Origin of the sequence: Irregularibacter muris (genome assembly GCF_024622505.1) — a bacterium.
Taxonomy (GTDB): domain Bacteria; phylum Bacillota; class Clostridia; order Eubacteriales; family Garciellaceae; genus Irregularibacter; species Irregularibacter muris.
On record NZ_JANKAS010000010.1, the window covers coordinates 1 to 57671 of the forward strand.

Sequence of the window (57671 nt, forward strand, 5' to 3'; positions counted from 1 at the left end):
TATAACCTCCTTCGCCACGTAAATATGCATCTACAACTTTCTTTTTAAACTCATAACTGTATACAGCCATAAAAATACCGACCTCCAATCGTTAGATTTTTGGTCTAACTTTTGGGGGTCGGTACAAAAAGTGATGTTTTTTGATTAGGATTGGGTTTTTTTCAATTTTTCTGCTTGGTCGGTAGTGGTCAATGCATCTATCATTTCGTCTATTTCTCCATCTAGGAAGGCCTCTAATTTGTGTACGGTAAGACCAATACGATGGTCAGTGATTCTTCCCTGGGGGAAGTTATAGGTACGGATTCTTTCACTTCTATCTCCTGTGCCTACTTGGCTCTTTCTAGATTCTGCGATTTCTTCACTTTGTTTTTCTTGCTCTATTTCTAGTATTCTTGCTTTTAAGATTTTCATGGCTTTATCTTTGTTTTTTAGTTGGGACTTTTCATCCTGGCAAGAAACCACGAGTCCTGTAGGTAGATGGGTAATACGCACTGCAGAGTCAGTGGTGTTAACACTTTGTCCCCCATTGCCTGAGGAACGGAATACATCTACCCGTAAATCATTTTGACTGATTTCCACATCTACATCCTCTGCCTCTGGTAGTACAGCTACTGTAGCCGTAGAGGTATGGATTCTTCCTCCGGATTCTGTAGTAGGAATTCTTTGTACTCTATGCACTCCACTTTCATATTTCAGACGACTATAGGCACCCTTACCCTCTATTAGGAATACAATTTCCTTTATTCCTCCGGTATCGGGAATATTGGAGCTCATGGTTTCTACTTTCCAGCCCTGTCTTTCTGCATAGCGGGTATACATTCTGAGCAAATCTCCTGCAAATAGAGCCGCTTCATTTCCTCCTGCTCCCCCTCGAATTTCTACAATAACATTCTTTTCATCGTTGGGGTCCTTAGGGATGAGAAGGACTTTTAGCTCTTCCTCTATGATTGTTTCTTTTTCTTCTAGTTCTTGTAGTTCTGTTTCTACCATTTCTTTAAAGTCTTTTTCTAGTTTGTCTTTTAGAAGCTCTTTGGCTTCTTCTATTCCTTCTATGACTTGTGTATATTCTTTATATTTGTTGACAATGGGCTCTAGATGAGAATGTTCTTTGACTAGCTCTTTCCATTGATTTTGATCGGCTATGATTTCAGGGTCACTAATTTGTTTACTTAGTTCTTGGTATCTTTCCCCTAGAAATTCTAATTTTTCTAACATTGGGTTTCTTTCCCCCTCCATTAATTACGTTAATCTATCCTGCTTATTACCTTAGGGTCTTCCCCTTCATTTTATGTTTATTTTTATTGATGGTGTTTTCCCTTGACTTTACTTGTCAAACGGCTACATATCCAAAATCCCTTCTCCCTTATGAAAACAATGTTTTGATGATTCCCAATGATTGTCCATGTTTTTACTGTGTCAAAGGTTTGTTGTTATTATACATTTTATGCCTCAAAAGATTATAACATGATTTTATTTTATAGTCTAGGGTTGGAAATGTTTGGCTTCTCCTAACACCACTCTTTTTATCCCAGCTAAATCCTTCTTTATTTCTATTCTCTTAAAATAGTCTTCCTCTTTCATTATCTGTACCACGTCCTCGGCTTGATCGTGGCCTACTTCAAAAATCATTTTCCCCTGGGACGATAAAAATTTCTTCCCCTCTTGGATTAATCTTCTATAGAAATCCAACCCATCCTCTCCTCCGTCTAGAGCCAGATGGGGTTCAAACAACCTTACCTCCCGTTGAAGATGGTTTATTTCCTCCCTGGGGATATAGGGTGGGTTGGAGATAAGCAAATCCACACTCTTTTGTAGTTCTGGACCCAGGGGGCTAAAGATATCCCCTATATAAAAGGTAACCTTTTCCTCTAAGCATAGGTTTCTGGCATTTTCCTGGGCGATTTCAGATGCTTCCTTGGAGATGTCTACGCTATGGACATGACACCCCTGAATAAAATGGGCCAAGGATAGGGTGACGGCTCCACTTCCCGTACCTATATCTACTATGTTTAAGGGTCTGTGCATATTTTGGGCCTCTTCTATAGCCCTTTCCACTAATATTTCTGTATCCGGTCGAGGGATGAGTACAGCAGGAGTCACTTGGAAATTTAGGCCCATAAATTCCTGTTGACCGATAATATATTGAACAGGTTTGCCCTGACTTCTTTCCTTTATTTTTTGTTGATATTGTTTTTCTATAGATTCCTCAATAATCTCTCTTGGCTTGATAATAAAATCAATTCGCTGGCAATTTAATAAATGAGCTAATATAACCTCTGCATCCAGCCTTGCAGTGGCTACCCCATGTTCTTTGAGTAATCTAGTGGCTTTTGCTAATAATTGTTCAATGGTCATACCCATGGCAAAGCTCCTTTCCCTTATAGGATACCCTAGGAATAAAAAAACGAAAGCCGACCATAGGGTCGGCTTAGAATGCTAGATTATTCGCTATCTTTCATACCATATTTTCTCTTAAATCTTTCTACACGTCCACCTGTATCTACAAGTTTTTGGCGTCCAGTAAAGAATGGATGGCATTCAGAACAAATTTCTACTTTTAATTCGTCTTTTACTGAGCCTGTTTCAAAGGTATTTCCACAAGCACATTTTACTATAGCTTTGTTATAATTTGGATGAATTCCTGCTTTCATCGAGTTCACCTCTTTCCTTACCTCAGAATCATATCATTGCAATTATTTAAATGAATTTGCTATGTTTACACTTTTTCTATTATAACAAGATATTATTTCTTTGGCAACTTTTTGATTGGTATTTTTACTATAACATTATTTCCATTTTCTATGCAAGGTTGTTTACTAGATTCTTGGTCTTACTATCGCTGTATTCGTTGATTCCGATTTACTCCTGTTTCGGGGCCAAGAGTTTGTAAGCTTCCTACAGGTCACGTCAAAACTCGCTTTGCTCAAACAGTTGACATGACTAATCTTTCGGTTCGCAAACATTCTCTAAGCCCCTTCACAAAGCAAATCTCCATCAACGAATACAGCTAGTTTATCCGCTATCAATATATATCTATAATCTAATAAACACCTACACCCCTTAGTCAAAATACAAAGAAATTGTCTTCTACTATATATCCATCTTACTAATATTTAAAATCCTTTAAAACATTTTCCATATTACTTAAAAACTCTTCGTTGGTTTTGCTGCGGGAAAGATGTTTGATAATGACTTCTGTTACCTCTCCTACGTTCATATTGTTCATGATATTTCGTATGCCCCATACAGCGCCCAATTGGGTCTGATCAAGAAGAAGATCCTCCCTACGGGTACCTGATCTATTGATTTCAATGGCGGGGAATATTCTCCGTTCGGATAGTTTTCTATCTAGGTGTAGTTCCATATTGCCTGTCCCTTTAAATTCTTCAAAGATGACATCGTCCATTCTACTGCCGGTGTCAATTAGGGCAGTGGCTAAGATGGTCAGACTGCCTCCCTCTTCTATGTTTCGGGCGGCTCCAAAAAATCTTTTGGGTCTATGGAGGGCTCCTGGATCAAGTCCACCTGATAGGGTTCTTCCCGATGGGGGGACCACCATATTGTTTGCTCTAGCCAGTCTAGTGATGCTGTCTAAAAGGATGACCACATCTTTTCCTTGTTCTACCAGTCTTTTGGCCCTCTCCAATACCATGTCAGAAACCTTAATATGATTTTCTGGCAATTCATCAAAGGTAGAATAAATAACATCTCCCTTGATAGACCTCTGCATATCCGTGACTTCTTCAGGACGTTCGTCAATTAAAAGGACTATGAGTTCTATATCTGGATGGTTTTTGGCAATGCTATTGGCAACTTTTTTTAATAAAATGGTTTTTCCTGCTTTAGGAGGGGCGACAATCATTCCTCTTTGTCCCTTGCCGATAGGAGCAATAAAATCTACCAATCTTGTGGAAAGATCGTTGGGGTTATATTCTAATTTAATTCTTTCATTGGGAAAGATGGGGGTAAGATCGTCAAAGGAAGGTCTTCGTACCACAGATTCGGGACGGTCATCATTTACAGCCTCTACAAATAATAAAGCGTTGTACTTCTCCCCATCCTTTGGGGTTCTGATTTTTCCTATGATTTTGTCCCCTGTTCTTAGATTAAATCTTCTGATTTGAGAGGGAGAAACATAAATATCCTTATCTCCTGAAAGATAATTGCTTACTCTTAAAAAGCCGTAACCATCAGGTAAAATTTCTAAAACACCTACTCGGGTCACTGCATCCTCAATAGAATCCTTTAGTTTTGGATATTTAGGTCGGGAATTTTGATGACGATGTTGTTCTTTCTCTTTCTCTTCTTTGGGATTTTCATCTATACTTTTAGCCTTGGTCTCATCCTTTAATGAGCTATCCTCTGGGGACGAGCTTTTTGCTTTCTTATGATCTTCAATCAAATGGATTAATTCATCCTTTTTATATTTGGTAACCGATTTAATTTCCAATGCCTTGGCTATTTCCCGCAGCTCTGCCACAGTTTTTTTTGTTAAATCTATTGATTCCAAATTTCCACCTCCGTGTTTTTACGCTAAAAAGTTTTAAACAATTTAAGTCATTAGGAAAAAGACTATTCATAATATGAAATTTTCCTAGCACAATTGAAAGGCTAGGGAGTATATGTATCTGTGTCTATATAGAGTTTTCTTATATTATTTACTATTATTTACCAAATTGGATTTTTTTAAAAGGAATATAGAGAAAAGTTTAATGATGTAGGAATGTTGACAATGTTCTTTCTAAATATACCACTTGCCTTAGGTTTCGTCAAATGGGAGGAAAGAAAGCTCAAAAAAAATAGAAGGCAGGGGTTTTCCCCTCCCTTCTATCCTCGCGATATATTTAGTTAGGATCCATAGGGTAGCTTTCCCATCGAGAAAACGGGTTTTTCCCTATATATATGCTTTCCCTATTTTTCAAATCTTCCACATCTTTTCGAGTATTGGCGGATACCATGTATGTGTTTCGACAGTTATTACATTTTAGTTCTATTTTATCCGGTAAAAGGTTGACATCTACATCTGACATGCCGCATTCACAGGTCAATCCTTGTTCTTCTGCCAAATCATGTAAAAGGTTTAAGCACTCCATCATGATTTCACCATTCTCAAAGTAATCATCATAACCTAGATCATCTATAATATCCTCTAAATCTTGCTCATATTCATCCACGATTTTCTCTACCCTGTTTTTTTCTCCTAAAAAGCACAACTCTAGGTCATAATCATGGCAAGATAAAATCACCGGCTCTCCCTTTAGAATTTCTCTTAAGGAAATCTGGTAAATATGTTGTGTTGTACACACTGCACAGGGGATACTAATCCAATAGGTTTTATAATTTCTTGTGGTTATATTTATTCCCTTATGCCCACAGGAACAATTTAGCTGCAGGGGCTTTTTCCCAGATAGTTGAAAGAGCGAAAGATGATAGAATTCTATTTTTCCACACTCATCACACCTATGGGCTATTGTAAATTGTGTTTCCAACCCGAAAACACCTCCTTTTAATCACCTCAACTAATATAATATGTTCTAGATAAATAATGAAAATCCTTTGTTATTATTTAAGTTTCTTTATTATTTTTTATGAAATCCATTGCATATTTTTTGAAAATTTTTCGTTTTTTTGTCTTTAAGATTATCAACATTATCCACAAAATTATACTCCACAAACCCTGTGGTTAATTCTTGTGGTTTATCTCTAATCTACCCACAAGATATACAAAAAGTTGTCGAACATACTATCTATTCACAGTTTTATCCACATTATCCACAGTTTTATGTGGAGTTTTCCACACAGTTCCCTATTTTACCCACAATTTTCCAAAAATTTGCTAATAATTTAGACAATTTAGATAAAATAAAGGGGTTTATACCGTCATAAAAAGATTGAACCTGTGGATAAATGATATTTTAGCATGAAAAAGAGGCCGCCCAAGAACATATATTTATATGCCCCTGGGACAGCCCCCTATTTATTCTTGTGATTTAACGTTGCCTTTACAAAATCCCTAAATAATGGATGGGGTCTATTGGGTCTAGACTTGAATTCGGGATGGAATTGACTGGCTACAAACCATGGATGATCTGGCAATTCAATAATTTCCACTAATCTTTCATTGGGCGATAATCCGCTGATGATTAATCCCTTTTCTTTTAAAATGTCTCTATAGTGGTTGCTTACTTCATATCGGTGTCTATGTCTTTCATAAATCACTTCATCTTGATAAGCATCATAGGCCTTTGTATCCTCTGTTAATTTACAAGGATAGGCGCCTAATCTCATGGTGCCACCTTTTTCGTCAATATCCCTTTGTTCGGGCATAATATCTATTACAGAATAGGGTGTTTCTGGATCTAGTTCACTACTGTGGGCATTTTTTAGGTTGCCCACATTTCTTGCAAATTCAATGACGGCTGCTTGTAATCCTAGACAAATGCCTAGATAAGGCACCTTGTTTTCCCGAGCATATTTAACGGCAGAGATTTTTCCCTCTATTCCCCGTTGTCCAAAGCCACCAGGCACTAAAATACCATCTACATCCTTTAATTGTTCATCAACATTGTCTTCATTGAGTTCTTCTGCATGGACCCATTTAATGTCCACTATAGTATTGTTGGCAATACCTCCATGGTTTAGGGATTCCACCACTGAAATATAGGCATCCTTTAATTCTACATATTTCCCCACTAAGGCAATGGTTGTTTTATTTTCTAAATGTTTGGCGCGGTCTACCATGTCTCCCCATTCAGATAGGTCGGGCTTTTGGCAGCCTAGGCCTAATTTTTCACAGGTTAGATTGGCTAGTCCCTCTTTTTCTAAAAGCAAGGGGACTTCATACAAATGACCAGCATCTAAGTTTTGTATAACTGCTCTAGGTTGCACATTACAAAATAGTCCTATCTTCTCTTTTACTTCTTCAGATAATTCCTTTTCGGAACGGCATACAATGATGTCAGGCTGAATCCCTATACTTCTTAATTCCTTTACACTATGTTGGGTGGGTTTGGTCTTTAATTCTCCCGCCTTTTCTAAGTAAGGAATATAGGATACATGAATATATAAAACATTTTCCTGTCCTACATCATATTTAATTTGTCTTATGGCTTCTAAAAAAGGTAAGCTTTCGATATCTCCAATGGTGCCCCCTATTTCAGTAATCACTACATCAGGATTACTGTCCTGGGCTACAATATGCACTCTGTTTTTAATTTCATTGGTAATATGAGGGATAACCTGTACTGTCCCTCCCAGGTATTCGCCCTTTCTTTCCTTAGAAATCACAGACCAGTAGATTTTCCCTGTGGTAACATTATTGTATTTGGTTAAATTCTCATCAATAAAACGTTCATAATGCCCTAAATCTAAGTCAGTCTCAGCACCATCTTCAGTAACAAATACCTCTCCATGCTGATATGGGCTCATGGTACCCGGATCATAGTTTAAGTATGGATCAAACTTTTGAATAGATACCTTTAATCCTCTTGCTTTTAACAATCTTCCCAGGGAGGCAGCTGTAATTCCTTTTCCCAAGGAAGAAACAACTCCACCCGTAACAAAAATATATTTTGTACCCACTTTGTCCCCTCCATTTATTTGTTTATCCTATGATAAATCGTGAAATAATATCTTATTTCTACAATATCCTTTATTGTAACTTTAACTCCAATATTTTATACTTTTCTACATGTGCTGTCAAATGCAAAAGAGAGGAAAAATATAGAGTATATAGAAACTGAGATAGGGAAAAGTTAAAGCTCAAAATTTCTCTAAAGGCTATTGGTCCATTTCCCACAACGATCGCCCCACATGGCAATCACTTGTCCGTCGGCTTCCACTTTGATGACTTCACATTGGTTGGAACAACCGGTACAATCAAAGCTGGAAGGAGTGAATTCCATATCTAGGGATTCAAATCCTCTAAAGGTAGTTTTTTGCTTACTTTGGGTGATGTATTCCTTAGAAAGAAGGGCCGCTCCTAGGGCACCCATGACCTTATGATGCTCAGGCACGGTAATATCTGGGCCTACCTCTCTTTTAAAGGCAGCCACTATCCCCTTATTGGCAGCTACACCTCCCTGGAAAGCAAAGGGCGGTTCTAGTTTTTTCCCCCTACCTAGGTTATTGATATAGTTTCTCACCAGGGCTTGGCACAGTCCATTGATAATCTCCGCCTTGGAAAAACCAAATTGTTGTTTGGCAATCATGTCAGATTCGGCAAATACTGTACATCGCCCTGCAATACGGACATCTTTTTGAGCGGTAAGGGCCATGTCCCCAAATTCTTCAATGGGAATGCCCAATCTTTCAGATTGATGATCCAAAAAGGATCCCGTTCCTGCGGCACATACGGTGTTCATGGCAAAATCCACAACCATTTCATCCTGTAGGATAATAATCTTTGAGTCCTGTCCCCCGATTTCAAAGATAGTTCGTACTCCTGGTACCTCTTGGATGGATGCAACGGCATGGGCAGTGATCTCATTTTTTACAATATCTGCCCCTACCATAACTCCTGCCAGTTGCCTTCCACTGCCTGTGGCTCCCACCCCCAATACTTCCACATTCTCATATTCTTTTTTTAATTCTCCTAATCCTCTTTTTACTGAGGCTATAGGTTGCCCATTGGTTCTTTGGTAATTTTCAAAAATTAAATTTCCTGATAGATCTATGGCAACAACATTGGTACTGACAGAACCTACATCAATGCCAATAAAAATTTTTCCCATAGTTTATTTCCCCCTTATGCTATAACAGCAGTTTTATGTTGATTATTCTTTTTGTTTTTTAATAAATCTACAAAGGCTTCTATACGGGTAAGATTGTTGGCCAGTCCTGTTTGTTCATCTAAGGGAATGGTGAGTACTGGGATATCCAGCTCCTCTGATATCTTAGGCATAATGCCCTGGGAAATGAGTTCTGGCAAACAAGCAAAGGGCATTAAATGAATAATTCCATCAAAACCTTGCTGCTTATAATCCACAATATGACCCATGGTCTGTTTTGCATGGCCCCCTATAGAGATTTCAATCCAAGGTTCACCTTTTTTTAGAATTTCATCTTCATGGGTTTTTTTAAAGGGAATCATATTGTGTTCTACCCACTGGGAAAGATATTGGGATCTTCTCACTTCTACTCCCATATCTCCTAGTACCTTTTCTATTTGCATATTAATGGAAGGTTCCATGACCACATAGATTTCCCCCACTATCCCTATACGGATTTTTTCCTGGGGAGCTACTTCTTGTAGTTCTACCCTATCTAATTGATCATAAAAATATTTTTTAAATTCTTCTAATTGTTCCTTGGTTTCTACTTCATCTAGTTTTCTCTGAATGGCATCCCATATTTTATTACAGGTGCCCTTTGCCTTCTCATAGGCCCTTAGGGTTTGAATGCGCATCTCTAGGCTATCTACCACCTGGAGCATTTGATAGACAAGCCTGACGATTTTATATACCTTAAATATAGAATTTTTACCCTTAATCTTGCGTACATTTTGTATATTGCGTTTAATATTATCCCGCCAACCATCGAAAACAATGAAGTCCACATCATAGCCCAACTGTTTTAGCGTTTGTTGATGGTTTTCTCCATAAAAGCCTGCCCGACAAGGGCCATGTCCTCCACTGGTGACGATGGTATCTGCCCCCATCTTTATGGCTTCAATATAGGAGCCCATAATCACCTTTAGGGGAAAACAAGCAAATTCTGGACTATATTTTACCCCGAGATCTATCGTTCTTTGGGAAGGTCTAGGGGGCATAATGACGTCATGTCCCAATAATTCCAACACTTTTTTATATACAAAGGGAACGCCCATATAGGGAAAGGATATTTTCATGTCACACACTCCTTCTCTGCTAAACTTTTTTTCTTTTTATCATATCCGTAAAGGCCTCTACTCGAGTCTGCAGGTGGTTTTCTCCTGTATGTTCATCAATACGAAGGGTCATAAAGGGGATCTGGGTATCTTGGGACTCTAGTTCAAACATTTTCCCAATCATGGAATCAGGCCCACATCCAAAGGCAGTGACATGGATGATTCCATCCACCTGATTTTTTCTAAATAAATGCTTTCCTGCGCCCAATAGTTTATTAGAAAAGGTCCAAAATAGTGCCTTATCCATTTGCTTTATGGGTCTTTCTATTTCATTTTCTGGTAGCATATCAAAGGTAATCACTTTTATATTTAATTGTTGGAGTTTTTCCATGATGTTCATGGATATGTAGTCATCATAGATATTATATACATAGCCAATTAGGCCTATGGTAATCTCTCCACCCTGATATATGGGTAAATTTTCTTTTTGTACTTTCCCCAGGGCTATATTCATAGCGTCTTGATGAAAGTAACCTTCCTTGGATAATTGCCTAAAGTGGAGCCAGGCTGTTTCTGCCTTTTTTAATGCCTTTTTGATTTCTCCCTTGGTTTTCCCCAAGGGCTCTGCTAAGGGCAGAAAGTTTTCTAGTAGGGCAATGTTGTCATCCTTGGCCACTATGGAAGGCCTTAAAACTTTTTTGGGATTCTCTATGGTATGCCTCACCAAATCAGGTAATCCCATAAATTTTGGACAAAAGAATTTCCTTTTTTCTATAGATACCATTCTAGGTACATAGATATAATCAAGCTCTTTTTCCATTAGATAATAAAAATGCCCCATAAATATTTTAATGGGTACACAGATATCGCTCACCATATTGCGTACCCCTAGATCTAAAATTTTTTTGGTGGTAGGGGGCGAAGTAACTACGTCCACACCTAATTCCTCAAAAAAGTTTTTCCACAAGGGGTAATAATAATAGTAGAGCAGGGATCTTGGGATACCAATTTTCATAGTGTCACGTCCTATTCTTTCTTATGATAAGAGCCACAGCCGATTTTAGAGGAAACAGATAATCGACAACAAAATTTTATGCCAAAATAGTCTCTTGGTATTTTTTATTCAGAAACCGAGTTGCTTCCCCATCTATATTTATATATACTTTCTTCATTTACTTTCATTCTTATTATCCTGTAAATAGATATTTTTTACAATAAGAAAAGGAGGGAATATTTTGATTATTTCCTCCTTTTTCTTGTTCTTTTTTCCATTTTTCTATGAATTGTTTTTCTTCTCTTCTCTATTCTTGCCTTTTGCCTTTCTACATTTCTATAGACAAAGTGTTCAATTTTTTCATTATATTTCATGGACAAATAAATGGTCATTATGGATAGCATTCCTACGGCAATCCAAATAGGCAAGGACAGGGTAAGGGCTCCACTACCCACTAAGGTAGAGACAAACATGCCTGGCAATCGTCCGATAACAACGAGGAACAAAAAAACAGCTATGGGCATGGGAGAAATTCCAGCTAAAAGACATAGGGCATCATCGGGAAAAAAAGGTAAAAAGAACAGAATTAATAATCCCACCGTATATCTTTCGGAGACCATATTGATATATTTATTATAGGATTTTTCTCCTATTAGCCTGATAACCAAGGGTTTTCCAAATAATCTTGCCAGATAAAAGGCAATAACCGATCCTAAAATAATCCCCAAAGCATTCAATAAAAAACCTTTGATCACTCCATATACTGCCCCTGCTGCTAAAGCAGTTATACTTCCAGGGATAGGGGCGATAATGACCTGTATAATCTGTATGAAAATAATCATAATAGGGCCCCAAATACCAAAATTCTGTATATATTCCTTTAATTCATCTACATTTAGTAATATTTCCTTAAGGGAATAAAAGGCTGAGGGGGAGAGAATAAAATATATAATCACTGCTAGTATGCAGAGGATAAGTAGAATGCCTACAATATTTTGTTTCTTCATCTTTTGTACCTACCTCTCCAAAATCATTTTTTAAAATTTGTCTTCTGTACATTCTTTCTATTAATACTACCCTTAATTGATTTCTTTATTATTCACTATTTTACCTTATTTTTTGATTATTTCCATCTTTCTCTCTATAAAATAATAATCCCTAGAAAATATTTTCTAGGGATTATTATTTTATAGGTCTATTAAGTTTCTCTTATATCGAATATATCCTTGTCTTAGTTCTTGAATCTTTTTACTCATTTCTATTTGTAATTCCGAGGCGATTTCATAATCTTCCTCCATAAGGGCTTCTCTAATTCGCCCTAGGAGGGAGGTTTTTTCTAGGGAATTTTTCATGAGCTCATGGCGAAGAGCATTTATTTTTCTCCAGAGGACTTCGTCTAAATCTGTTGCGGTATCTTCTTTATGGAGTTTTTTGCATTCTCTAATAAGGTGGATGTTCTCTATTAATACACGATTGAGAAGCTCTTTTTTCCAAATATCTATGGTACTGGCTTTAACCGAATTTATGGTATTTGGAGTCATCACTTCTCCCCTTAATAGAATTCCTACCCGATCCTTATGTTGATCAAAATAGCTTATATTTTCCCAAGGAGTTGCCGGTGGGGTACCAAAGATAGCATTTCTTTCCTGCTGGCTATAGTATTCAAATACATTTTCTTCACTACGATAGGCTCTATTTTTTTCTAGATAAAATCCTTCCTGTCCTGCTTTTTTAGAAATTTCCCTTTCTAACTCCTTACCCTCTTTCCCGCTCTGGGCCACGGCCATCATTCCATCCAGCATAGCTTGGTAAAGGGCAGCAATGACCAAAAATGTATTGGATAGGGGGTTGGGGGATCTAACTTCAAAGCGTGTGGCTAAGGGGTTTTGCATATCCCTTACCAAGCCTACCAATACCGAGCGGTTTCTGGAAGGATTCTCCACAGTATGACCTAGGGAAGTAACAATACATACAGGAGCTTCAAAACCTGGCTTTAGTCGATTAAAGGCATCTATACTAGAATTAATAAAGGGGTTTACAATTTCATAGTTTCTCAGTATCCCCATTAGGGCACCATAGCCTAGGGTGCTTAAATAATCTTCCTTTAACTCCTTTGGAGCAAAGAGGTTTATTATCCTGCCGCTTTTCAATTTCAGGGCGATACCCACATGGGTGTGTTCTCCGCTGCCCGCTACTCCTTCTATGGGCTTCGCCCTAAAGGTTACTTCTAATCCATGGTGTTGAAATTGGTCCTCTACAATTTGTCTAACAAATATTTCATTATCGGCCGCCTGTAGAGCAGTGCTGTATTTCCAATCAATTTCCAATTGCTCTAGAACATGATTGGACTTTCCATCTACGCCTATTTGACTTCTTACTCCTCCCACTTCCTTGTGCCCCATTTCGGGTTGGAAGCCATATTTCTCAATCTCTATCATGGTTTTTTCTAGGGCAGTACGGACTGTACCTTGGGTGCGTTTCCAATATTGTTCCTTTAGGGTTTGGGAGGTGGTAAGCTTTTCTATGTCTGCCTTATCTTCAGGGGTCTTGACCCAAAACTCTAATTCTGTAGCGGCGGTAAGGGTGATGTCCTCTATATCTTCTATATCTGCTAGTCCTAGGTTTTTTAATAGATGAGGATATTGGGTTAATAATTCTAGAGTGGATTCTTTAAAATATTGGGCTGCTCTTTCTAGAATGGCTCTAGAGTCTACTTTTTTATGTTCATGTACTAGGAAGGATGGAATGATGAGGGTCCCTACGGGCAGACAGTCTTCTTTCTCTATAAAATCATAGTTGTAATCCACAATCCAATTGACGTGGATATCAGGGATAATATCTAGTCGAGCATTATTTAATGTGGCAATTTCCTGGAGCACAACACTGGATCCATCGGTTTGGATACCGTAGGTCAGAAAGTCTTCCATGTCTTCTATGAATAAATGCATGGGTATTTTTTCTGCTGTGGTATTTCCTCCCATGTCTATACCCATTAGGGATACGAATTTTATTTGTGGGTGTTCTTCTAATATTTTTGTTAAGGTAAGTACATCGTGTTCATGGGGGGGAATGACATAAAGTAATTCTTTCATAGGGTTTTCTCCTCTATTATAGTTTAGTTACAAAGTACCTTAAATAAAATATAAGGGTCTTACTTGAAAAAGGAAAGTACACCTATGGTTTATGGAATATTTTATTTAAGATCCATCTTTATTTTACTATTTTGTTCTTATCTCTTTTATATAGATTTTATTTTTTCTTTACTTATAATACTATACAGCTATTTTTTTTCTTACACAATATTTTTTCTTATTTCTTAAAAATTTTTTTATGAATAGCTTCCATGAACTCTTCAGAAAAGAGGGTATTATTCCATATTTCTTGGGCTTTTATAGCTTGGCCCACTAGCATGGTGGATCCATTTATTCCCTGTATCCCAATTTCCCTTGCCTGTTTTAGAAGTAGGGTTTCTGGGGGATTATAGATCAAATCTATGATCCAGGAAAAATTTGAAAGCACCCTTTTCCTTACCGGGCATTCCTGGATATAAGGGTACATTCCTAAGGGCGTACAGTTGATGAGGATGTCTTTTTGTTCTAGGAAGGGTAGTTCTCTATAGTCCACAATTTCCAGGTCATTATAGGTTGCCCTTGCTTTATTTTTATCTCTGCTGACAAGGGTTATTCCGCCTACATCCTCATCCTTAAGATATTGTATGACTGCTTTGGACACTCCTCCTGAACCTAAAATTACCGTCTTTTTATTTTTCACCTCTACTCCATAGTGGCTAAGCATCATTCCAAATCCATGATAATCGGTGTTGTAGCCCATGATCTTGTCCTTTTCTATATGTAAGGTATTTACTGCCCCTATTTTTCTGGCTTCCGATGAGAGCTCATCAAGGTATTTCATTATTTCTACTTTATAGGGAATGGTGACATTGACACCCTTTATTCCCAGGGCCTCTAAGCCTAAAATAGCATCCCTTAGATTGGACTTTTCAATTTCAAAGAGATGGTAATGGGCAGAGATATTTAGTTTTTGAAATATTTCGGCATGAATAGCAGGGGAAAGGCTATGGCTTAGTTTTTCTCCCATTAATCCGTAAAGCTGCTTCATGGGGGTTCTCCTCTCTTTTGAAAAATCTCTCTTCAAAACCTATGAAAAATTTTGTTTCTCTTTGCTGATCTTCATCAAAGAGATAAAAAATTTCTTTAAGGGTTCCTGTAGACTCTTATCTTGTAGATAGGTGCTATTTTTTGCTAGCACCATTTCCTCTCTATGGGTGTTTAAAATGGGAAGGTTGTTTTTTTGTTTATATTGGCCCACTTTATCCACGATTTTCATTCGTTCCTCAAAGAGTATGGTCATTTTCCTATCTATTTCATCTATTTCAGCCCTTAATTGCTCTAACTCATCCATGATCTCCCCTCCCTTTCTATGATAAGATCTAGAAGTCCCAATGCACCTACTGCTTCTACTACAGGAACGGCCCTAGGCAGAATACAGGGGTCATGGCGACCGATAATTTCTAGATCTATGTTTTCCATTTTTTCTATATCAATAGTCCTTTGCCTTTGACCTATGGAGGGGGTGGGCTTGAAGGCGGTGTTGAAGATAATGGGCATACCGGTGGTGATGCCCCCTAGGATTCCTCCATTATGATTAGCTAGAGTTTTTATTTGTCCTTCTTCTACCCTATATTCATCCTTACCTTGGGAGCCCTTCATTGTGGAGAGATCAAACCCACTGCCAAACTCCACTCCCTTTACTGCGGGTATGGAAAATAGCATATGGGCCAATCGGCTTTCCACTGAGTCAAAGAAGGGCGAGCCCAGACCAGCTGGGATATTGATCATCGCGGTCTCTATTACCCCCCCTACCGAATCCAGATCATTTTTTGCCTCTAGGATAGCCTCTTTCATTTTTTGTTCCTGGGCATTCTTTAATATAGGAAAGTCTTTATCCTTTAAGCTTTCTAGCTGTTCTGATTGAATATGGATTTTATTAAATTGTTCATCTTGTATATTATAAATGCTTTTGATATGACTACCTATATGAATATCTCTTATCTTAAGCAGTTGTTGAGCAATGGCTCCTGCTAGAACCAAGGGGGCTGTGAGGCGACCAGAAAAATGTCCCCCTCCTCTATAGTCGTTAAAGCCATGGTATTTTACATATCCAGGATAGTCTCCATGGCCAGGTCGGGGGATATTTTTTTGTTTTGTATAATCCCTGGAGTATTGATCCTGATTGGCTATGACAAAGGTCATAGGAGTGCCGGTGGTTTTATCCTTAAAATAACCGCTGAGTATTTCAAATTGATCTTTTTCCTGTCTTTGGGTGGACAATTTGTTTTGGCCCGGGGCTCTTCTTTGGAGCTGCCTATGGATAAAATCCTTATCCAAGGTAATGCCTGGTGGTACACCCTCTAAGACAATCCCTATGGCTTTACCATGGGATTCTCCAAATATAGTCAATTTTAAGTAATTACCCCATGTTGCACTCATGAATTTCTCCTCCTAGTTTTTCAAAGTCCCTCCAAAAATAGGGGTAGGATTTGGTTACAGCTTCACTATTGGTCATGATCACCGGTTCTTTGCACTTTATGGAGGCTATGGCTAAGGCCATGGCGATTCGATGATCATTCCAGCTATCTACTTCTCCCCCCTGTAGATTCTCTCTTCCCTGAATAATCAATCCATCAGGTAGCTCCTCTACTTGTGCCCCCAATTTATTTAGTTCGGTAGAAATGGCCTTTAGTCGATCAGATTCTTTTATCCGTAGTCTTTGGGCATTGATTATTCTAGTGTTGCCCTGGCTTAGGGAAGCCAATACCGCAAGAATAGGGACGAGATCGGGACAGTGGGCGGCATCTATGGTTATGCCCTTGGTCAAGGAAGGCTTTGCTAAAATAGTCTGAGCCCTTTGGGAAATATCCCCTCCCATCTGCTTAAGAATATTCACAATCACTCTGTCCCCCTGTAAAGATTGGGGATTTAAGTGGGTGCTTTGTATCTCCCCTCCTAAAGTCCCTGCCACCAACCAAAAAGCTCCTTGAGAAAAATCTCCTTCTATGGAGTAATCTTTGGCTTTATATTGTTGATTACCCTTTATGATAAACTTTTGATGGTTCTGATTTTCTATATCTAGAGAGAATTTTTCTAAAGTGTCTAGGGTTAAGTCTATATATCCTTTGGATTCTAAGGGAGTAGTAAGGATGATGGTAGAATCCCCATCTAAGAGGGGTAGGGCAAATAATAAACCGGTGATAAATTGGGAGCTAATATCCCCCCTTAGGGAGTATATTCCTGGCTGAAGTGTTCCTTGTATTGTGAGGGGCAATCCTCCTTGGGTTGTACGATATTGAATATTTTGTTGTTGAAATATTTCATAATAGGGCTCTAAGGGCCTTTGCCCTAGTTTCCCTTGTCCAATAAATCTTATTTTTTCCCCTGTTAGGGCGGCTAGAGGAATAAGAAAGCGCAGGGTTGAGCCAGACTCCCTGCAATTAATTTCCTTATGTATTGCCCTAGGATAGGATTGTCCCTTCACTGTGATGGGTTGTATATCCTTGTTATTTTGCTCTTTTTCCCAGTCTATTTTTACACCTAAGGACTCCAATGCCTTACAGGTGGCTAGGATGTCTTGGGAAGGTAGGATATTTCCTAGAATGCTTTTTCCCTGGCTTAGACCGGCACAGATCAAGGCCCTATGGCTCAGACTTTTAGAGGGGGGAATAGCGATGGTTCCCGCCAAAGCTTTTGGTAGAATTTTAATCTTTTTCAATGAAAACCATCCTTTCTATTTCCTCTGGACTAAACTTCTGAATAAACCCATTCCCTAGCTTCTCTAATAAAACGATGTTTATATATTGTCCTCGGTTTTTTTTGTCCAAGCCTATGGTTTTTATCAAATCTTCCCTATCTATTTTAGGCATCTTATGGGGAAGATGATATTTTTTTAGAAGTTGTTTAATCCCTTCTGCCGTTCCTTTTTGCGTAATACATTGCTCTTCACTTTTTTTGGTAATATTATACATTCCTAAAGCTACTGCTTCTCCATGGGTAAATTTTTCATAATGGAAGTATTTTTCTATGGCATGTCCTAGGGTATGGCCAAAGTTTAGGAGCATTCTCTCTTCTGCGTCTTTTTCGTCTTTTTCTACGATATGACTTTTGATCTTACAACAGGTATAAATAATATCTTCTATATTTTGAAAGAGTTGTTCCTCATTAGGAAAGGCGAGTAGTTGGTGAAAAAGTTCCTTATCCTTTATACACCCATATTTAATGATCTCTGCTAGACCATCGCGAAAGTATCTTTTGTCTAGGGTGGTCAGTAATTGGGGGTCTATATATACCTCCTGGGGATGATAAAAGCTTCCAATGAGATTTTTTCCCCGGGGGAGATTTATGGCCACTTTCCCTCCAATGCTACTATCTATTTGGGCCAACAAAGAAGTTGGGATATGTATAAGGGGAATTCCTCTTAAATAAGTGGCAGCTGCCATACCCCCCACATCACCCACTACTCCCCCTCCTAGGGTGAGAAGGATATCTCCTCGGGTGATCTGAAAGTCCAAAAGTTTTTCATAGATTTCCTCTAGTGTTCTTATGGATTTACTCTGTTCCCCTGGAGGTATAGAAATTAGTTGGGTTTTAAAACCATTACTTTTCAGCTCTTCCTCTAATTTTCTACCATATAATTTTTCTACATTTTCATCGGTAATAAGGGCTAATCTTTTGCTGGGATATTTTTCTTTGAATCTATTAGGAATCTCCTCTAACAATCCTTTTTTTAAATATATGGGATAGGGTTGTTGGGGGAGACTTACTTTTAACTTTTTCATTTCTATCCATCCTTTATAGAACAGCCCAGGGGCTGCTCCTACAATCTTCTATTATCTATCTTGGCTATTGCTCTTAAAGAGTCTATGAGGGGAGTGAGTCTTTCAGGTTTTATGGATTGTTGTCCGTCGCATTTCGCATTGGCGGGGTCATTGTGTACTTCGATGATCAGTCCGTCTGCTCCTGCGGCAATAGCAGCCTTGGCCATAGGTTCTACTAGCCACCACAATCCCGTGGCGTGGCTAGGGTCTACAATGACAGGCAGATGACTCATTTTCTTTAATATCGGTACTGCACTAAGGTCTAAGGTGCTTCGGGTATAGCCTTCAAAGGTTCTTATTCCTCTTTCACAGAGGATAACATTGGGATTGCCCTCTGCTAGAATATATTCTGCTGACATTAAAAATTCTTCCAAAGTAGCGGCTAGTCCTCTCTTTAATAAAACAGGCTTACGGGTTCTTCCCACTTCCTTTAAAAGGTCAAAATTTTGCATGTTTCTTGCCCCTATTTGGATAATGTCCACATCCTCTATAAACTTTTCTATCCAACGGGGAGACATCAATTCTGAGACAATAGGCAAGCCTGTGCTTTCCCTAGCCTTTTTTAATAACTCTAGTCCTTCTTCTCCCATTCCTTGAAAGCTATAGGGGGATGTTCTAGGTTTAAAGGCGCCCCCTCTTAAAAATCCCCCTCCAGCCCTCTTTACTTGCTTAGCAATGGAAAGGACCTGCTCCTGATTTTCTACTGAACAAGGGCCTGCTATAAGGGCTATTTCTTCTCCTCCTATAGCCTTATGGCCTACCTGAATGATAGAATTTTCCGGATGAAAAAGTCTATTCGCTTTTTTATAAGGTTCTTGAACATAGATGACCTTTTCCACACTTCTATTGCCCTGGATTATGCTAGCATCTATTTTACTGGTATCCCCCATGAGTCCTATGATTTTATGATTTTCACCCTGAAATTCATAGGTTTCACATCCTAGGCTAACCATCTTTTTCTTGATTTTTTCCATCCTATCCTGGGGAGTATCAGGTTTTAAAACAATAATCATAGGATTACTTCCTTTCTGATGAGTAGAAAAGGGTCATTGGATATGACCCTTTAATCTATCTTTTATCTCACTCTACTGCTTCTTTCCTACAGGAGCTAAATAAACAGTAAACTCTTCCTGACCATCTACCTGAATCAGTTCATCCATCTTTTCTTGATCATAGGATGCTACAGCACAGGTGCCCCAGCCTATGGATTGACAGGATAAATATAGATTTTGACAAACATGACCTGCATCTAAAAGAATGAGTTTAGGCGCAGCAACACTGTATCGCCATTCACATCGAGCAGGAAAACAGCTCCATATAAATACCACTGCAGCATTGGCAATAAATTTTTGTTCCTCCGCGGCCGCTGCCACCTTGTCTAAAAAATCTCCAGACTGGACCAATACCAATTGATGATCCTTATGTAGATATCGATATATTCCCTTCTCCAGTCCCTCTACCCTGTTAATGGCTAGATAGGTTTCAAAGGCATGTCTTGCTCCTCCCGAGGGTACCGGTCTAAAGGTAGCAAAGTTTCTTTTGCCCACGACTTTATCTACTCCTTGGGTTGCCCATAGTAAATAGGCCAGTTCCTCTAAGCTCATGGAATCTTCGGTATATTTTCTGAGACTCCTTCTCTCTTTAAAGCAGGAATAAATATCTCCATTTTGTATAACCTCACCATCTACCGGGGGTAAATCTATAATGCTAGCTTCCCCAGAGTAAGGCTTTTGCAAAGGAGGCTGGGGTAATCCCTTTCCCTGGTCTGTCTCACTGGACTCCACTTGGGGGAAATTAGACTTTAACACTTCTCTATTTATCTTCATTTTATCACCTTTCTTCCATTTGATTTTATCTCTACTTAATTATTCCCTATCTAGAGATTTTATATAAACTATAGTATATCCAATACCCTAAAAGTAGTCAAAGTGAAAGTTCAGGCTGTCTAAAAATAGGAAGTTTCTTATTCCTCCTTTGAAGGTACACCTTTTTCACTGTATACATACAATGAATTGAGTGTAGAAATATTACCAAATGGAGGAGAGTACAAATGCAATTTTGCTATGGAGATAAAAATTATATAAGAATTTTAGAAGAAGCTGAATTCTGGAAAACCCAAGAATCAGAGCATACAGTAGTTATTCGAGAAGTTGTTGAAAATTTAGAAAAGAAATACGTAGAGATATTAGAGGATTATCAAGCAACCCTTGGAGCCATGGAAGCCACGGTGGTGCAGTATATTGAGAGATTAGGGCGATCCAATTACATGCTCACCCCTAGGCTAATCCAAGAAATTAATCAATTGATAGAGGCCACTCTATGTCAAAGTCAAATGTTTGTAAATTTTTTAGCCTCTATGACTTTGGAAAGTACTGCGGTAAAGAGTAATCCAACTGCAGTTATCGTCGTTGCCCATATTATTCGAGAATCAGAATACTACATCGGGGTTGCCAAAGCTTATCTTAGTTATGTAAGCTATAGACTAGAATGAATCAAAAAATAGCCGATTAACAATAGGTGGAAGATGGTCTCATGTCTTTCACCTATTGTTGTTATAAATTCATTTATCCCGTTAGCTAATGGATGCAAGGGGGTAAAAGGTAGATAGAAAAAATATATAGATAGAAAGAGAGGTTTTTAATATGAAGGGAACGGTAGTAGCCACTTGGCTAAATACCTTAAAAAAACAATATGGCAACGAAGTTATAGGACAAGCTATGAATTTTGCAGGATGGCAAGAGGATAAGATTTTTTCGCCCTTGGAAAATGTGGATGATGGACAACTACAAAAGCTTATCCAACAGGTAGCAAAAATGAAAAACATCTCCACTGAAGCACTTTGGAAAATCATCGGTGAGGACAATATTAAATCCTTTTATAGGGATTTCCCTGCTTTTTTCCAGCAGGATAATCTTTATTCCTTTTTACAATCCCTTTTTGATATTCATGTGGTAATGACTAAAAAATTTCCTGGAGCAAAACCACCCTTGGTGAACATAGAGCCCCTTGGAAAAAATCAAGCTCTCTTTACCTATCAATCCCAAAGGGGAATGTTTGATTATTTACAGGGTCTTTTGCAAGGTTCCCAAGACTTTTTCGGTGAAAATCTACAAATAGAAGAACTAGAAAAAACCGATACCATGGTAAAGTATAGGCTCACCTTTGAAAAGGATATTTATTATAAAAAGCTCTTTAAAACCAATAAGGTATTGTCCTTTGGTTTTATCAAAAGTATTCCAGCTAAATTATCTTTTTCTTTATTGCTCCTCAATCTTTTGGTTTTTGTTCCAACTATAGGTCTTGACAAGCCTATACAGCTGGCAACTGCAGTAACTTTACCTGCTTTTTTTACTTTTTTGCTTTCTAGTCTTTTAATGAGTCCTCAAAGATCTATAACCAAAGAAGTGGAAAGAATGCTTAATAACCATTATATTGAAGATGGTGAAATCCTTACTGGAGATTATTATGAAGAGTTTTTCCAGCTTATCCAACAATATAAAAGAAAAGTGAGAGCAGACTTTGTAGGTTTTAAGGGGATTACCGATGAGATGGGGACCTTTGTGGTCAATGTCAATACCATCGCCAATGAAATGGATACGACCTCAGGGGAAATATCAGGAGTAGTGGAGCAATTGGCCGGCACTTCCCTTCATCAAGCTGAAAATACTGAAGATGTGGTGTCTATACTAAATAGTAATATTCAGGCCCTACAGGCAGTGGTAGAAAATGAAAATGCCAATAAAGATGAATTGGAAAAGGCCGTAGATAAAATTAGCAATAGCTATTCCTCCCTTGAAAATACCAGTCAAAACATTATGAATTCTTTGGAAAAATTCCAAGAAGTCAGGGATAGAGGCGTCGGCCTCCAAGACAAAGCCCAGGATATGACCAATATTGTCTCCATTGTTTCTAAAATTTCCAAGCAAACTAATTTATTGGCCCTAAACGCCTCCATTGAAGCAGCCAGCGCCGGAGAGGCAGGCAAAGGGTTTTCGGTAGTAGCCGAGGAAGTAAGAACCCTTGCGGAGCAAACTCAAAAAGCAGTAGAAGATATACATAGTCATCTAGGATATTTCGTAGGCGAAATTAAAAGAGTAGTAGAAAGTATAGAGCTACAATATTCTACCCTAGAACAGGAAAGAAACAGTCTAGAAAATGTTCGCCAGGGCAGTCATGAAGCAAATACTTCTATCCAAAGGGTAGCTTCTTCTATGATTGACACCATAAATGACCTAACCAAAGAAACAGACTCCATCGCCAGCATTTATGAAAACGTCGAATCCCTAGCTGCCATTGCCCAGGAAAACTCCGCTTCTTCCCAAGAAGTAAGCGCCAATGTTTCCTCCTATACCAATGAGATCAAAAAACTATTGGAAAACATGACAGAGTTTGAAAAAATAGCGGATTCCTTTAAAACAGAATTGGCTCAATATAAGATCTAAAAGAAAACAAGGGGACGGCTAGCCGTCCCCTTGTCCACTAAAGTACTAATAAAGATATAGCTCTTCAATGGTATATGCCCTGTATAAATTCAAAGGAAAAGCATTCTTTTTGAGTCTCATCATATAACTTTTCCCTGGCTGTATATCCTTCCAGATCTCACTAATCGTCATCTCTTTAGGATCTTTGGTCTCTTCAAAATAAAGGAGAAAAGTATAATTATCCCTTACTGAAATTTCCCGTTCTTGCTGTTCTTTTTTAATATTTTCTCTCCTTTGCTCATCCATTAATTCAAATTGTCCATCATAACAGTTTATATAATAGCTATGACCCTCTTTATACTTGTCAATGATATAAAACCAACCATAGTAAAGGTGGCTCACATTGCTGCTATATATAATCGCTATGATGAGTAGTATAATTGCACTAAAAATAATTAATCTTTTCTTTTTCATTTTACTTTAACATCCTTATACTACGACATTTTATTAAATACTTTTATATATGATAAATTATAAAATTAAGTCCAACACCTAAAAAGTATTTTTGTTAGCACTCTCTTTATATACTTCTTTAAGCAAATTTGAATCCCTTTAAGAAAATCATATAACTTTATGTAAAAATATCAGATTTTATGTAGAAAAATAGCCAATCTTCGTAATCTATTATTTTAATATAGATATATTATTCTAATATATCTGAGACTGTTAAAAAACTATATATATAAAGAAAAATACCTGATTTTGTCATTCTGAGCATAGCGAAGAATCTAGCATTTAAGCTGGTTTAAGATTCTTCATTCCGCTACGTTACATTCAGAATGACACAAAACAGGACTTTTTCAACAACCTATACTAGAACTATTCACCTACTTTAGAATCCATTATCCCATTAACAAATCTTATTTCTTCCATACAAAAATAAAAACTTTTCAGAATATATTTAACTTTATCATAATATGTCGATAAATCTATTTAATGGAACAAAGTTTAAATAATTAACACTCGGGGGAGTTCTTTATCCAATTTCAGTATAAGGGGGAAACGACTATGTCAAAGAGAAAAAAACATTTAGAAATCATTATGATTATCTTGGGAGGAATCCTTCTTGTAACCAGTTTTGTACCTATAGAAGGCATAAATTTTTGGATACAGGAATCCATAAGGCTACTTGGAATATTTCTTGTAGGATTTTGGGGTTGCCAGCTGATATGGAGAAGGAAATTAGCCTTTATTAAAAGTCGAACAAAAATCATCCAAGAAAAACAATATGAAAAGACTCTAGACAAATTTAACGTTAAAGATAGTATAAAAAGTTTCCATGATGTCACCGTTGATTTATTCCAAGAGTCCAAAAAGGCCTATCAAAGCACCTTAAAAACCAGTGTGGAAGTAGCTCAGTCCATAGAAAATCTAAATCATATTATCCATGATATGCAATCTGCCGCAAGTCAAATTTCCACCTCCACCGATGAACTGGCAGAGGGCTCAAATAATCAGCTAAAATCCTTAAATTCTATAGTAGAAGCCTTCTATGAAGTAAAAAATAATTTAAATACCATTAAAATATCCAGCGACTCTTCAGTCAGGGAAGCAGAGTCTTCCTATGAAAGTGCTAAAAATGGTAAGCAATACATAGAGGATACTTTAAAGGTTATGGATAAGATTAGTGATTTTTCCCAGGATCTTCAGGATGTTGTTTTAGAACTAGAAGAAAGAATTGGAAAAATCAATAGCTTTGTTGATACCATCACCTCCATATCCAATCACACAAAACTATTAGCTTTAAACTCTAGCATTGAAGCCGCTAGGGCAGGGGAACATGGAAAGGGCTTTGCGGTTGTAGCTAAAGAAGTAGGAGAACTGGCCTATAAATCCCAAGAAGCTTCTGATGATATCACAAAAATACTACAAGAGCTTATGAATAAATTAGCCCAATTAAAAGAATATGTAGAAAAGAACATCTCAGAAGTTAATGATGGAAAAAATAACGCAAGAATGACTGATGATATTCTCAAAGTCATAGAAAACAATGCCCAACAAACAAGAAATAGCATTAGACAAATAAGGGACAATTTTAAAGAGATACAAGAGAAGAATGAGAATATTCATGAGTCAGCCAATGACATTCAATCGGTATCTGAAGCCAATGCAGCCAGTAGTCAAGAACTAAATGCTATGCTGGAAGAAATCAATGCAGCCTTTAATAAAATTGCTGCCAATACTGGAGAGGTTAATGGTCTTTCTAGAGATTTACAAGAAAGCGCTGCTGCCAATGCCATGGAAAATTATATGTATCACAAAGCTTTAAATATCTTACAAGAAATTCAGCATAACCATGATGATCTTACTCATTTAAAGGATCTGGCTAAACATTACTGTGTAAGTGATATCTATGTTGTAAATATTACCGGTGAATTTATAGATTCTAGTGAAAAAAGTGCTATTGGATTAAATTCCTTTGAAATTGATCCTCTATCCAAGGAAGCATCCAAAACCAAGGAAAAATATATCGCTACTCCCATAAGAAGACGAGTAGAAGATAATGAAATGTACAAATTTTTACACTTGCCCTATGAGAATGGAAAGGTGCTAACGGTAGCTCTATCTATGGATTTGTTATTAAGTTTATAGAATATAATGATCAAAAAAGGAGACGGCTAGCCGTCCCCTTTTTTTCCTAATTTTTACTGACAATTTCAATTCCGCCTAATGCAACATTACATTGAATATTTACCACTTTAGTATTTCCTATTTGATCAGCCTGCAAGGATGAAACCAAGCCTCCTGTGGAGCGATCCAATAGATCCAATCCTCCCAAAACTACATTTCCTGTACAATGTACGGTGATATCCGAGGGTACAATAACATCTATTCCTCCCATAATGGCTGTTAGCTGTATATTGGTTTCCCCTTCGGCTATTTCTGCCCATCTGAGGTCTAACTCAATCCCTCCCATAATGGCGGTATAAGTATCGTTTTTTAATACCCATTTCGCTTTGCCCCTATCTACTCCTCCCATGAAAGCTAAATTATTTTTAGAGCCTGGCTTTATACTGGTGATTATGCTTATTCCCATAAATATGATCACCAATGGCCAGAATAAGTCCCAAAGAATGGAAAGATCAATAATAAACCATCCAAAATTACGACCTAATTGACTGACCCCCAGCAATAACAAGATAAGCCCCCCGACAGTACTTAACCAACCTTGCTTTCTAAACATCACATCTATCCCCCACAAAATTAATGCTAGGGGAATGAGCATTTTAAAAACATAATCAAAATCTATTGCTGCTAAACCAAGGTTCTCTAGTAATAAGGATATTCCAAAAATAATAATAATTAAACCAATTAACCATCTACCTTTAAAAATTCTCATATATGCACCTCCTTATTTCTTCACTGTATTATATTCTTTTTTTCCCTTTTATTTCCTTCTTTATCATTTTAAATAGATATCTTTTTTAATTCTCCCGGAAATAACACAAGGGAAACATCCTCCCGTGTTGTTTCTTAGCTGTCTTTAAATTGATTGGTATATAATCTATAATAATACCCACCTTTGTTTAATAATTCTTCATGATTGCCTTCTTCTACAATTTCACCCTTTTTTAACACGATAATCCTATCTGCAGAGCGGATGGTGGATAGGCGGTGGGCGATGATAAAGCTGGTTCTGCCCTCTAGCACCTTGTCTATGGCCTGTTGTATCATTTTTTCTGTTTCGGTATCAATGGAAGAAGTGGCTTCGTCTAGTACAAATATTTTAGGACTGGCTAAAATGGCTCGGGCAAAGGAAATGAGCTGTTTTTCTCCCATGGACAATCTGCTTCCCCCTTCCCCTACTTCTGAATGATATTGTTTCTCCATTTTCATGATAAAGGAATGGGCGTTAACCAACTTAGCCGCTTCTATAACCTCTTGATCTGTAGCTTCTAGTGCTCCATAGCGGATATTTTCCATGAGGGTACCGCTAAAGAGATGAGGGGTTTGTAAGACATAGCCTAGATTGGCCTGTAGCCAAAGTTGGGATCTTTCCCGATAGTCTACTCCATCTACCAATATTCTTCCTGCATTGGGTTGATAAAAACGGCAAGCCAAATTAATAATGGTGCTTTTTCCCGAACCGGTTTCCCCTACAAAGGCAACTTTTTCCCCGGCTTTTATATCTAAATTAAAATTCTCCAATACCTTTTCTCCCTCTTTATAGGAAAAGCTAACATTCTCAAAGGATATATCTCCTTTCATGTTGGGCCAATTTTCCTTTTTGGGTTCAAAGATATCTCCATAGATTTTTAGGATCTCTTCCTCATCTTGGATATCAGGTTGGGTCTCTATCATAGATAGTACCCGCTCAGCTGATGCTTGAGCCGACTGAAATTCGGCAAATATCCTGGCTAATTCCCTTATGGGTTCAAAAAACTGTACTGTGTAGGAGATAAAGGCCACTAAAGTACCATAGCCTATGGTTTGTAGCATGATCCCCTTCCCCCCAAAGGATATCGCCAAGGCAGTTCCAACACTTCCTAAGGTCATGACGATGGGAAGATAAATAGAGGAAAATATAGCTACTTTTACAGAGGAATGATACATTTTTGTAGTCAACCCCTTAAATTCCTCTAGATTACTCTCTTCCAATACCAAGGTTTTTGTGGTCTTGGCTCCCATAATTCCTTCATTAAAGGCTCCTGTTATTCTGGAGTTAGTCTTTCTGACCTTCCTAGAAGCCTGTAGGATTTTATTCTGAAAAAATACACTAATCACTACTAAAACCGGAATGACTGAAAGGACAATGAGAGCCAATTTCCAATTTAAAAACAACATAACCCCTGCAACGGCTCCCATCATGGTAAAGCCCCATACCAAATCCACTAATCCCCATGCAATGGAGTCCGCCAATCTTTGAATATCCGAGGTCATTCGGGCCATCATCCAACCAATGGGAGTAGTATCATAATAAGAAAAAGATAATTCCTGTAATCTTCTAAAGCCTCTTTCTCGTATATCATAGCAAAGTTTAGTTTCCACCTTTCCTGCCATAAGAATAAATATTCCGATACTTATACATTGAATAAGTACTAATAAGGCATATTTTATACCAAATAGGGGCAAACCTTCTACTGTCTTTGGTACAACAAACTGATCTATGGCCATCTTTGTCATCAAAGGGAAAATGGCATCTATACCCCCTACAATAATCATGACAAAACCTAAAATCATCATGTATTTTTTATAGGGTTTGGTATACTGTAGCAGTTTTTTCCATAATTGTAAATCTAATTTTTTGGTATACTCTTGTTCTTCAAAAGCATTCATATTATACCCTCCCTTCCTGTAGCTCTCTATCTAAATCCTGCTCTAATTGGTTTTGTATATTCCAAATACGGCGATATAAACCTTCTTGTTTCATGAGTTCCTCATGGGTACCCCATTGTACCAATTGTCCCTGATCCAATGCCATAATATAATCTGCTTCCGCGATGGTGGTGATACGATGGGAAATAATTATCGTGGTCACCTTTTCACTTTTTTCTCTAAGACTTTTTCTAATGGCTGCATCAGTCTCTGTATCTATAGCACTTAAAGAATCATCAAATATAAGAATAGGTGCTTTTTGAATGATGGTTCTAGCAATGGCTATTCTTTGTTTTTGTCCCCCTGATAGAGTGACTCCTCTTTCCCCCACTGGGGTGTCATATCCATGTTCAAAGCTTTCTATGACTTCATGGATGGATGCCACATTCGCCGCTTCATAAATTTCTGCTGGCTTTACCCTTCTCTTGGCTAGGCCTATGTTTTCCCCTAGAGTCTTAGAGTACAAAAATGGCTCTTGTAGGACTATCCCAATATTTTTTCGTAGGTGTTGCTTATTCATGTCCCTTAATTCAATACCATCAATGGTGATCGAGCCCCCATCATAGTCATAAAGACCTTGCAGGAGGTGAACCAAGGAGGATTTCCCTGAACCTGTGGGACCAATAACTGCAATGGTCTTGCCCTTCTCTATGGTAAAGGAAATATTTTTTAAAATAGGACTTTCTTTATCATAGGAAAAGCTCACATTATTAAATTGAATTTTCCCTTTAATGGTTGGGGTAAGACCCTGACCATTCATATCTTCCCGAGGTTGATCTAAAATTTCCTTTACTCTTCCTAAAGACACCATAGTTTTCCCCATATCCGCAAGGATTCTCCCTAGCTGTCGAATGGGCCATAATAGCATTCCTTCGTAAGTAGTAAATACCACCAAGGTTCCTAAAGTGATAACCCCTGTACCTGCCAGGTAAGACCCTACCACTAGTACGGCACCCATTTGTAGCAAGCTTAAAATATCTGACAGAGACCAATACCATGCCAACAGCACTACTAAATGATAGACTAAATCTCTAAATTCCTTATTTCTTTCTTTGAATTTATCCTGTTCAAAGGCCTGCCTGCCAAAGGCTCGAACTATCCGGACTCCTGCTAGATTTTCCTGAAGAACGGTAGAAAGCCTAGCCTCGGATTCATCGGCCAGTTGGAAGGACTTTCTCACCTTATTGTAAAATACCCAGGAGAATATAAGGAGAAGGGGCACCACCGCCATAGAAATCAAAGTCATTTTCACATCCAGCACCAACATAATGGAAAGGGAAAAGACCAACATAAAGATTACTCTACTGATTTCCACAAATTGTACAGCCAAAAATCTTCGTATGGTTTCCACATCGGAGGTACAACGCTGGATTAAATCCCCTGTATCTACCTTCCCATGCCAACTATAGGGTTGATGTTGGATATGATCGTAGAGTTCTTCCTTCATCTTCTTCGCTATATCCTCAGCAGCGATTGCCGACCATTTCCCCTTGGTATATAAAAATACTCCGTTGGCAACAGTGATCGCCACCAATAGAAGGGCAGGAATCCATAGATTGTCATATAAATATTCCTTTCCTCCTATAGAATCTATCCATCTAGCAATCCATAAAGGGACTTCCAGGGGTTGGTTGCCGATAATGGAATCAATGGTTACTCGAATCACCAAGGGACTGACAATGGCAAATAAAGTCGCCAATCCCATACTTATCATAGAAGCAAAATATAGTATTCTATTTCCTTTCATTAACCTCCACAATAATCTAATATTTTTCATGTTAAGCCTCCTTTTTGTCAAATAAAAAAACCATAGGTTTTCTTACCCATGGTTTATATCTATATTTCCCTAAGAAAATTCCCAATATTTATAGGAATAAAATACATCTATAAAGAAATGCAAAAAATAAATAAGCCATAGGTAAGTGTTCAACCTATGACAGAAAAAATCTTAAGTACATAAAATAAACTTATTTCTCAAGATGACATAGGTCGTGATAGAGTATTCTGTTCATTTGGGCATAGCTATCCCCTAGATTATATACGCCTACAAAATATGCTCGATTCATCATTTTCACGACCTCCTTTTTTAAGATTTATAATTTTGTGACTTTTTCTATAAATTAAGTATAATGCCCTTTGCCAAAAATTGCAAACCTTTTTTTGTAAATTTTCCTTACTACTCGAAACCTAATAGCTAATCTTCTATTTTCTCTTGTAATAATCAATAGCAATTTGGGTTCGATCCCTAAGATCTAATTTTTCTAATATCAAGCTAATATAGTTTCGAACGGTGCCTTCACTTAGATAGAGTTTTTCTGAAATTTCTTTGTTGGATAGTCCCTCTGCTACCTGTTGGATAATGCGATATTCTTTTTCGCTGATACCACAATCCCTATAGGATTTTGTCTTGGCTTTAGGTTGCATAAGGTTGGGGAGTTTGGTTATAATTTCATTCCCATAGACATTTTGTCCTGAGAATATGGCCTTTAGAGCGGGAAGAATGCTATGAAAGTCCTGCTTCAATAGATATCCTTTAGCTCCAATATTTAAAGCTTTGATGATGTACTCATCGTCTAAGAAGGTGGTCAAATAAAGTATTTTTGCTTCTGGATATTTTTCTAAAATAATCTCCCCTGCCTCAAGTCCTGACATAGAGGACATTCGAATATCCATAAGAAGAATATCCGGTGTGAGTCTACCATATGCCAAAGCAGCTGCCTCGCCACAGGTATCTGTAGCCACAACGGTAATCTCGGGGTCAGTCTCCAAAATAATCTTTAATGAAGAACATACAATTTCATCATCATCTACGATATACACTCTCAAATCTATCCCTCCTGTACTTTATGAATAGGAATGGTGATAAATATTTTAAATCCCTTTTCCCCAGAGATTTGGATAATTCCATTTAGCCCCTGTACTCGCTCTATAATGCTCCTCAGTCCTAGCCCTTCACAGGTTGAACTATCCTGATTGATTTCTTTCACTTTTCTACTTTCTGTTTCCGATAGCTGACCATTGTCATAGATAATCAATTGATACATAATGGGGTGTTCTGTCAGTATAATAGAAGCCTGGGTCCCATTGGAATGCTTCATCATATTGGCCAGCCCTTCCCTTATGGTTGAGATAAAAAAATACTTCAGGGGAAGGGGAGGAGGAGTGTGGATATTATAGTCAAAGTGCAGGGTACAAAAACGAAAGTCCTTCACCAAGTTCTCAATAGCAGCGTACAAATCTATGGATTCATCATACATATTATGAATACTTATACGTATGCTATCCATCCCTTGGGATAATGAGCTTTGCAATAGGGTCAATTCTTTTTTTGTCTCCTCTTCTTTGCTACGAATAAGAAGGGCCGCAATGTGTAATAGGGAACGGGAGAGCAGGTGACCAATATTGTCATGGATTTCCTTAGCTATGCGGTTTCTTTCCTTTAGGGTAGCCATATGCACTTGGTAATCTTGATTTTCTAATAGCTTGTGACTTTTCTTTTCCAATAGAATTTCTAATTCCTTGGCATTATCTCGATAGGTATAATACTCCTGCTGCAATGTGTTGACTTTATAGGTTTTCATCTTGGCGAAAAAGGATAGACCCATAAGAAAAATGATATAAAAAATAGTGATCAAATCATAAAATGGGCGATGCATAAGAATAGGAATCAAAGATAGCCCACTGTATTTCCATTCCTCAGTGCAAAAAACATCATAGAGGATTAAGGGCAGAAATAGGTTTAAGTGGGGGAAAAATATACTTAAAAACACAAAGAAAAGGACTGAAAATCTATTAATTTTCCCTTTTTCAAAATATGTGCAAAGGCCACTTAGAGTAATAACAATAATCATGGCCACTGGGGCATTTTCAATACCCAATTTATCTACATAAAGTAAAGTACAAAAAACAAATAGCAATAGCTTATCTATAATCTCTAACATAGCTTCACCCTATATCCACTTTTTTCGACAATCTTCTTTTTTTCAAATATACCACTTTTTTTGCAATACTACAATCTATTCCTACTCTGCATTGATTTTGATGACATTTGTCATATAAGATTGTGACGCCTTTCACTACACAGTTCTGTCTCTATGCTCTATATTTAAGATAACTCATTTTGCTAGTTAAATTCCTATTTGCCCATGCACTGCGTCTAAGAGTTTGCACAAAACAAATTCTCCATTTAACTGGCACAATTGGTTAAAGTATAAGAAAATTCCCTAAGAAGTGGAAAGGAGCAATACCATGATCGTACAGGTTAATAATTTAGTGAAACGCTATGACCATTTGGTGGCTATTGATCATTTGAATTTAGAAATTCAAAAGGGAGAGATTTTTGGGCTCCTAGGACCCAATGGCTCTGGCAAGACAACTTTCATCAACTGTCTTTTATCCTTATTAAAATACGATAAGGGCACTATAGAGATCTTTGGGCAACCCATGAGCCCAGTGGCCTATGATATTAAGAGAAATATCGGAGTCATCTTTCAGAATATCGCCGTATTTGAGGAATTGACGGTATATGAAAATATCTCCTACTTTTGCAGCCTCTATATTAAGGATAACGCTGAAGTAAAAAGACTTACTAAAGAAGCCATTGCTTTTGTCTCTTTAGAAGATTATGTAAAATATTACCCTAAAAAACTAAGTGGTGGTTTGCTACGAAGGTTAAATATTGCCTGTGGCATTGCCCACAAACCAAAACTTATTATTTTAGATGAGCCCACTGTAGCCGTAGATCCACAAAGTCGTAACAAAATACTAGAGGGCATCAAAGAATTAAATCAACAAGGAGCAACAGTTATCTATACTACCCACTATATGGAAGAAGTTGAACAATTATGTAGCCGTATTGCTATTATGGATAAAGGAAAAATCATAGCAAAGGGTACAAAGGAGGAATTAAAGGAAATGATTTCCCTTGGGGAAAAGATTACCTTAGAAGTCTTTCATATTACCCCTGATCAAATCCAACATTTGAGGGAACTTCCCCATATTTTATCCGTGGAATACACAGACACTACTTTGACCATTAAATCCTCCAAGGGTAAAAATAATTTGATTCATATTTTAGAGTTTTTGACGACTAATTCTATTCCTTTTCATCAAGTATTTACAGAGCATCCCACTTTAAATGATGTATTTTTAGAAATAACCGGCAAAGAGTTAAGGGATTAAAGGAGCGTGATAATTCATGATAAGACTATATGGCACTAGACTTAAATCTTTGGGCAGAGATCGAAGCAATGTCTTTTGGACTTTTCTATTCCCTATTATTTTAGCTACTTTGTTCAACTTGGCCTTAGGGAATATTTATAACACCGAAGCTTTTCATTCTATAGAAGTTGCCCTTGTGGAAAATGACAACTATTCATACATGAAAGAGTTTGAAAAAACCTTAGAGGATACTACTATAGAAAATCATGGAGAAGATACTAAGCTTTTTAAAGTCACTAAAAGTGATGAAGATCAAGCTAAGACCTTATTAAATAACAATAAAGTCATTGGATATATAGAGCCGGGAAAAGAAATGAATCTCGTGGTCAAATCCTCTGGTATCCAGCAGACCATCGTAAAATCTTTCTTAGAAAAATATAGTCAAACTTTAAACACCTTAGAAAGTATTGGAAGAACCTCCCCTCAATCCTATGGGCAAGCGCTAGAAGATATAGGTCATCTATCCTCCTATATATCAGAGGTTAATCTAGGTAAAAATCCTCCTGATATTATTTTAAATTTCTATTATGCCTTGATCGCAATGGCCTGTTTGTTTGGAAGTTTTTGGGGTCTCAAAGAGATTGTAAGTATCCAAGGGGATTTATCTTGGAAGGGAGCACGAATCAATATTACCCCCCTTCATAAAATCAAATTACTTTTGTGTAATATGCTGGCTGCCCTTACCATACATCTCATAGGTATTTTACTCCTATTAGCTTATTTGAGCCTTGTACTAAAAATTGATTTTGGAAAAAATCTAGGCTATATTCTTCTTACATGTTTTATGTCCTGTATGTTAGGAATATCTCTAGGGGCAATGGTGGGGACACTGACCAAAAAGAATGCTGATTTTAAGAATTCCGTACTTGCAGCAATCGTGATGTTCTCTTGCTTTTTAGCTGGTTTAATGATGGTAGAAATGAAACATATTGTGGCTACAAAGCTTCCCTTTTTACAGTATCTCAATCCTGCTCATCTTATAACCGATGCCTTTTATAGCCTGTACTATTATGAAACCTATAGTAGATTCTCCCTAAATATTGTTCTAATGCTTGGCTATAGTCTACTTTTTAGCTTGATCACCTATCTACTTGTCAGGAGGATGCAATATGAGAGTCTATAAATTATATTTTAAATTATTAAAAAGAGCTCTTCCTACTCTATTGGTTTATATTGTCATATTTCTTGCTATGACCCTTTTGTTTACTACCAATATGCAGGAAACCAATGGGAGCATTTTTGAAGAGTCTAAAGTAAGAATGGCCTTGATTAATCATGACGAGGAAAGCATCTTATTGCAAGCATTTAAATCCTATTTAGAAGAAAACAGTGAACTGGTAGAGATTGAAGAATCAAAGGAAGGAATGCAAGATGCATTATTTTTTAGAGATGTGACTTATATCCTTACTATCCCCCAAGGATTTACAAAGGATTTCTTCCAGGGGAAGGATCCTGTATTGGAAAAATATACTGTGCCTGATTCTGCTGCTAACCATACTGTAGATCTGATGGTAAATAATTATTTTAATACTGGAAAAATCTACCGCAATATAGAAAATATTAGGGAAAAGGAATTGGTAGAAAAAATTATTCAAGACTTAGATGTCCAAGTGAAAGTTGATCTTTACTCGGTAGAGGCCAAAGCAGTAGATAATACTCCACAGATATTTTATTATAATTATCTTGTATATGCGATGTTGTCTATACTGATATTGGGAATGAGCTCTATTATGATTTCCTTTGCTGACTTGGATATAAAAAGGAGAAATTTTGCTTCCCCTCTTTCTCTATATCGTATTCAATCAGAACAGATCCTAGGCCATTTAACCTTTGCTTCTCTTTGTGTGCTATTGTTTGTTGCCCTAGGTTTTATCGTCAATCCATCTTCTTTCTTTGACAAAACTTCGCTACTATTCATATTAAATTTTATTGTCTTTACTATTACAGCTCTCTGTATTGCTTATCTTGTGGGCTCATTGACAATGAATAGAGAAGTCACCAATGGAATCGCTAATATCGTAGGACTAGGTCTATCTTTTGTAAGCGGAGTCTTTGTTCCTATGGAGCTCCTTGGAGAAACCACCTTAAAGATTGCTCGATTTACTCCAGCCTATTGGTATACTTCAAATAATTCCATCATTGGAAACTTAACTAATTTTACCTGGGAACATTTATCCCCTATATATAGCAATCTCCTTATTCAATTAGGCTTTGCCCTTGCCCTATTGACCATTTCTTTAGTGATTAATAAAAAGAGCAGCCAAGCTGCTTCCGCTAGGAAACCCTAGGTTCCCTTCTGCGATGGCAAAAATCTCCATCTGAGCACCCTCCTAATACGGCAGGGGAAATTCCCCTACAACCCCTTTTTTTATTGAATAGGAAAGTAGAGAGGCCGCCTGAGCCTCTCTAAAATATAACAAGGACGGTGGACTGTGTAAGAATTGTCACCCTAAGCGTAGCCTAGGAGAAACTTAATTTTCACACAATCTGCCGTCCCTTTATTTCAATTACTATTTAACTAAAATTTTTGGTACCCTTGGCGCTCTTAAGCGATAAGCATCTTGGAAGCCTGAGCCGATAAGAGGTCTTGCATAGGTGATAAAAGCATCCGTTACGTTATTGCCCCTCGTATTTAAGAATTCATCGGGCATATATTTGGTCTTGGCACTAATTTCGTGTAATTGTCGTAGTTGATAATCTACAGAATAGTTTCCTGTTCTTTGAATGGTGACCGATCCATCTACATCTTTCCATAGGGCAAATTGAGCGGCTTTTTCTCCTACTTCCCTGGCTTCATGTAGGTCAACATCAGATACACAACCCATGAAGGATCTTTGTAAGTACCCAAAGGTATCCGATCGTACACGGCTAATGTTTAGCTTTTCTTTAATGGTGTTGGCTAGGAGTTCTCCTAGGGCTCCTCCTCCTAGATGGACATTTCCATGGGCATCTTTTTCTACTTGTTCTACTAATCTTGTGGCAATGGCCACTCCATTTTCATCTTGAACTCCTTCAGAAACAGCAATTACACATCGTCCATATTTATCATAGACTTCCTTGACGTCTTGTAAGAATTTATCCATATCAAAGGCTCTCTCTGGTACATATACCAAATGGGGACCATCATCGGGATATTTCTTAGCTAGGGAAGCGGCAGCCGTTAAAAATCCTGCATGTCGACCCATAACTACGCCTATGTATACTCCGCCAAAGGCTCTATTGTCTAAGTTTACTCCCATAAAGGCTTGGGCTACAAACCGAGCAGCCGATCCATATCCTGGGGTATGGTCATTTAAGACTAAGTCATTGTCTATGGTTTTAGGAATGTGGATTGCTCTGAAATCGTAATTTGCCCTTTGAGCATTTTCATTGACTATACGTACTGTATCAGAGGAATCGTTACCCCCTATATAGAAGAAATATCTTACATCATGGGCTCTTAATACCTTAAAAATCTCTTTACAATAAGCATCATCGGGTTTTATTCTTGTAGAAAGTAAGGCCGATGATGGGGTCATGGCTACTTGTTCCAAATTATGGGTTGTTTCCTGCGTAAGATCCATAAATTCTTCATTGACAAGCCCTTCTATTCCATTCACTGCTCCATAAACCTTTGTTACTTGAGGAAATTTCCTTGATTCTAAAACTGCACCAACTAAAGATTGATTAATCACGTGGGTTGGTCCTCCACCTTGGGCTACAACTACTTTACCAGTTAAATTCATCCAAATATCCTCCTTTATATTGATGGGACCTTTATGTCCCTATTGGCCACATCTCGCCTAAGTATAGTCTATCATATTTTCCGTCCTTTAGGCAAAAATCTTCCAAAACCTTTCTTATATTCTTATCCGTTTATTCCCCATGATAAATTCTTTTTAATATCTTTTCCATATCCTCTTTGGGGACGGTGATTGGATTGGATCGGGTAGATCCTTTTAATCCATTATCCACTAGAATAGAAAAATCTTTCTGGAAATCCTCTTGGGAAATTCCTAATTCTTTAAAGGATCTGGGAATATTTAAGGTAGTGTTTAACTCTCTTATGGCTTGGATAAAATCTTCCCTTTGGATGCTTTTCCCTAGTTCTCCTAATCTTTGCTTTACTTCAGGGTCTTGGGCATTATATTCTAATACATAGGGCAAAGCCACTGCATTGATCAGTCCATGGCCTAGGTTATACATGCCCCCAATGGCATGGGAAATACCATGGGCCATGCCCAATCCAACATTGGTAAAGGCACATCCTGCCATACATTGATAATTGTGTACTTTTTGTCGACTACGTTGATCTCCATCTTTGTAGGAATGGGGTAAGAATTTGTACAAGCCTTCCACTGCTCCCTTGGCCAATACTCCTGTGAAATCATCACTGTTTTTATTAATATAACTCTCTACTGCATGAGTCATGGCGTCCATACCAGTTTCTGCCACGACATTTTTGGGCATAGTCAAAGTAAGACTTCCATCCAATATGGCGATATCTGGTACAAAGGCTGGGGATTTTAATCCAATCTTGATATCCTCCTTTTTAAAGGTGACCACTGCCGACCAGGTTACTTCTGTGGCTGTGCCAGAAGTAGAAGGGATAGCAATAAGCTGAGTTTTAGTTCTTTTAGAAGGTAAAGTCATCTCCTGAATCCCCTCTAAGCTCAATTGTTGATCATCATATAGAAGTGTCATTACTTTGGCTGCATCAATGGCTGACCCACCGCCCACGGCAATAATGGTTTCAGGCTGGAATACATTCATTTTCTCCAATCCCTCTAATACGTCTAGGGTGGTAGGATTAGCAGGAATACCGGAATGTATTTCTACCACACAATCCTTTTTCCCAAGAATATCCTCTATCTTTTGTATGGTACCATTTTTAAACATGGCAGATTTCCCCGTCACTACAAATACTCTTTTACATTGAATTTTCTCTAAATAGTTTATGGCACCTTCTCCAGTAATAATCTTTTCTCCATGAAATCTTAATTCCTTCACGGTATCTATCTCCTTTCTAATTTTATTTGGCTCTATCCCATGTATCCTATGTATTATATCTATAACTTTATGTTTTTCTTGTTGAATTTCGTCGTCTCACCCATTTTTAGCCTGTATTGCCTTAAAGAAAAAGCCGCTGATTCCACTTCAACGGCTTCTCCTATGGATAAATAGTAAATGACGCTTTTGCAGATAGTGGGTATAACACCCGATAAATGGAAATATTCAATCCGCTTGTAAGCCTGGGTGTTTGACCGTAAGGGAGTTTTCAGGCTTTAGGAATAAATAATTTCCATGAATCGTTGGTGTTATCCGCTGCTCTCCCCACTCCATTGGCTTTACTTACATTCTCTCTGGTGCTGTAATCCCCAATAAAGTTAATACATTTTCAAGTACTTGGCGGGTGCAGGCCACCAACATCAATCTTGCTTTCATGAGTTCTTGATCTTCTACCTTTACCCTACAGGCATTGTAAAAACTGTGAAGCAAGCCTGCTAGGTCTAAGGCATAGCGGGTAATCCGACTAGGCTCTAGGGTACGGGCTACAATAGCAATTTCCTCTGGAAGATCTGCTAGTCTTCTCATAAGTTCTAGTTCAGGTTCTTCCTTTAATAATTCAAGGTGTGCATCTTGAATGACATCTAGGGTGATTCCTTCCTTCTTCATTTGACGAAGGATACTACAGATGCGGGCATGGGCATATTGTACATAAAACACAGGGTTTTCATTGGATTGTTTTACAGCTAGGTCTAGATCAAAGTCCAAATGGCTGTCCGCTGTCCTCATATTGAAGAAAAATCTAGCGGCATCCTTACCTACTTCCTCCACCAAATCTGATAAGGTGATGGATTGTCCCTTTCTTTTAGACATTCTAGCCACTTCGCCATTTCTCATTAAACGCACTAATTGCATAATAATAACTTCTAAACGGGATGGCTCAATACCTAGGGCCTCCATAGCTCCCTTTAATCTTGCCACATGGCCATGGTGATCGGCTCCCCAAATGTTGATGGCTAGGTCAAAATTTCTGACCTGCAATTTATTTCTATGATAAGCAATATCTGCTGCAAAGTAGGTGGGGATCCCGTTATTTCGAATGAGTACTTCATCCTTATCTCCCCCAAACTCAGAGGACTTAAACCAAAGAGCGCCATCCTTTTTGTAGGTATGTCCTCTTTTCTCTAAGGTTTCAATGGTATCTTGGATTAAGTTACTCTTATGCATGGATTCCTCTGAAAACCATAGATCAAAATGAATGCCGTATTCTCCTAGGTCCTGCTTTAATCGATCTACATTCTTTTGAAGAGCATAGTCTATAAAGGCCTTTCTTCGCACCTGTGGTTCTTCCTGTAAATATTTGTCCCCCTGTAGCTCAATGAAATTTCTCATATGCTGGACAATGTCTTCCCCCTGATAGCCGCCTTCGGGTACCTCTGCATCTTGTCCCAATAACTCCAGATATCTAGCCTCTAGGGATTGTCCAAATTTTTCAATCTGATTTCCCGCATCATTGATATAGAATTCTTTGGTTACTTCATAACCTGCTGCTTTAAGTATCTCTGCTAGGGAATCTCCTAGGGCTCCTCCTCTGGCGTTGCCCATGTGCATAGGTCCTGTAGGGTTAGCACTGATAAACTCTACATTGACAGTCTTTCCCTGTCCTATCTGGATTTTTCCGTAATTTTCACGCTTGGCATCAATTTCCTTTAATACTTCTACCAACCAGCTGTTTTCTAATTGGAAATTAATAAAACCAGGTCCTGCGATAGTAGTATTTTGAATATATGTACCTTGGGTATCCATATTGTCCACAATTGCCTGGGCAATAACCCTTGGAGGTTTTTTTGCTTGCTTGGTTAGTTGCATAGCAATATTGGTAGCAAAATCCCCATGGGCCTTTTCCCTGGGTACTTCTAATATAATTTCTGGTATCTCTTCTATGGTAAATGCCTGCTCTTTCATTGCCTTTTCTAATGCCTTTTTAATGCTTTCCTTTATGCTATTTTGTAAATTTTCTATGCTTCCGCTCAAAGGTTAGTCCTCCTTATATTAATGTTTTACTTGAATATCTAATGTATTTCTAGATCCATGGGCGCCGTCAATTTCCATATTGTAATCCAGATGAATAGCAATAGGATCCTTTTCTTCGTTATATTCCACATCTACATTTTTGGTAGAAATGCTCATGAGCAAATCTCCGTAGGGGGTTTCATAGCGATTATATTTCTTTTTTCCCTTTTTAAAAACCAAGTGAGAGTTGGTCGTGCCCAATCTAATAATGGTCACCTGATCTCCTTCTATTTTCACTGTGGTAGTGGTCCCTTCCATTCCCGAGACTTCACTTTCTTTATATAAAATATATTGACTTTTATCTTTGTTGTATAATTCTCCCTCAGTAAGAAGTTCAATGATCTCTGCTTCTTGATCCTGGGTCTGTTGTTTCCCTTTAATACTCAGCCAAACTTTTTTCTTCATGTATGTATTCCACCTCATATTTTATCTTTTCTTGTTGAATACTTTCTTCTTTATATTTATACCCTATAAGTCCTCCTTGTATGAGAATACATTGGTATGATCAAAAAAAATATTCTTTTCTCCACCAACATGTCCTCAATAGAAAAATAAATATCCTTGGTCGCCAACTCCTCAAGATGGCTCTATCATGGGATATCCCTTTAAACCTATAGTAAAGAATCTTGGTTTAAGATTTTGGTTTTCCTCTTTGCCTTTCTTAATCATAAACAAAACAAGCAACTATTTCAATAGTTGCTTATATTTTATCATATTTTGTCAGAGGGCTTTCTTTTCTTTCTCCTCTTTAATATAAGGCACTCCAAAATCTGTATATGTCCTTCTAAGCTCTGTTCTTTTTATCTTCAAAACGTTCTTGGGCAAGTTCAATAAGTTTATCAATTAATTGGCAATAGGGTATGCCGGTATTTTCCCATAGTTTTGGATACATGCTGATATTGGTAAACCCTGGCAAAGTATTGATTTCATTAATATATATTTTCCCTGTATTTTTCTCTACAAAAAAGTCTACCCGGGCTAATCCACTACCATCTATTGCCTTAAAGGCCTTAATGGCTAATTTCTGAATGGTCTCTGTGGTTTCTTGATCAAGGGGAGCAGGCATCAATAATTTTGATCCATCTCCATCTAAATATTTAGCCTCATAATCATAAAATTCATTGGAAGGAATAATCTCTCCCAATATAGAAGCCTTAGGCTCTTCGTTCCCTAATACCGCACACTCTATTTCTCTACAATCAATGAATTCTTCTAGTAGAATTTTTCTATCATATTGGGCGGCTTGGTCTATGCCTTTTATTAGCTCTTCTCTATTGTGGGCTTTGGTAATGCCCACGCTGGAACCCATGTTAGCTGGTTTGATAAAAATGGGATAATCTAATTTCCCCTCTATTTTTTCTATGGCTTTTTCTTGCTCCTCTTGCCATTTTCTTCTCATGATTAAAAGATATTGCCCTTGGGGTAGGCCTGCCATTTCATAAAGGGTTTTGGTATAAATCTTATCCATACCTACAGCAGAGGCCAGCACTCCACATCCTACATAGGGAATATTAAAAAGTTCAAAAAGACCTTGTACTGTACCATCTTCTCCCATGGGACCATGAAGTATGGGAAATACCACATCAATTTTTTTTAGTATAGGATGTTGGATAGAAAAGTCCTCTAATAAATATTCCTCTTCCTTTTCCCATTGCCCATCCTTTATTTTTTCCACAGGTCCATTGTAGATCATCCATTTTCCCTCTTTGGTAATCCCAATCATGACAACATTATATCTATCTTTATCCATGGCCTCAATGACATTGGTAGAAGACATAAGGGATACTTCGTGTTCTCCTGATTGCCCTCCAAAAATCACTGCCACTGTTTGTTTTTTATCCATTACTATCCTTCCCCTTCCCATCTGTTCTGCCTCTTTTATACCTATTATTCTATCACAAAGAAATATGACAAATAAAGCCGAAATGTAAAAGATGGGAGAGAACTCTCCCATCTTTTACATCGTTAAGTCGCCAGTATTGGTATTGATCACTTTTAATATCTGTTGTTCTTCTCCTGTAAGGGCATTGATATATACAATAAATGTATCTCCCTGGAAGTTTCCCTTAAATTCATAACACAGCACTTCTTTTTTGCTTTCTGTGGGAATAATGGCTAGGCGCTCTTTAAAGATATCTAGTCGCTCACTAACCTTATCCTTTGCCTCTTGTAATGAAATCTCTGGAGTGGGGATATCTCTTTTTTCATGACTGGTCCAATAGCCCTGGGACTCAAAACCGATTATCTCCCCATCATCTAAGGCAACCTGCACTTTCATCAAATCAGGATACATCAGAACATCATCCTGCTCATAGGCAAAGTTAAATACAGCTACTCCATTATATTTTTCAGAATAAGAAGGTACCATATTGTTGAAACCTTTTTCCTCTAAGAAGTCTTGGGCCTTTTCTAAGGCCTTTGGCATAGATAATACTACCCGGTCAATATTTCTACTGTCCATCATCCATACCACATGGCCACCCTTTCTGCTGACTTCTACATAAATTCTTCGATCTCCCTCTTCTCCTGCCGGTACAACTTCATAGCCATAAGTATGAATTACTCCTTCTCCTCGACTTAATTGATTAATTTCACCGACTTTATCTGAACCTAAGAAGGCTATAATCTTTTCTTCTCCTTGATTTCTTGTCAGCCCCTCCCCTTTTATTGCTTTGGGTTCTATATCTATAAGATGGTCTGAAAAGGGGCCGTCATAAATCATCTTAGGGTAGGTAATCATTTCCTTTTCTACTCTAGTAAGATTTTCTGTAATGACGTTATCGGATACTCTTCTTAGGGTCAATCCGCCTTCCTCTCTTATGCTTCCAAATTGTACCGACTGATCTGTCATATCTTGGTGTAGTTTTTGTAAGGCTGTAACCATATAACCGGAATTATTATGTAGCCTTTCTAAATCTTCCCATTGTTTTCGACTCATGACGTCTCCTTTAATATTTTGTTTTCCCAAGGAATAGGAAAAATCACCTAACTGTGTTAAAAACTTAGAGGTCTCGTTAAGCGATAGATGGCTAATAGGTAGTCGATTGAGATTCATCTGGGCTAAATCCGATAATTTCCAAGCTTCTGTCAAGGCTAATGCTCTTTGTTCATCCGATTGGCTGACTACTGACTTGGCCAATAAAGTTTGAATACTTTCCATGGAATTTAACAGAGAATAAAAATCATTTTTATATTGATTTTCCAAAAATGTTCGATAATTATTTTTATTGGTATATTCCCTATACCCCCATAATCCTGCAGCAGCTACGGCTAGAACAAGTAACCATGTAATTACCCTTCTATTTTTCATTGTCTTCCCTCCTTTCTAATTGGCAAAAACGTGCTTACCAATTGTTTTGATAACGGGGCGTGAGTAAATCCATTTATTGGTAGTCTTGGCAGTATTATAATAATAAATCGCTCCACTAGATGGATCCCATCCTGCTAGGGCATCCCTTGCAGCTTTAAGCGAACTTTCATCGGGAGCCATAAACATCTGCCCATCTGCCACCGCCGTAAAGGCCCCTGGTTGAAAAATGACACCACTTACGGAATTAGGGAAAGAAGCATGCCTTACCCGATTGAGAATAACTGCCCCTACTGCCACTTGGCCGATATAGGGCTCACCCCTGGCCTCCCCATGAATAGCCTGGGCTAATATATAGACTTCATCCCTATTGCTGGTTCCCCTACTGGCTTGATAGTTGGTATTCGCGGGGGCTTTTTTTATTAAATGTCCTAAACCCATGGCATTTAAAGTCTGTTGTCCTGCTTTTCCATCAGCTGTTAAACCCTGTTTTTTCTGAAAAGCCTTTACAGCCTGTTCAGTTTTCCAACCAAAGGATCCGTCTACAGTACCATCCTTCATGTATCCCCAATCCTTTAATTTTTGCTGCAATTGTCTCACTGAATTGCTATCGCTGCCATAGTAAATAACATTTTGTTGTGCCATCACTATTTTTTCATTGAGATAGGCACCGGCTAGGGCAAAAATTAAGGTCGAGATCATCACTATTGCAATTAATTTTTTTTTCACCCAAGTTCTCCTCCTTTATCTAGGATAAGAGTATTTTTTGTCAACTTGGACTTATTTATTCTTAAAAGAAGGATTTGTTTAAAAATGCCCAGAAAAAAACAGCTAAATTTTCTTAGCTGTTCATTCCCAAAATCTTTATATAATCCACATAGGGATCTTCTGTCCCCTGGAGCATACTTTTCTGTGCTTTTAAAGCTTCTATATATTCCACTAATTCTTTTGTAATTTTTTCTCCTGGAGTGACTACGGGTATCCCTGGGGGATAGGCCATAACCGACTCTCCACTGATTTCTCCTATGGAGTCCCTAAGTTTTACTACTCGTTTAATGCTATAGTAGGCATCTCTGGGTGAGATAATGACTTCAGGATTTTTAAGGGGCGGGGTGATGATGGATTTTCCTCTTCCAGGTTTTCCATACTTTTCTTTTATCTCCCTTAGGGCATTAATAAGGGCATCTATACTTTCTTTGCGGTCCCCCAAGGAGATAATACACAATATATTGTACATATCTGCAAGTTCTACTTGGATATTATATTTTGATCGTAAAATTCTTTCTACCCCATAACCAGTTAATCCTAGTTCTTTTACATGAACTCCCAGTTTGGTTTCATCAAAGTCATGGACTCCTGGATTGCCTATCAAATCCTTACCAAAGGCATAATAACCACCGATTTCATTGATTTTATCTCTACCATAACGGGAAAGCTCTAATACTTTTTCCAATAATTCTTCCCCTCTAATGGCGAGTTGTTTTCTTGCCACATCAATAGAAGCCATGAGCAAATAAGAGGCACTGGTGGTTTGAGTAAGGTTAATAATGGATTTGACCTTCTGTACATCTAGCTTCTCATTGTTTAATACCAATAGAGAGCTTTGGGTTAAGGACCCTCCGGTTTTATGGGTGCTAATGGCACTCATGTCTGCTCCTACCTGTATACCTCCTATGGGTAGCTCAGGATGAAAGGACATATGGGCACCATGGGCTTCATCTACTAATACCGCCATATCCCGTTTTTTAGCTAATTTTACTATCTCTCTTACATCAGACACGGCCCCATAATAGGTGGGATTGATGAGAAAAATGGCCTTGGCATCGGGATGTTCATCCATGGCTATTCTCACCTTTTCCATGCTCATACCCATGGCTATTCCGATTCTTTCATCAATCTCAGGCTGAATATAGATAGGAATAGCTCCGCTCAATATAATGCCTCCTATAGCAGACTTATGGGCATTTCTGGGAATCAATATTTTATCCCCGGGATGACAATAGGACATAATCATGGCCTGTACTCCGGAGCTTGTTCCATTGACTAAAAAATAAGCATAATCTCCCCCATAGGCTGCTGCGGCTAAATCAGTGGCTTCTTTGATAACGCCTATAGGATTACATATATTATCTAAACATTCCATGGCATTAACATCAATTTCTAATACCTTAGAACCTACATATTCTGCAAACTCTGGCAGTCCTACCCCATGTTTATGTCCCGGTACATCAAAGGGTATGACTTTGCTTTTATTGTATGCCTTTAGAGCATCAAACAAAGGTGTTTTATTTTGATCCATTTCTGTCAAAATAGTCCCCCCTTTCTCTGTGGTTAAATCTTTCTTTTATGTTCTTTCCCTTCATTTTTTAACTTATCCATTAAAACATAATTTCTATCACTTTTCAATAGATTCTTTTCTTTTTAATTTATCTTAGAAAAGATGTTTGATTGCTTTATTGCGGGATATATATATATTACAACAATCATGTTGAAGGCTAATCATTTCCTTTTTTCCTTATCCCCAAAAAAGTCAAGGACTCCCCGTCCTTGACTTTTTTTATTTAAACAAAGATTGAAAAATCTCTACAATCTTCCATCTTACCTCTACCTCTGGTTCTTTCTCTATACTCTCTTCTTCTTCATCCTCTTCCTCTAAACCATGGGCGGCAGGTTCTATCATCTCTTCTACGCTTTCAGTATTTGAGGCTGTATCCTCTACATGAATAAAGCAAAGAGGTGGAAACATCACACACCACCAATTAGCTCCTTTTCCCTCTCCCAATACAATACGAAAGGCCTCATAGGTTCCTGCAGGCAAGCTAAATTGTCCGTAATATTTTGTAGGGAAAGAAAATTTTCCTAGGGCAGCTGTAGCTCCATAGTCTTTCCCATTTTCCTTCAATACCTCTGTAGCTACCTCTATCATTTTATCTTTATTATTTTCAATAATGTTTCTGGTTTCTTCTAAACTCTGGGACTTTTCCAGGTAAGGCACAATCTCTTTCAATACTTCATCCCTTACTACTGCCTTTACCTCTTGATCACTATCAGAATCACTATTGGCAAGCACATGAAAGCGGATAAGACTTTGAGCTATTTCCTCCTGGGATTGTACTTTAGAGTTTTTCATTAAATCTTCTACTCTATCTACATTGGCCAGTACCTTATTTGTAGAAAATAATTGTTGTACCAATAAAATACTTACCAATGTACAAATCATCATCAATACCTTATATTTTTTATTCATTTTCTTTTCCCCCTGTTTTCTACCTTTTAATTGAAGTATGGACAAAAGAAGATGATTTTAAACCTATATTGGAGAAGAATCACTCTACTACTCCTACCCTACGAATTCTTGCATCGGTTTGCACCTGAATATCCATGGAAGAAAATACCTCTTCCCAATCCTTCTCCACCTGTTTCCATATCTTCGGATGGAATTTCTGTATATAACTTCCTACCCGAATGACATCTGCTTTATACTCCCTTTGGAGCTTTTTAATGGTCTCCATGGCATCCTTTGTTATTTCCTCTGCCACTGATTTCTCCATTGTTTTAATCAGCTTATCGTCCATCAAATCCAAATTATAGGTACCCTCATCTAACTGACCTTCTGTCCTAAGTTTGAAAATCATCTGGAGACCATCTTCGGTAGTCTTCAACTTCTTCTCTAGCTTGCTATTCACTATGGTATAGGAAATTAAGGTGTCTTCATATTTTGTCACAATGCCTCCCCCTTGTAGAGTCCCCTTTAAGAACATCAAGGACCTAGCCTCCTGACCCGTAAAATAACCCCTAAATTTAAAGTTTTGAATAATGGCTGCTCCCTCTACTTTAACTTCATCCTTTCCTAGGTTGATTTTGGGGAGAACAACCGTGCCCCTCTGCCCTAGTTCAGTCAGCATTTGGGTTAGCGTTACATGGGAAACCTTAGAGGATACTCTTCTATTTTCCATAATCCCCACAACATAAGGGACCAATAAATTTGCCCCTGTGGGTTTCATCTCAAAGACATCCTTGGCTCTTCCCTGCACTACTGCCACCTTGGCATCCCAATTAATATTTTGGTTTCTATGGAGATAGTCCATCATTTCCTTCATATATTCTTCATTTTTCAAAACATCTTCTCCAAACAAAATCAAATCGGTATGTCCAAAGAACAATTGTAGATCTATTCTGGTATTCATTTCCCTTTCGGCTTCCTTAGGACTTCTGGTGGTAATGGTCATAGAGGAAAATGTGTCCTCCCCAGCCCCCTTACCAACTACTGTACTGGCTAAGGGATGAATATAGGTGATACTATAACGAGGAGAAAAATGCTCTGGTTCTGAGGCATTCTCTCTTTGTCTTGCTAGCTCTTCCTCTGGGGGCTTATCAAAGGCGATACCTAAAACAAGGGCTCGTTCTTCAATATCTTGTTTGTCCCAACATCCAGTATTCAATAGCAGTAAACAAACCAATAGTAGCATCAATATCTTTTTAGCCATGGGTCTTTTCTCCTTTCTTTCTAAGGATTGATACCACCAGCAGAAGAAGGGGAATAATAAAGGCTACAGTGGCACCCAAGTAAATGGATACCCTACTGTCCCAATCGTAGACCTCTGCTATATTCCCTGGTAGCAGAGCTAATATGTAAATAATGGGTAAGATCAACATGACATAGACTCTATAATCCTTTACCCCGGTCAATTTACTTAGGGTTATGCTCCCTGAGAAATAAAGAGTGGAAGAGGTGGTATAGGCAAAAAATACCCAAATGGTCATAATAATTCCTTCCAATTGCTCAATAAAGGAGCCGGGCACTTCAATAGCTTTCACATAGGACATTAAGGGCCATATTAATTGGCCAGTTTCATCCACTCCAAAGGTGGAGATAACAAGCATTGTGGTAAAAAGATAGATAACCGTAACAAAAGAGATTGCAATAATCATAGACTTTTTGGTGTTTTTATGATCTGCCACATAGGGTATAAATAACAGAGCAGATTCAAAACCTAGAAAGCTTAGAAAAAGCTGAAGACTGCTCTTCATCATGTCTAAGGGGGATGATTGAAACACGGGAAGTAAATTCGTGTAATCGACCTTGTAGGTACCGGCAAGTAAGGACAATAAAAAGGGTATGATCATTAAAAACAACATAATCTCATAGAATCTCACAATGGCTTCCAGTCCCTGCCTGATTAAATAGGCTAATGCCAATAAAAAGGTTATGATAATCACCTCAATAGGCGTCCGAGGTAATAAATACATCTTCAATACCTCTCCAAAGATTCTAATAATGAAGGCACAAATAGGGATGAAATATAGGGTATACACTATCACCACAATGCTGGCTAGAGGTTTTCCTATGAGCTCTGTAGTATAGTCAAAAAACTGCTTATTCGGGAATCTACTTCCTAAAGCATGGATAATCATAGTAGCGATTAGACTAAACCCTCCCCCAATTAAAATCAGCAGCCAACCGTCTGAGCCAACATCTTGTACAACGATTCTAGGCACAGCCAATATCCCTACCCCCATGATGGTTACTACGATCAGGATACCTAATTGCAGTGAGGAAATCTTTATTTTATTGTTGTCCATCATCCTCTCCTCCCTTCTTTTTCTCTTTTGTAAGCTTTATAGGTTTTATGAATTTTTTTAGAGGGTTTTTATCGGTATCCATCCCTTGATCTTGGACAGAATTTTTTCCCTGAGGGGGTTGATTGATTTCTTCCTGACCCCCTTCTTCCCTAGGCCCATCCCCCATTCTTTTTTTATCTCCTCCCGCAGTATATTCTGGTCTGTTTTTCATCGAAAGTAAGGGAGCCTTGACAAGGGTATCCTTTATTTCTGACGATTTAAAGGGAGCTAGGGGAATGAGATAGGGCACGCCAAAGCTTGTCAAGGAAGCCAAATGTACCAATACCAATATGACCACCAAGATCAAACCATAAAGGCCTAAAAAACTTGCGGCGGCCATGGCTGTAAAGCGTAATAGTCGAAAACTAATACTCAAGTTGTAGCTAGGTATGGCAAAGGATGAAATAGCCGTCACCGCCACGATAATGACCATAATAGGACTGACCAGTCCTGCCTCTACAGCAGCTTGCCCAATGATTAAACTGCCCACTATACCTATGGTAGACCCCATCTGACTAGGAAGTCTTACCCCTGCTTCTCTTAAGAGTTCAAAGGTGAATTCCATAAGTAAGGCTTCCATAAATACTGGAAAGGGTACAGTTTCCCTAGTGCCTGCAATAAATATGGCTAATTGACTAGGGATGATCCCCGGATGATAGGAAGCAATAGCTATATAAACCGCAGGTAAAAGAAAGGAAATTACCACTGCGCCCATCCTAACCCAACGAACAAAATTGGCCACCCACCATCTTTCATAGTAATCCTCCGAGGATAGTAAAAATGTATTTAAGGTCACTGGTACCACCAACACAAAGGGGGTATTGTCAATAATAATGGCTACCCTTCCTTCCAAGAGGGCAGCGGCCACTGTGTCCGGTCTCTCACTGTGTTGAATTTGGGGAAAAAGAGAAATCCAACTATCTTCTATCAATTGTTCAATGTATCCACTTTCTAAAACGGCATCAATATCAATAGCTTCCAAGCGTTTTTCTACTTCCTGAAGAATATCCGTCCTGGTAATATCCTCTATATACGCAATACCGATATCGGTTTTGGAACGCTTACCGATTTGCATACTTTTTATTTTAAATTTTGGGTCTCTTATTTTCCTCCTTAAAAGGACGGTATTTACCCTAAAGGTCTCTACAAAACCTTCCCGGGCACCTCTGATAACTGATTCACTACTGGGTTCATCTATTCCCCTAGTAGGCCATCCCTTAGTAGATGTAATCAAAAATCTATCTATACCGTCTATAAAGATAATGGTATCTCCTGATAATACTCCTAGTATTCCTTCATCTAGATTGTCGCTTTCCTTTACATCGGCTGCAGAAAGGCCACCCTCTAATATTAGCTCATACATTTTCTCCTTTACTTCCTCTAAAGCAGGTGGAGTACGTCTCGCGTCCAACATTAAGGACTTTAGGATATGCTCCTCTATCACGTCCTGATTGATCATTCCATCTAGAAAAACAATAAACATTTTTTGTTCTTGCTCTTGGCCTAAACGAAATTCTCTATAGACCACATCGCTACAATCCTGAAATATGTTTTTCAAGGTTTTCATATTCTCATCTAATAGAAGAGAAACAGGTATAAACTCCTTTTGTTTTTTCTCCGTTGTTTTTTGTCTTCCCAATTTTTTCATAAAAACCGTTCCCTCCTTTTATACGAAAATAGCAAATATAAGATAGGATAAAATTCCACCTATAATATAGATCAACCCTACTACTTTGGTAACCTTTGCTTCTTTTTTTAAATCCTTTTTCAACATTATTTTTTGGTCAACATAAAAAGTAAAAAAACCACATCCTACAAGTAAAACCATCGTGTAAAATGAATACATTCCCTTAATGGTATCTAACACTTTGCCCATTGTCTTATTCCTCCTACATACAATACAGGGTTAACTTCTATTTTTACCTTTAAAGCAAAAAAAATACAGGCAATCTTTTGCCTGTACTAATTTAACGAAGCATCTTAAATAAAATACACCTTTCTTACTTGCAGTAGCGGGTCTACCAATCATTCCTTTGGTATGATAGCCACTATCTGCAAAGACGTCCTTTGGTATTTTGTTTAAGATCTCTCTTTATTTATGATGAAGAAGGGATAAATATTTTTCTGCATATTCTACATCAGAAGGTTTGTCTACATCATTGCCCACTTCTGCGTAGGAAGAAATAATGGCTTTGGGTTCGATATTGAGAAGATGGGCTACTCTTTTTTCAAGACCTTTTAGGGTAAGGGTGCCCATTAAAAGTCTAGCCAAGAAGCTTATTCCTAACATTTTGGCCATTTTCCAAGGTTTTTTTCGGTGTTCCATCATATATCTAGCCATATCTATGCAACGATCCACTATGGCAGGATTGACCAGAAACATATTGCCTCCCGTAAAGGTGCCTTCCCTGAGTTTAATATAGGTCCGCTTCATTTGGGGAAAAGCTTCCTCCTGGGCTTCCTTGGAAATAATAGGATAGGTTAAATCTCCCTTGGAATCCAAAGAAGCTTTAATAAAGTCATCAATGGCAGCAGGGGTAATAAAGGGGATATCCGCCGTGATAATTAGCACTTTATCCTCTCTTTGAAAATGCTCTAGTCCTTTGACTACATTGTCTATCATTTGCTCTTTTTCAGGAAGTATGATGTCCTTATCTGGGTCTATCTGAATTTCCCTCGCTAATGCATTTTCATCCCCTATAATGGCTATACCATCTATAAAGGCACTTCCCCTTAAGGCATCTATAATGTATTGTACCATTATCTTTCCCCTTATGGGTAATAGTGCTTTATTGGTATAACCTAATAGGGGCGTTTTGTTTCCCTTACTACCTGCTAAAATTAAGGCTTTCATCCTTATCCATCCTTCCCAACCTTGGCCCTTATTCCTCTACATTCTCATCTATTTCTTTTGTCATATAATATTCTGCATTGCTGATATGACCCTGGGCTAACTTTCTTGCTTGCTCGCCATTTCTGGTGGAAATAGCCTGCACAATTTTTTTGTGTTCCTTTACAAGATCCATAGCATGATCAAACTGAGAGATATACATAACACGAAAACGCTGGACTTGTTCCCTTAAACCACTAATCAGTTGCAATAATCTTTCATTTCTAGCAGCCCCATAGATTACATCATGAAAGGCTACGTCTTGGTCAATCAGTCCTTGAACATCCTTTTTCTCTGCGTATTCTGTAAACTTTTCCAATACTTGGGAAAGTCTTGTGATTTCTTCATCTGTAGCTCTTTTGGCAGCCAAGTCTGCAGCTAAGCCCTCTAATACGGCTCTGATTTCTAATACCTCTATAACATCCTTCATGGATAATCCAGCGACATAGGCACCCTTTCTAGGCACCATAACCACTAGGCCTTCTAGTTCTAATTGTCTGATGGCTTCTCTTACAGGTGTTCTGCTTACTCCCATTTGTTCTGCTAATTGTACTTCCATTAAACGTTTTCCTGGTTCCAAATCACCTTTGACAATGGCTTCTCTCATGGATTGAAATACAATTTCCCTCAAGGGCTTATAATTGTCTAGTTTTGTTTCCATTAGGGATTCTTTTTGATTATTCATCTTCTGCTTCAACCTCCTCATCATAAGTTTTGGCTATAAAGACCTCATTATATTCTTTTTTTAGTGTGCGGCAAATAGATTGGGCCTCTTTTTCATCTCTGCAAAATCCAAAAACAGTGGGTCCACTACCGCTCATTAACACACCCTTTGCTCCCAGCTCCTCTAGCCTTTTTTTAATGGCTTTAATTTCCGGATAGGCCGGTATGGTTACATCTTCTAATATATTATAAAAATAAGGGATTGCCTTATCTATATTTTGCTCTTTTATCCCTTGGATGGCTCTAGCTGTGTCGGGGTGCTGGGTATGCCTATTTATTTTGAGATTTTTATATACCCAGGCAGTAGAAATTGAAATAGGAGGCTTTACCAACACTAACCAATTGGAAGGCAGTGGGGGTAAAGATTGTAGTTTTTCTCCAATGCCTTGGGCAAGGGCTGTCCCTCCCAATAAACAAAAGGGAATATCTGCACCAACTCTTTTTCCCAATTCCATTAATTTGGTCAAGGGTAAATCCAATTGCCACAATTCATTTAATGCCTGCAGGGTGCCCGCACCATTGCTGCTCCCTCCTGCTAGTCCTGCCGCTACGGGAATGTTTTTATGTATGAATATATCTATACCCTTGTCTATCTTGTATTCATCTTTAAGTAGTTTTGCCGCTCTATATACTATATTGCTTTCATCTATGGGAACTTCACAATGTTGACAATAGATAGTTATCCCCTTTTTCTTTGAAATAAATTCCATCTCATCAAATAAGTCTATGCTTTGCATAATCATTTCCACTTCATGGTAGTTGTCTTTTCTTTTACCCAATACGTCCAAAGTCAAATTAATCTTGGCTCTGGTCTTCATCTTCTTATGATTCATTTTCGCACCAACCTATTTATTATGTGTATACAATCCCTACTTATTATACCAAAGTATTCATGTAAAATAAATAACTTATTGAGGAGGATAAGGTAAACGAGAAAGGGACCGTCACAGGGGACGCTCCCTACATCCTATTTTCCTTTATTTTAACATATATTGACTCTTTTTTGAAATGATAATCGGAGCATAGTTTGGGATTTGATCTTGATCCTTAATATCGTTTTGTTTCAATACATCCTCTATGGTCACACCATATCTTTTTGCAATTTCCCAAAGGCTATCGCTAGGCTGTTTGAAATACACATTGATTTTTGCATCTTTAGATTCTTCTTCCTCTTCTAAAGGCAATTCCTCAATTTCACTAATGGCATATACGGTTACCGGCTTAAATAATTGACTTTGAATATCTAAGACCATTTTTACTTCTATTTCATTTGGGCCTACTACTTGATAACTCATATGACGAATATTGGTGAATACATCTCCAAAGACGTCTGCTACTTCTTCCACATGGAATTCATGTTGGAAGGGAATCTCAGCCTGTGCACTTTCATAGTTCTCTCCCTCTGCCACTACTTTATATAAAACCTCTGTATCGACAACCCCTTCAATAATCCACTTATCTTCTACTCTCTGGGCATCAGATACCTTTACCTTGCCCCCTACCGAAAGAATGTTTTCAATTTCTTCTTTTTCTATAGGGGTTTCTATCTTTCCTTTTACTGTAGCTTGGGCCATAAGATTATCTATCATTTCGTGGGCAAAGATTTTCTCTGTTTGCAAAGCCGTTTTGATGCTTGGGCTATAGGCATCCACTATGCTTTCTATTTCGTGAGTCTCATATAAAGTCCCTGTCATTCCTACGAGAACCTCTACATCCATTAAACTAAATTTTCCCTCATCATCTGCATTCATATGGGTTAAAATATCTTCCACATTAAAGCTTAGCTGATATTGCATATCAGGATGTATACCAGGGCTTTCTACAAAATGGGCAAGGGGCATTTCATGTTGGACGTATTCAATGGTTTGATTTCCATCTTCCTCACCTATGTAGAGGATCTCTACTTCTATGGACCCATTGACCATTATGCGATCATCCCCAAGTTTTATTTCTTTCTCTAGGACTTTTGCCTGGGCTTTGATAATTTCTACAATAGCGGGCATATTTTCTCCCAGATCAATTTGGTCTTTCACCATGGATTGGTCATTGACTTTGTCTGCAACGGTAGTCACTTTTACCCAATTGCGCAACATTTGCATATCCTCTAACCCCTTTATATTGATAAGCAATGGATATTGTTCTTTTTTTACAAGTTTTCCTTGAATTCCTATGACTCCACGGATATCCAGCTTTCTTGTATTGAGCAATTGATGATCAATATATTCGATATTGGTTTGAATGATGGATTGAATATCGCCTTCATTTTCTACTTCAATCCAATGGCTAAAGGGTACATCTACACTGATCTGTTGAAGTTTTGCCCCTTCTTCTTGGGTTTGATACATGATATGACAGTCTACTACACCCTCCACATAAAATTTGTTGCCTTCCACCACTTTGTTATTTACATGGATATTCCCTCTTACTGATAAAATCTTTTCCATATCTGGCTTATAATCAGGAACAACCACGCTCTCTTCTATCATGGTTTGAGTTGTAAATCTTTTTACTTCTTGATCCACCTCAAGATATTCCTTCACTAATTCTAAAGGCATTTCATTTCCTCCTTCCCATATGGATAGCTCTTTATTATATAGATATAGTCTAATGGCCCTAAATATGTTTGCTACTTTAATATTCTTATTAAGCCTGTAGAGAAAAAATGACAAGAAATTTAGATTATGGGAAAATGAGAGGAGATTTGAGATAAAGGACATATAAAAAAACGCAGGTAAAAAAGGAAGAGCTGCAGCCCTTCCTTTTTTTGTCTTCTATCTTTTTATTTTCTTTTAGCCTTCTACAATCGTTGTTCCTGTTTGTCCTTCTAATGCTTCTACAGCTTTATCTAGAAGGGTGATAATGGCTTTTCTACCTGGTTTTGATTTGGCAAAGGCCATAGCTGCCTCTACCTTTGGTAGCATAGAACCAGGTGCAAAATGTCCTTCTTCTATATATGTCTGAGCTTCTTGTAAGTTGATTTTGTCTAAAGATTTTTGATTTGGTTTGTTGAAGTTAATGGCCACTTGCTCTACTCCTGTTAAAATAACTAGAGTATCTGCATCCATAATCTCAGCTAGTTTTTCTGCAGCGAAGTCTTTATCAATAACCGCTGGAATTCCTTCTAAGCTGCCATCTTCTTTTTGAACCACTGGAATACCGCCACCACCAACTGCAATCGTTAATATTCCACCATCTACTAGTGTTTTAATGGCTTGTTTTTCCACTACATCCACTGGTTTTGGGGAGGCCACTACTCTTCTATACCCTCTACCCGCATCTTCTACCATAACATATCCTTTTTCCTCTTCTATCTGTTTTGCTTCTTCTTCAGAATAGAAAGCACCAATAGGCTTAGTAGGATTTTGGAAAGCGGGATCTTCTTTATCCACTAATACTTGTGTAACAATAGATGCCACTGGCTTGTCCACTGCTTGTTTTCTAAGTTCTTCTTGAATGGCTTGTTGCAGATGGTAACCAATGTATCCTTGGCTCATGGCTCCACACTCTGGGAAAGGAATGACTGGTGTTACTTCGGCAGCATACTCACTGGCTAGTACGATCCTTCCTACTTGAGGTCCATTTCCATGGGCAAGAATAACATCATATCCTGCTTTGATTAGGGAAACAATACTTACCGCTGTATTTTTTGCAGCAATTAACTGTTCCTCCGATGTTGGTGGTCTATCGGGATCTTGAAGAGCATTCCCACCTAATGCAACTACAACTCTTTTATTTGTCATTAAAATTCTCCTTTTCTATGTTTTTATATAGGAAGGTCCTCTTACCTGTAAAAAACCAACTTTCCTATATCCTGAGGATAACCATTTCCTCTCTCTTGTGCTTTTAGTTTATTTAATTTATTTCAAACCTATACATAGATAAAATTCTAGGAAAAAGCTATAAACCCTTTATGTATGTATTACAAATGAATGGCACTTATAATATTTATCGTTGTAATAACAATACAATCTATTGGACTATCTTCTATTTAGGAATAAGTCTTTAAAGAGAACAAAAAATAGCTGCTTTCTCTAAGCAGCTATTTTTATCCACATTGAATGACTTTGTTATCTTTACAAAGAGTTAATTCTACATTGTTTGTTAAAATATCAGAATAGCAGAAAGATATTTTTCTTGGTGACATCCTCTCTTCATCAATAGCAATGACGAAGATACTAGGATAAGTTTGTTCTATAATACCTTCACGCACATAAGTCCTTTTACGACTTTTATTGGCCTTTAATCTTACTCTTTGTCCAACATAACCGTCTAAGTCTTGTTTGATTTTATGAAGTGAATTTTTTCTTTCCTCCACTTTATCACCATCCTTATCTCTTACCAT

General features: G+C 37.9%; 49 protein-coding genes. 6 read left to right on the forward strand and 43 right to left on the reverse strand.

From position 1 onward, the window contains the following. Positions 1-144 precede the first annotated feature (144 nt). The 18 genes from prfA to NSA47_RS10780 form a co-directional block, all read right to left on the reverse strand. Positions 145-1215 carry a peptide chain release factor 1 gene (gene prfA / locus NSA47_RS10695; RefSeq protein ID WP_257531828.1) on the reverse strand — a complete coding sequence of 357 codons (1071 nt, stop codon included), beginning with the start codon at positions 1213-1215 and terminating at the stop codon, positions 145-147. 267 nt (positions 1216-1482) lie between these two features. Further along, complete coding sequence (gene prmC, locus NSA47_RS10700) at positions 1483-2361, reverse strand: peptide chain release factor N(5)-glutamine methyltransferase (protein WP_257531831.1); 879 nt, start codon at positions 2359-2361, stop codon at positions 1483-1485. Positions 2362-2441: 80 nt separating this feature from the next. After that, a complete protein-coding gene (rpmE, locus tag NSA47_RS10705; protein WP_257531833.1) occupies positions 2442-2651 on the reverse strand; it encodes a 50S ribosomal protein L31 in 210 nt (69 codons plus the stop codon). A 455-nt stretch (positions 2652-3106) separates the two neighbouring features. Then, positions 3107-4510, reverse strand: coding sequence for a transcription termination factor Rho (gene rho / locus NSA47_RS10710; protein WP_257531835.1), 1404 nt, complete (start codon positions 4508-4510; stop codon positions 3107-3109). Positions 4511-4844: 334 nt separating this feature from the next. Next, positions 4845-5489: a hypothetical protein gene (locus tag NSA47_RS10715; protein ID WP_257531838.1), complete on the reverse strand. Its 645-nt coding sequence runs from the start codon at positions 5487-5489 to the stop codon at positions 4845-4847. A gap of 484 nt (positions 5490-5973) precedes the next feature. Next, positions 5974-7581, reverse strand: a complete 1608-nt coding sequence (pyrG, locus tag NSA47_RS10720; RefSeq protein WP_257531840.1) for a CTP synthase — start codon at positions 7579-7581, stop codon at positions 5974-5976. Positions 7582-7772: 191 nt separating this feature from the next. Further along, entirely contained in the window at positions 7773-8732 is a 960-nt protein-coding gene (locus NSA47_RS10725; protein WP_257531842.1) for an acyl-CoA dehydratase activase, read from the reverse strand. A gap of 14 nt (positions 8733-8746) precedes the next feature. After that, the gene (locus NSA47_RS10730) at positions 8747-9847 is read right to left on the reverse strand and encodes an acyl-CoA dehydratase activase-related protein (protein ID WP_257531844.1); all 1101 of its coding nucleotides are present in this window, start codon (positions 9845-9847) and stop codon (positions 8747-8749) included. 19 nt (positions 9848-9866) lie between these two features. After that, positions 9867-10841, reverse strand: a complete 975-nt coding sequence (locus tag NSA47_RS10735; protein ID WP_257531848.1) for an acyl-CoA dehydratase activase-related protein — start codon at positions 10839-10841, stop codon at positions 9867-9869. Between the two features lie 224 nt (positions 10842-11065). Beyond that, the gene (locus NSA47_RS10740; protein ID WP_257531850.1) at positions 11066-11827 is read right to left on the reverse strand and encodes a TVP38/TMEM64 family protein; all 762 of its coding nucleotides are present in this window, start codon (positions 11825-11827) and stop codon (positions 11066-11068) included. A 180-nt stretch (positions 11828-12007) separates the two neighbouring features. Further along, positions 12008-13912 carry a type I glutamate--ammonia ligase gene (locus tag NSA47_RS10745; RefSeq protein WP_257531852.1) on the reverse strand — a complete coding sequence of 635 codons (1905 nt, stop codon included), beginning with the start codon at positions 13910-13912 and terminating at the stop codon, positions 12008-12010. Positions 13913-14129: 217 nt separating this feature from the next. Then, positions 14130-14939, reverse strand: a complete 810-nt coding sequence (gene aroE / locus NSA47_RS10750; protein WP_257531854.1) for a shikimate dehydrogenase — start codon at positions 14937-14939, stop codon at positions 14130-14132. Between the two features lie 39 nt (positions 14940-14978). Then, a complete protein-coding gene (locus NSA47_RS10755; protein WP_257531856.1) occupies positions 14979-15242 on the reverse strand; it encodes a chorismate mutase in 264 nt (87 codons plus the stop codon). Continuing rightward, positions 15230-16330 (reverse strand): chorismate synthase, encoded by a 1101-nt coding sequence (gene aroC / locus NSA47_RS10760; protein ID WP_257531858.1) that lies wholly within the window; start codon positions 16328-16330, stop codon positions 15230-15232. The genes NSA47_RS10755 and aroC overlap by 13 nt, the downstream gene beginning before the upstream one ends. Next, positions 16311-17609, reverse strand: coding sequence for a 3-phosphoshikimate 1-carboxyvinyltransferase (aroA, locus tag NSA47_RS10765; protein WP_257531860.1), 1299 nt, complete (start codon positions 17607-17609; stop codon positions 16311-16313). Before aroA ends, aroC begins: the two co-directional genes overlap by 20 nt. Beyond that, positions 17596-18672: a 3-dehydroquinate synthase gene (aroB, locus tag NSA47_RS10770; protein WP_257531863.1), complete on the reverse strand. Its 1077-nt coding sequence runs from the start codon at positions 18670-18672 to the stop codon at positions 17596-17598. Before aroB ends, aroA begins: the two co-directional genes overlap by 14 nt. A 38-nt stretch (positions 18673-18710) precedes the next feature. Further along, positions 18711-19724: a 3-deoxy-7-phosphoheptulonate synthase gene (gene aroF / locus NSA47_RS10775; RefSeq protein ID WP_257531865.1), complete on the reverse strand. Its 1014-nt coding sequence runs from the start codon at positions 19722-19724 to the stop codon at positions 18711-18713. Between the two features lie 72 nt (positions 19725-19796). After that, positions 19797-20537: a SagB/ThcOx family dehydrogenase gene (locus tag NSA47_RS10780; RefSeq protein WP_257531867.1), complete on the reverse strand. Its 741-nt coding sequence runs from the start codon at positions 20535-20537 to the stop codon at positions 19797-19799. Positions 20538-20761: 224 nt separating this feature from the next. On the opposite strand from NSA47_RS10780, the gene NSA47_RS10785 reads away from it, so the two are divergent. Further along, positions 20762-21202: a DUF2935 domain-containing protein gene (locus NSA47_RS10785; protein ID WP_257531869.1), complete on the forward strand. Its 441-nt coding sequence runs from the start codon at positions 20762-20764 to the stop codon at positions 21200-21202. Positions 21203-21353: 151 nt separating this feature from the next. Then, on the forward strand, positions 21354-23153 hold the full coding sequence (locus NSA47_RS10790) for a heme NO-binding domain-containing protein (RefSeq protein ID WP_257531871.1): 1800 nt from the start codon (positions 21354-21356) through the stop codon (positions 23151-23153). 45 nt (positions 23154-23198) lie between these two features. Here NSA47_RS10790 and NSA47_RS10795 read toward each other — a convergent pair whose 3' ends face one another. Further along, complete coding sequence (locus NSA47_RS10795; protein WP_257531873.1) at positions 23199-23606, reverse strand: hypothetical protein; 408 nt, start codon at positions 23604-23606, stop codon at positions 23199-23201. A 594-nt stretch (positions 23607-24200) separates the two neighbouring features. Here NSA47_RS10795 and NSA47_RS10800 point away from each other — a divergent pair. Continuing rightward, complete coding sequence (locus NSA47_RS10800; protein ID WP_257531875.1) at positions 24201-25784, forward strand: methyl-accepting chemotaxis protein; 1584 nt, start codon at positions 24201-24203, stop codon at positions 25782-25784. 46 nt (positions 25785-25830) lie between these two features. Here NSA47_RS10800 and NSA47_RS10805 read toward each other — a convergent pair whose 3' ends face one another. The 5 genes from NSA47_RS10805 to NSA47_RS10825 all read right to left on the reverse strand — a co-directional run bounded on the left by NSA47_RS10805 (position 25831) and on the right by NSA47_RS10825 (position 32449). Further along, complete coding sequence (locus NSA47_RS10805; RefSeq protein WP_257531877.1) at positions 25831-26532, reverse strand: LiaF domain-containing protein; 702 nt, start codon at positions 26530-26532, stop codon at positions 25831-25833. A gap of 134 nt (positions 26533-26666) precedes the next feature. Further along, positions 26667-28469 carry an ABC transporter ATP-binding protein gene (locus NSA47_RS10810; RefSeq protein ID WP_257531879.1) on the reverse strand — a complete coding sequence of 601 codons (1803 nt, stop codon included), beginning with the start codon at positions 28467-28469 and terminating at the stop codon, positions 26667-26669. A gap of 1 nt (position 28470) precedes the next feature. Beyond that, complete coding sequence (locus NSA47_RS10815) at positions 28471-30285, reverse strand: ABC transporter ATP-binding protein (protein WP_257531881.1); 1815 nt, start codon at positions 30283-30285, stop codon at positions 28471-28473. Positions 30286-30710: 425 nt separating this feature from the next. After that, positions 30711-31334, reverse strand: a complete 624-nt coding sequence (locus NSA47_RS10820) for a response regulator (protein WP_257531883.1) — start codon at positions 31332-31334, stop codon at positions 30711-30713. A 2-nt stretch (positions 31335-31336) separates the two neighbouring features. After that, positions 31337-32449 carry a sensor histidine kinase gene (locus NSA47_RS10825; RefSeq protein ID WP_257531885.1) on the reverse strand — a complete coding sequence of 371 codons (1113 nt, stop codon included), beginning with the start codon at positions 32447-32449 and terminating at the stop codon, positions 31337-31339. 307 nt (positions 32450-32756) lie between these two features. Between NSA47_RS10825 and NSA47_RS10830 the strand changes: the two genes are divergently transcribed. Genes NSA47_RS10830 through NSA47_RS10840 form a run of 3 tightly spaced genes read left to right on the forward strand, consistent with a single transcriptional unit; the run spans position 32757 to position 36016 of the window. Further along, a complete protein-coding gene (locus tag NSA47_RS10830; protein WP_257531887.1) occupies positions 32757-33689 on the forward strand; it encodes an ABC transporter ATP-binding protein in 933 nt (310 codons plus the stop codon). 16 nt (positions 33690-33705) lie between these two features. Then, positions 33706-34851: an ABC transporter permease gene (locus tag NSA47_RS10835; RefSeq protein ID WP_257531889.1), complete on the forward strand. Its 1146-nt coding sequence runs from the start codon at positions 33706-33708 to the stop codon at positions 34849-34851. Continuing rightward, entirely contained in the window at positions 34838-36016 is a 1179-nt protein-coding gene (locus NSA47_RS10840; protein WP_257531891.1) for an ABC transporter permease, read from the forward strand. Before NSA47_RS10835 ends, NSA47_RS10840 begins: the two co-directional genes overlap by 14 nt. Before the next feature lie 222 nt (positions 36017-36238). Here NSA47_RS10840 and NSA47_RS10845 read toward each other — a convergent pair whose 3' ends face one another. From NSA47_RS10845 to NSA47_RS10935, 19 genes are all read right to left on the reverse strand, one after another. Further along, on the reverse strand, positions 36239-37453 hold the full coding sequence (locus NSA47_RS10845) for a 6-phosphofructokinase (protein ID WP_257531894.1): 1215 nt from the start codon (positions 37451-37453) through the stop codon (positions 36239-36241). A gap of 130 nt (positions 37454-37583) precedes the next feature. Then, complete coding sequence (locus NSA47_RS10850; RefSeq protein ID WP_257531896.1) at positions 37584-38717, reverse strand: iron-containing alcohol dehydrogenase; 1134 nt, start codon at positions 38715-38717, stop codon at positions 37584-37586. 342 nt (positions 38718-39059) lie between these two features. After that, positions 39060-40748: an arginine--tRNA ligase gene (argS, locus tag NSA47_RS10855; protein ID WP_257531898.1), complete on the reverse strand. Its 1689-nt coding sequence runs from the start codon at positions 40746-40748 to the stop codon at positions 39060-39062. 18 nt (positions 40749-40766) lie between these two features. Continuing rightward, positions 40767-41192: a YwiB family protein gene (locus NSA47_RS10860; protein ID WP_257531900.1), complete on the reverse strand. Its 426-nt coding sequence runs from the start codon at positions 41190-41192 to the stop codon at positions 40767-40769. Positions 41193-41571: 379 nt separating this feature from the next. Beyond that, the gene (locus NSA47_RS10865; RefSeq protein WP_257531902.1) at positions 41572-42630 is read right to left on the reverse strand and encodes a D-alanine--D-alanine ligase; all 1059 of its coding nucleotides are present in this window, start codon (positions 42628-42630) and stop codon (positions 41572-41574) included. A gap of 114 nt (positions 42631-42744) precedes the next feature. After that, positions 42745-44097, reverse strand: coding sequence for a germination protein YpeB (ypeB, locus tag NSA47_RS10870; protein ID WP_257531905.1), 1353 nt, complete (start codon positions 44095-44097; stop codon positions 42745-42747). 15 nt (positions 44098-44112) lie between these two features. After that, entirely contained in the window at positions 44113-44823 is a 711-nt protein-coding gene (gene sleB / locus NSA47_RS10875; protein WP_257531907.1) for a spore cortex-lytic enzyme, read from the reverse strand. 112 nt (positions 44824-44935) lie between these two features. After that, a complete protein-coding gene (locus NSA47_RS10880) occupies positions 44936-46402 on the reverse strand; it encodes an aminotransferase class I/II-fold pyridoxal phosphate-dependent enzyme (protein WP_506323679.1) in 1467 nt (488 codons plus the stop codon). Between the two features lie 249 nt (positions 46403-46651). Continuing rightward, positions 46652-47341, reverse strand: a complete 690-nt coding sequence (gene spoIIR, locus NSA47_RS10885) for a stage II sporulation protein R (RefSeq protein ID WP_257531909.1) — start codon at positions 47339-47341, stop codon at positions 46652-46654. 79 nt (positions 47342-47420) lie between these two features. Beyond that, positions 47421-48581 carry a Ger(x)C family spore germination protein gene (locus NSA47_RS10890; protein WP_257531911.1) on the reverse strand — a complete coding sequence of 387 codons (1161 nt, stop codon included), beginning with the start codon at positions 48579-48581 and terminating at the stop codon, positions 47421-47423. Continuing rightward, positions 48574-49677 carry a GerAB/ArcD/ProY family transporter gene (locus tag NSA47_RS10895; RefSeq protein WP_257531913.1) on the reverse strand — a complete coding sequence of 368 codons (1104 nt, stop codon included), beginning with the start codon at positions 49675-49677 and terminating at the stop codon, positions 48574-48576. The genes NSA47_RS10890 and NSA47_RS10895 overlap by 8 nt, the downstream gene beginning before the upstream one ends. Continuing rightward, positions 49664-51364: a spore germination protein gene (locus NSA47_RS10900; protein WP_257531915.1), complete on the reverse strand. Its 1701-nt coding sequence runs from the start codon at positions 51362-51364 to the stop codon at positions 49664-49666. The genes NSA47_RS10895 and NSA47_RS10900 overlap by 14 nt, the downstream gene beginning before the upstream one ends. 18 nt (positions 51365-51382) lie before the next feature. Then, on the reverse strand, positions 51383-51592 hold the full coding sequence (locus NSA47_RS10905; protein ID WP_257531917.1) for a CLC_0170 family protein: 210 nt from the start codon (positions 51590-51592) through the stop codon (positions 51383-51385). Positions 51593-51808: 216 nt separating this feature from the next. Continuing rightward, a complete protein-coding gene (locus NSA47_RS10910) occupies positions 51809-52570 on the reverse strand; it encodes a nucleotidyltransferase family protein (protein WP_257531919.1) in 762 nt (253 codons plus the stop codon). A 28-nt stretch (positions 52571-52598) separates the two neighbouring features. Then, positions 52599-53291 (reverse strand): GntR family transcriptional regulator, encoded by a 693-nt coding sequence (locus NSA47_RS10915; RefSeq protein ID WP_257531920.1) that lies wholly within the window; start codon positions 53289-53291, stop codon positions 52599-52601. Beyond that, a complete protein-coding gene (ispE, locus tag NSA47_RS10920; RefSeq protein WP_257531922.1) occupies positions 53284-54162 on the reverse strand; it encodes a 4-(cytidine 5'-diphospho)-2-C-methyl-D-erythritol kinase in 879 nt (292 codons plus the stop codon). The genes NSA47_RS10915 and ispE overlap by 8 nt, the downstream gene beginning before the upstream one ends. A 144-nt stretch (positions 54163-54306) precedes the next feature. Then, complete coding sequence (locus NSA47_RS10925) at positions 54307-55884, reverse strand: DUF3794 and LysM peptidoglycan-binding domain-containing protein (RefSeq protein ID WP_257531924.1); 1578 nt, start codon at positions 55882-55884, stop codon at positions 54307-54309. Between the two features lie 234 nt (positions 55885-56118). Further along, the gene (gene arcC, locus NSA47_RS10930; protein ID WP_257531926.1) at positions 56119-57069 is read right to left on the reverse strand and encodes a carbamate kinase; all 951 of its coding nucleotides are present in this window, start codon (positions 57067-57069) and stop codon (positions 56119-56121) included. A 305-nt stretch (positions 57070-57374) separates the two neighbouring features. Next, a complete protein-coding gene (locus NSA47_RS10935) occupies positions 57375-57644 on the reverse strand; it encodes a Veg family protein (RefSeq protein ID WP_257531928.1) in 270 nt (89 codons plus the stop codon). Between the last annotated feature and the right edge of the window lie 27 nt (positions 57645-57671).

Bases quoted from the DNA above. Each gene is read 5' to 3' on its own strand.
- NSA47_RS10810 (WP_257531879.1), bottom strand. From the start codon at position 28,469: ATGAATGCTTTTGAAGAACAAGAGTATACCAAAAAATTAGATTTACAA.
- NSA47_RS10845 (WP_257531894.1), bottom strand. From the start codon at position 37,453: ATGAATTTAACTGGTAAAGTAGTTGTAGCCCAAGGTGGAGGACCAACC.
- NSA47_RS10815 (WP_257531881.1), bottom strand. From the start codon at position 30,285: ATGAAAAATATTAGATTATTGTGGAGGTTAATGAAAGGAAATAGAATA.
- NSA47_RS10745 (WP_257531852.1), bottom strand. From the start codon at position 13,912: ATGAAAGAATTACTTTATGTCATTCCCCCCCATGAACACGATGTACTT.
- NSA47_RS10740 (WP_257531850.1), bottom strand. From the start codon at position 11,827: ATGAAGAAACAAAATATTGTAGGCATTCTACTTATCCTCTGCATACTA.
- NSA47_RS10795 (WP_257531873.1), bottom strand. From the start codon at position 23,606: ATGAAAAAGAAAAGATTAATTATTTTTAGTGCAATTATACTACTCATC.
- NSA47_RS10890 (WP_257531911.1), bottom strand. From the start codon at position 48,581: ATGGCTAAAAAGATATTGATGCTACTATTGGTTTGTTTACTGCTATTG.
- arcC (WP_257531926.1), bottom strand. From the start codon at position 57,069: ATGACAAATAAAAGAGTTGTAGTTGCATTAGGTGGGAATGCTCTTCAA.
- NSA47_RS10895 (WP_257531913.1), bottom strand. From the start codon at position 49,677: ATGGACAACAATAAAATAAAGATTTCCTCACTGCAATTAGGTATCCTG.
- NSA47_RS10865 (WP_257531902.1), bottom strand. From the start codon at position 42,630: ATGGATAAAAAACAAACAGTGGCAGTGATTTTTGGAGGGCAATCAGGA.
- NSA47_RS10910 (WP_257531919.1), bottom strand. From the start codon at position 52,570: ATGAAAGCCTTAATTTTAGCAGGTAGTAAGGGAAACAAAACGCCCCTA.
- prmC (WP_257531831.1), bottom strand. From the start codon at position 2,361: ATGGGTATGACCATTGAACAATTATTAGCAAAAGCCACTAGATTACTC.
- aroE (WP_257531854.1), bottom strand. From the start codon at position 14,939: ATGAAGCAGCTTTACGGATTAATGGGAGAAAAACTAAGCCATAGCCTT.
- spoIIR (WP_257531909.1), bottom strand. From the start codon at position 47,341: ATGAATAAAAAATATAAGGTATTGATGATGATTTGTACATTGGTAAGT.
- NSA47_RS10730 (WP_257531844.1), bottom strand. From the start codon at position 9,847: ATGAAAATATCCTTTCCCTATATGGGCGTTCCCTTTGTATATAAAAAA.
- NSA47_RS10840 (WP_257531891.1), top strand. From the start codon at position 34,838: ATGAGAGTCTATAAATTATATTTTAAATTATTAAAAAGAGCTCTTCCT.
- NSA47_RS10785 (WP_257531869.1), top strand. From the start codon at position 20,762: ATGCAATTTTGCTATGGAGATAAAAATTATATAAGAATTTTAGAAGAA.
- aroB (WP_257531863.1), bottom strand. From the start codon at position 18,672: ATGAAAAAGTTAAAAGTAAGTCTCCCCCAACAACCCTATCCCATATAT.
- NSA47_RS10915 (WP_257531920.1), bottom strand. From the start codon at position 53,291: ATGAATAATCAAAAAGAATCCCTAATGGAAACAAAACTAGACAATTAT.
- NSA47_RS10825 (WP_257531885.1), bottom strand. From the start codon at position 32,449: ATGTTAGAGATTATAGATAAGCTATTGCTATTTGTTTTTTGTACTTTA.
- aroC (WP_257531858.1), bottom strand. From the start codon at position 16,330: ATGAGTGCAACATGGGGTAATTACTTAAAATTGACTATATTTGGAGAA.
- NSA47_RS10900 (WP_257531915.1), bottom strand. From the start codon at position 51,364: ATGAAAAAATTGGGAAGACAAAAAACAACGGAGAAAAAACAAAAGGAG.
- NSA47_RS10780 (WP_257531867.1), bottom strand. From the start codon at position 20,537: ATGAAGATAAATAGAGAAGTGTTAAAGTCTAATTTCCCCCAAGTGGAG.
- NSA47_RS10835 (WP_257531889.1), top strand. From the start codon at position 33,706: ATGATAAGACTATATGGCACTAGACTTAAATCTTTGGGCAGAGATCGA.
- NSA47_RS10905 (WP_257531917.1), bottom strand. From the start codon at position 51,592: ATGGGCAAAGTGTTAGATACCATTAAGGGAATGTATTCATTTTACACG.
- NSA47_RS10805 (WP_257531877.1), bottom strand. From the start codon at position 26,532: ATGAGAATTTTTAAAGGTAGATGGTTAATTGGTTTAATTATTATTATT.
- NSA47_RS10755 (WP_257531856.1), bottom strand. From the start codon at position 15,242: ATGGATGAGTTAGAGCAATTAAGGGCTGAAATAGATGAAATAGATAGG.
- rpmE (WP_257531833.1), bottom strand. From the start codon at position 2,651: ATGAAAGCAGGAATTCATCCAAATTATAACAAAGCTATAGTAAAATGT.
- ypeB (WP_257531905.1), bottom strand. From the start codon at position 44,097: ATGAAAAATAGAAGGGTAATTACATGGTTACTTGTTCTAGCCGTAGCT.
- NSA47_RS10830 (WP_257531887.1), top strand. From the start codon at position 32,757: ATGATCGTACAGGTTAATAATTTAGTGAAACGCTATGACCATTTGGTG.
- aroF (WP_257531865.1), bottom strand. From the start codon at position 19,724: ATGATTATTGTTTTAAAACCTGATACTCCCCAGGATAGGATGGAAAAA.
- NSA47_RS10725 (WP_257531842.1), bottom strand. From the start codon at position 8,732: ATGGGAAAAATTTTTATTGGCATTGATGTAGGTTCTGTCAGTACCAAT.
- NSA47_RS10800 (WP_257531875.1), top strand. From the start codon at position 24,201: ATGTCAAAGAGAAAAAAACATTTAGAAATCATTATGATTATCTTGGGA.
- NSA47_RS10735 (WP_257531848.1), bottom strand. From the start codon at position 10,841: ATGAAAATTGGTATCCCAAGATCCCTGCTCTACTATTATTATTACCCC.
- NSA47_RS10860 (WP_257531900.1), bottom strand. From the start codon at position 41,192: ATGAAGAAAAAAGTTTGGCTGAGTATTAAAGGGAAACAACAGACCCAG.
- NSA47_RS10925 (WP_257531924.1), bottom strand. From the start codon at position 55,884: ATGCCTTTAGAATTAGTGAAGGAATATCTTGAGGTGGATCAAGAAGTA.
- ispE (WP_257531922.1), bottom strand. From the start codon at position 54,162: ATGAATCATAAGAAGATGAAGACCAGAGCCAAGATTAATTTGACTTTG.
- NSA47_RS10790 (WP_257531871.1), top strand. From the start codon at position 21,354: ATGAAGGGAACGGTAGTAGCCACTTGGCTAAATACCTTAAAAAAACAA.
- prfA (WP_257531828.1), bottom strand. From the start codon at position 1,215: ATGTTAGAAAAATTAGAATTTCTAGGGGAAAGATACCAAGAACTAAGT.